Source organism: Microbacterium sp. cf046 (assembly GCF_900114345.1).
Classification (GTDB): Bacteria; Actinomycetota; Actinomycetes; order Actinomycetales; family Microbacteriaceae; genus Microbacterium.
Map to the genome: position 1 here is coordinate 1 of NZ_FOZJ01000002.1, position 57188 is coordinate 57188.

Annotated in this window: 51 protein-coding genes (1 of these 51 running past the window's edge); 25 read left to right on the forward strand and 26 right to left on the reverse strand. The window is 70.0% G+C overall.

What is annotated here, in order from left to right; translation table 11 throughout:
• The 3 genes from BM349_RS06175 to BM349_RS06185 form a co-directional block, all read right to left on the reverse strand.
• The coding region (locus tag BM349_RS06175; RefSeq protein WP_175525216.1) for a cell wall-binding repeat-containing protein at positions 1-2443 on the reverse strand (2443 nt) is incomplete at its 3' end.
• Between the two features lie 83 nt (positions 2444-2526).
• Entirely contained in the window at positions 2527-3519 is a 993-nt protein-coding gene (locus tag BM349_RS06180; RefSeq protein ID WP_091705108.1) for a glycosyltransferase family 2 protein, read from the reverse strand.
• Positions 3516-5426, reverse strand: coding sequence for a glycosyltransferase (locus BM349_RS06185; RefSeq protein WP_091705111.1), 1911 nt, complete (start codon positions 5424-5426; stop codon positions 3516-3518). The genes BM349_RS06180 and BM349_RS06185 overlap by 4 nt, the downstream gene beginning before the upstream one ends.
• 127 nt (positions 5427-5553) lie before the next feature.
• On the opposite strand from BM349_RS06185, the gene galE reads away from it, so the two are divergent.
• Positions 5554-6552, forward strand: a complete 999-nt coding sequence (gene galE, locus BM349_RS06190) for a UDP-glucose 4-epimerase GalE (protein WP_254773767.1) — start codon at positions 5554-5556, stop codon at positions 6550-6552.
• A 19-nt stretch (positions 6553-6571) separates the two neighbouring features.
• Here galE and BM349_RS06195 read toward each other — a convergent pair whose 3' ends face one another.
• Together BM349_RS06195 and BM349_RS06200 are read right to left on the reverse strand one after the other, a co-directional pair.
• The gene (locus tag BM349_RS06195) at positions 6572-7897 is read right to left on the reverse strand and encodes an O-antigen ligase family protein (protein ID WP_091705114.1); all 1326 of its coding nucleotides are present in this window, start codon (positions 7895-7897) and stop codon (positions 6572-6574) included.
• Entirely contained in the window at positions 7894-9297 is a 1404-nt protein-coding gene (locus BM349_RS06200) for an O-antigen ligase family protein (RefSeq protein ID WP_091705117.1), read from the reverse strand. The genes BM349_RS06195 and BM349_RS06200 overlap by 4 nt, the downstream gene beginning before the upstream one ends.
• A gap of 40 nt (positions 9298-9337) precedes the next feature.
• On the opposite strand from BM349_RS06200, the gene manA reads away from it, so the two are divergent.
• From manA to BM349_RS06220, 4 genes are all read left to right on the forward strand, one after another.
• Complete coding sequence (gene manA, locus BM349_RS06205; RefSeq protein ID WP_091705122.1) at positions 9338-10495, forward strand: mannose-6-phosphate isomerase, class I; 1158 nt, start codon at positions 9338-9340, stop codon at positions 10493-10495.
• 170 nt (positions 10496-10665) lie between these two features.
• Positions 10666-10986 carry a WhiB family transcriptional regulator gene (locus tag BM349_RS06210; RefSeq protein WP_091705126.1) on the forward strand — a complete coding sequence of 107 codons (321 nt, stop codon included), beginning with the start codon at positions 10666-10668 and terminating at the stop codon, positions 10984-10986.
• Positions 10987-11121: 135 nt separating this feature from the next.
• Positions 11122-13968 carry a glycosyltransferase gene (locus BM349_RS06215; RefSeq protein WP_091705130.1) on the forward strand — a complete coding sequence of 949 codons (2847 nt, stop codon included), beginning with the start codon at positions 11122-11124 and terminating at the stop codon, positions 13966-13968.
• Positions 13965-15383 (forward strand): DUF5719 family protein, encoded by a 1419-nt coding sequence (locus BM349_RS06220; protein ID WP_091705133.1) that lies wholly within the window; start codon positions 13965-13967, stop codon positions 15381-15383. The genes BM349_RS06215 and BM349_RS06220 overlap by 4 nt, the downstream gene beginning before the upstream one ends.
• Positions 15384-15396: 13 nt before the next feature.
• Here the strand turns inward: BM349_RS06220 and BM349_RS06225 are convergent, their stop codons facing one another.
• The 4 genes from BM349_RS06225 to BM349_RS06240 all read right to left on the reverse strand — a co-directional run bounded on the left by BM349_RS06225 (position 15397) and on the right by BM349_RS06240 (position 18433).
• Positions 15397-16251 carry a glycosyltransferase family 2 protein gene (locus BM349_RS06225; protein WP_175525217.1) on the reverse strand — a complete coding sequence of 285 codons (855 nt, stop codon included), beginning with the start codon at positions 16249-16251 and terminating at the stop codon, positions 15397-15399.
• Positions 16252-16286: 35 nt separating this feature from the next.
• Positions 16287-17492 carry an NAD(P)/FAD-dependent oxidoreductase gene (locus BM349_RS06230; protein WP_091705139.1) on the reverse strand — a complete coding sequence of 402 codons (1206 nt, stop codon included), beginning with the start codon at positions 17490-17492 and terminating at the stop codon, positions 16287-16289.
• Complete coding sequence (locus tag BM349_RS06235) at positions 17489-17914, reverse strand: sugar 3,4-ketoisomerase (RefSeq protein ID WP_091705142.1); 426 nt, start codon at positions 17912-17914, stop codon at positions 17489-17491. The genes BM349_RS06230 and BM349_RS06235 overlap by 4 nt, the downstream gene beginning before the upstream one ends.
• A gap of 78 nt (positions 17915-17992) precedes the next feature.
• The gene (locus BM349_RS06240) at positions 17993-18433 is read right to left on the reverse strand and encodes a metallopeptidase family protein (protein ID WP_175525218.1); all 441 of its coding nucleotides are present in this window, start codon (positions 18431-18433) and stop codon (positions 17993-17995) included.
• A gap of 72 nt (positions 18434-18505) precedes the next feature.
• On the opposite strand from BM349_RS06240, the gene BM349_RS06245 reads away from it, so the two are divergent.
• Together BM349_RS06245 and ahcY are read left to right on the forward strand one after the other, a co-directional pair.
• Positions 18506-18715, forward strand: a complete 210-nt coding sequence (locus tag BM349_RS06245; protein ID WP_091705145.1) for a DUF3499 family protein — start codon at positions 18506-18508, stop codon at positions 18713-18715.
• A gap of 75 nt (positions 18716-18790) precedes the next feature.
• Positions 18791-20278, forward strand: a complete 1488-nt coding sequence (gene ahcY / locus BM349_RS06250) for an adenosylhomocysteinase (protein ID WP_091707158.1) — start codon at positions 18791-18793, stop codon at positions 20276-20278.
• A 16-nt stretch (positions 20279-20294) separates the two neighbouring features.
• On the opposite strand, the gene BM349_RS06255 is transcribed toward ahcY, so the two are convergent.
• Positions 20295-21170, reverse strand: coding sequence for an RDD family protein (locus BM349_RS06255; protein ID WP_091705150.1), 876 nt, complete (start codon positions 21168-21170; stop codon positions 20295-20297).
• A 16-nt stretch (positions 21171-21186) separates the two neighbouring features.
• Here BM349_RS06255 and BM349_RS06260 point away from each other — a divergent pair, with 16 nt between their 5' ends.
• Positions 21187-22182 (forward strand): stage II sporulation protein M, encoded by a 996-nt coding sequence (locus tag BM349_RS06260; RefSeq protein WP_091705153.1) that lies wholly within the window; start codon positions 21187-21189, stop codon positions 22180-22182.
• A gap of 202 nt (positions 22183-22384) precedes the next feature.
• On the opposite strand, the gene BM349_RS06265 is transcribed toward BM349_RS06260, so the two are convergent.
• The 6 genes from BM349_RS06265 to BM349_RS06290 form a co-directional block, all read right to left on the reverse strand.
• Positions 22385-23254: an aquaporin gene (locus BM349_RS06265; protein ID WP_091705155.1), complete on the reverse strand. Its 870-nt coding sequence runs from the start codon at positions 23252-23254 to the stop codon at positions 22385-22387.
• A 148-nt stretch (positions 23255-23402) separates the two neighbouring features.
• The gene (locus BM349_RS06270; RefSeq protein WP_091705157.1) at positions 23403-24704 is read right to left on the reverse strand and encodes a DUF58 domain-containing protein; all 1302 of its coding nucleotides are present in this window, start codon (positions 24702-24704) and stop codon (positions 23403-23405) included.
• Between the two features lie 96 nt (positions 24705-24800).
• Positions 24801-25808: an AAA family ATPase gene (locus BM349_RS06275; RefSeq protein WP_175525219.1), complete on the reverse strand. Its 1008-nt coding sequence runs from the start codon at positions 25806-25808 to the stop codon at positions 24801-24803.
• The gene (locus tag BM349_RS06280) at positions 25805-26989 is read right to left on the reverse strand and encodes a DUF4350 domain-containing protein (RefSeq protein WP_091705160.1); all 1185 of its coding nucleotides are present in this window, start codon (positions 26987-26989) and stop codon (positions 25805-25807) included. The genes BM349_RS06275 and BM349_RS06280 overlap by 4 nt, the downstream gene beginning before the upstream one ends.
• On the reverse strand, positions 26986-27663 hold the full coding sequence (locus tag BM349_RS06285; RefSeq protein WP_091705162.1) for a DUF4129 domain-containing protein: 678 nt from the start codon (positions 27661-27663) through the stop codon (positions 26986-26988). Before BM349_RS06285 ends, BM349_RS06280 begins: the two co-directional genes overlap by 4 nt.
• Positions 27654-29096, reverse strand: coding sequence for a glycerophosphoryl diester phosphodiesterase membrane domain-containing protein (locus BM349_RS06290; RefSeq protein ID WP_091705165.1), 1443 nt, complete (start codon positions 29094-29096; stop codon positions 27654-27656). Before BM349_RS06290 ends, BM349_RS06285 begins: the two co-directional genes overlap by 10 nt.
• A 194-nt stretch (positions 29097-29290) precedes the next feature.
• On the opposite strand from BM349_RS06290, the gene mtrA reads away from it, so the two are divergent.
• The 5 genes from mtrA (at position 29291) to raiA (ending at position 34897) form a co-directional block, all read left to right on the forward strand.
• On the forward strand, positions 29291-29971 hold the full coding sequence (mtrA, locus tag BM349_RS06295; RefSeq protein WP_091705169.1) for an MtrAB system response regulator MtrA: 681 nt from the start codon (positions 29291-29293) through the stop codon (positions 29969-29971).
• A 7-nt stretch (positions 29972-29978) separates the two neighbouring features.
• Entirely contained in the window at positions 29979-31688 is a 1710-nt protein-coding gene (gene mtrB / locus BM349_RS06300) for an MtrAB system histidine kinase MtrB (protein ID WP_091705171.1), read from the forward strand.
• A complete protein-coding gene (locus tag BM349_RS06305) occupies positions 31685-33367 on the forward strand; it encodes an LpqB family beta-propeller domain-containing protein (RefSeq protein WP_091705175.1) in 1683 nt (560 codons plus the stop codon). Before mtrB ends, BM349_RS06305 begins: the two co-directional genes overlap by 4 nt.
• Before the next feature lie 106 nt (positions 33368-33473).
• Positions 33474-34130, forward strand: a complete 657-nt coding sequence (locus BM349_RS06310; RefSeq protein ID WP_091705176.1) for a ComF family protein — start codon at positions 33474-33476, stop codon at positions 34128-34130.
• 110 nt (positions 34131-34240) lie between these two features.
• Complete coding sequence (raiA, locus tag BM349_RS06315) at positions 34241-34897, forward strand: ribosome hibernation-promoting factor, HPF/YfiA family (RefSeq protein WP_091705179.1); 657 nt, start codon at positions 34241-34243, stop codon at positions 34895-34897.
• A gap of 68 nt (positions 34898-34965) precedes the next feature.
• Here the strand turns inward: raiA and BM349_RS06320 are convergent, their stop codons facing one another.
• The 3 genes from BM349_RS06320 to BM349_RS06330 form a co-directional block, all read right to left on the reverse strand.
• The gene (locus tag BM349_RS06320; protein WP_091705183.1) at positions 34966-36318 is read right to left on the reverse strand and encodes a coiled-coil domain-containing protein; all 1353 of its coding nucleotides are present in this window, start codon (positions 36316-36318) and stop codon (positions 34966-34968) included.
• Between the two features lie 145 nt (positions 36319-36463).
• The gene (locus BM349_RS06325) at positions 36464-38176 is read right to left on the reverse strand and encodes a DEAD/DEAH box helicase (protein ID WP_091707160.1); all 1713 of its coding nucleotides are present in this window, start codon (positions 38174-38176) and stop codon (positions 36464-36466) included.
• 124 nt (positions 38177-38300) lie between these two features.
• Positions 38301-38900 carry a PadR family transcriptional regulator gene (locus tag BM349_RS06330; protein ID WP_091705186.1) on the reverse strand — a complete coding sequence of 200 codons (600 nt, stop codon included), beginning with the start codon at positions 38898-38900 and terminating at the stop codon, positions 38301-38303.
• A gap of 232 nt (positions 38901-39132) precedes the next feature.
• On the opposite strand from BM349_RS06330, the gene secA reads away from it, so the two are divergent.
• Positions 39133-41943, forward strand: a complete 2811-nt coding sequence (gene secA / locus BM349_RS06335; RefSeq protein WP_091705189.1) for a preprotein translocase subunit SecA — start codon at positions 39133-39135, stop codon at positions 41941-41943.
• A gap of 25 nt (positions 41944-41968) precedes the next feature.
• On the opposite strand, the gene BM349_RS06340 is transcribed toward secA, so the two are convergent.
• Complete coding sequence (locus BM349_RS06340) at positions 41969-42427, reverse strand: Lrp/AsnC family transcriptional regulator (protein ID WP_091705192.1); 459 nt, start codon at positions 42425-42427, stop codon at positions 41969-41971.
• Between the two features lie 201 nt (positions 42428-42628).
• On the opposite strand from BM349_RS06340, the gene BM349_RS06345 reads away from it, so the two are divergent.
• From BM349_RS06345 to BM349_RS06370, 6 genes are all read left to right on the forward strand, one after another.
• On the forward strand, positions 42629-43861 hold the full coding sequence (locus tag BM349_RS06345; RefSeq protein WP_091705197.1) for an ABC transporter substrate-binding protein: 1233 nt from the start codon (positions 42629-42631) through the stop codon (positions 43859-43861).
• Positions 43862-43863: 2 nt separating this feature from the next.
• Positions 43864-45027, forward strand: coding sequence for an ABC transporter ATP-binding protein (locus BM349_RS06350; protein WP_091705202.1), 1164 nt, complete (start codon positions 43864-43866; stop codon positions 45025-45027).
• A gap of 1 nt (position 45028) precedes the next feature.
• A complete protein-coding gene (locus tag BM349_RS06355; protein WP_091705205.1) occupies positions 45029-45946 on the forward strand; it encodes an ABC transporter permease in 918 nt (305 codons plus the stop codon).
• Positions 45947-46023: 77 nt separating this feature from the next.
• Positions 46024-46824, forward strand: a complete 801-nt coding sequence (locus BM349_RS06360; protein ID WP_091707161.1) for an ABC transporter permease — start codon at positions 46024-46026, stop codon at positions 46822-46824.
• A 147-nt stretch (positions 46825-46971) separates the two neighbouring features.
• On the forward strand, positions 46972-48198 hold the full coding sequence (locus BM349_RS06365) for a pyridoxal phosphate-dependent aminotransferase (RefSeq protein WP_091705209.1): 1227 nt from the start codon (positions 46972-46974) through the stop codon (positions 48196-48198).
• 54 nt (positions 48199-48252) lie between these two features.
• Complete coding sequence (locus BM349_RS06370; RefSeq protein WP_091705213.1) at positions 48253-48600, forward strand: hypothetical protein; 348 nt, start codon at positions 48253-48255, stop codon at positions 48598-48600.
• Between the two features lie 65 nt (positions 48601-48665).
• Here BM349_RS06370 and BM349_RS06375 read toward each other — a convergent pair whose 3' ends face one another.
• Positions 48666-49106 carry an Rv3235 family protein gene (locus BM349_RS06375; RefSeq protein ID WP_091705217.1) on the reverse strand — a complete coding sequence of 147 codons (441 nt, stop codon included), beginning with the start codon at positions 49104-49106 and terminating at the stop codon, positions 48666-48668.
• 128 nt (positions 49107-49234) lie between these two features.
• On the opposite strand from BM349_RS06375, the gene BM349_RS06380 reads away from it, so the two are divergent.
• Complete coding sequence (locus BM349_RS06380; RefSeq protein WP_091705220.1) at positions 49235-49834, forward strand: hypothetical protein; 600 nt, start codon at positions 49235-49237, stop codon at positions 49832-49834.
• A 71-nt stretch (positions 49835-49905) separates the two neighbouring features.
• Here BM349_RS06380 and BM349_RS06385 read toward each other — a convergent pair whose 3' ends face one another.
• Positions 49906-50187 (reverse strand): helix-turn-helix domain-containing protein, encoded by a 282-nt coding sequence (locus BM349_RS06385; RefSeq protein WP_175525220.1) that lies wholly within the window; start codon positions 50185-50187, stop codon positions 49906-49908.
• Between the two features lie 98 nt (positions 50188-50285).
• On the opposite strand from BM349_RS06385, the gene BM349_RS06390 reads away from it, so the two are divergent.
• Genes BM349_RS06390 through BM349_RS06400 form a run of 3 tightly spaced genes read left to right on the forward strand, consistent with a single transcriptional unit; the run spans position 50286 to position 53715 of the window.
• Positions 50286-50915 carry an SAF domain-containing protein gene (locus BM349_RS06390; RefSeq protein WP_091705223.1) on the forward strand — a complete coding sequence of 210 codons (630 nt, stop codon included), beginning with the start codon at positions 50286-50288 and terminating at the stop codon, positions 50913-50915.
• The gene (locus BM349_RS06395) at positions 50912-52192 is read left to right on the forward strand and encodes a CpaE/TadZ family protein (RefSeq protein ID WP_091705226.1); all 1281 of its coding nucleotides are present in this window, start codon (positions 50912-50914) and stop codon (positions 52190-52192) included. Before BM349_RS06390 ends, BM349_RS06395 begins: the two co-directional genes overlap by 4 nt.
• A 35-nt stretch (positions 52193-52227) precedes the next feature.
• Positions 52228-53715 (forward strand): sensor histidine kinase, encoded by a 1488-nt coding sequence (locus tag BM349_RS06400; protein WP_091705229.1) that lies wholly within the window; start codon positions 52228-52230, stop codon positions 53713-53715.
• 7 nt (positions 53716-53722) lie between these two features.
• On the opposite strand, the gene BM349_RS06405 is transcribed toward BM349_RS06400, so the two are convergent.
• Positions 53723-53971, reverse strand: coding sequence for a WhiB family transcriptional regulator (locus BM349_RS06405; RefSeq protein ID WP_018171995.1), 249 nt, complete (start codon positions 53969-53971; stop codon positions 53723-53725).
• 244 nt (positions 53972-54215) lie between these two features.
• On the opposite strand from BM349_RS06405, the gene BM349_RS06410 reads away from it, so the two are divergent.
• Positions 54216-54611, forward strand: coding sequence for a histidine kinase (locus BM349_RS06410; protein WP_091705232.1), 396 nt, complete (start codon positions 54216-54218; stop codon positions 54609-54611).
• Between the two features lie 40 nt (positions 54612-54651).
• On the opposite strand, the gene bcp is transcribed toward BM349_RS06410, so the two are convergent.
• The 3 genes in view from bcp to aroA are tightly spaced (at most 26 nt apart) and all read right to left on the reverse strand, a layout consistent with a single transcriptional unit that may run on beyond the window.
• Entirely contained in the window at positions 54652-55128 is a 477-nt protein-coding gene (gene bcp / locus BM349_RS06415) for a thioredoxin-dependent thiol peroxidase (protein ID WP_091705235.1), read from the reverse strand.
• Positions 55129-55154: 26 nt separating this feature from the next.
• Positions 55155-56198, reverse strand: a complete 1044-nt coding sequence (rsgA, locus tag BM349_RS06420) for a ribosome small subunit-dependent GTPase A (RefSeq protein ID WP_091705238.1) — start codon at positions 56196-56198, stop codon at positions 55155-55157.
• A 15-nt stretch (positions 56199-56213) separates the two neighbouring features.
• On the reverse strand, positions 56214-57188 hold the 3' portion of the coding sequence (gene aroA / locus BM349_RS06425) for a 3-phosphoshikimate 1-carboxyvinyltransferase (protein WP_091705243.1). The gene runs 399 nt beyond the window's last position; 975 of the gene's 1374 nt are visible here — the last part of the coding sequence; its start codon lies off the right edge, out of view; its stop codon occupies positions 56214-56216.

The following is a 57188-nucleotide window of genomic DNA, read 5'->3' on the forward strand; positions in this document are numbered from 1 at the left end:
GTCCTAGACCCGCCAGCCGCTCCACAGTCCCGTATTGGCCGAGTTGGGTTTCGACGGCTGGTGTGATGACGCCGACTCCGCCGAGTACCACGATCCGGGTGGGGTTGAGTCGGTCGAGTTCGTTCTTGACGGCTGCGGGCAGGGCCTCGGCGGGCGTGAGGAGGATGGGTGCGGAATTCATACCTGCGACGGGGGCGCCGGAGAGCGCGTCGGGGTAGTTGGTGCCGCTGGCGATGTAGACAACGTCAGCGCCGTCGGGGAAGGACGCTGCGCTGATTGCGACGGACGTCTCGTACCGTCCTAGACCCGCCAGCCGCTCCACCGTCCCGGACTCTGGGGGCGCATCGCCAAGTCGAATCGTGCCGTTGATATCGGATCGGGGCTGGCCGACCTTGAGATCGATCGTGTCAGCGCCGTCGAGAGTGGACTTCTTGCTCCACCACTGCTCGTGGACCTCTGCAGGGTTGGCGAGGGTCGTCACCTCCGCCTCGAATCCAACCGTGTATTGGCCCGATGCGAGGACGAGGCTGTACGGGTTGTCACCTGGAACAGCGGCATCGAAGCGAGATTCGGGCAAACGGGCCCATTGACCGTCCAGACGCTCGTACACGAACGCGTTACCGAGGATGTTGCCGGTGCCGTCGGCGGTGAATCCTTCGGCGCGGATATTGCCGGCGAGGGATGTGTCGGTCGGGCGCGCTGTCAAGTCCAGGTCGGTGATCGCCTCACCTGCGTCGAGCGCGATGCTCGGCGAAGCACCGAACCGGAGGAATTGCGTTGACCCGGGGACAAGCCTTGAAGTCGCGGCGTCCCACGTGGTGATCGACACAGCGACACGGTAGCTGCCGGGCGGAACCGTCCCGCTACGCACGTTGTATTCGCCGCCGCTGGCCGCGCTGGTCCCGTCGCCGTAGGACGCATAGATGATCCGGCCCGTGAGATCAGTAACTGTGATGCCGATGCCCGACCCGACCGACAGGTCCAGCGCAGTGACGTCGACGGTGCCGCTGAAGCTGGCGCCGTGCTCCAGTTCTGCATCGATCGCAGACGCGTTTCCGCTGACTGTCGAGACGAGGGTCGCGGAGTCGATCGTGGGCGCGTTGTCGTAGAACTCCGATACGAGGTCTGTCGGGACCCATCCAGTTCCGTCCCAATGGCTGCCCGACGAGAAGTACACGCGGTAGTCGCTGGCGGCTAGGCGCGTGATGGTGTACGCCCCTGTCTGAGGATCCACTGACGCGTTATGGCTGAGGCCGGAGCCATCAGGAGCGCCGGCGGTGACGTACAGCCCTTCACGCCACTCCGCGGGTGAGTCTGCCGGGATGCTCACGGTTCCGGAAATGCTGGTTCCGTAGTCGAGTGTCGCGTCGACTCCATCTCGGTCGCCCACGGACACGTCTACCGCTTCGGCTGCTGCCGCGCTGGCGGCGTTGTCGTAGTACTCGTCTGCAAGGTTGGGAGTCTCACCGGGCATGCCCGTTATGATGCGGAACGCTATCGTGTAGTTCCCGGACGCGAGACCATTGATCGTGTATTCCCCGGTGCCCGGATTCACGTTGGCCGATCGAGAGAAGATGCCGTTCGGCGTGGACGCACTGACGCTCACCGAGCTAAGCCACTCTTGAGGCGCACTTTCTGGGAGTGAGACCGTGCCGGAAATGCTTCGCCCAGGCTCGAGGGCTGCATTGATGCCGGATCGGTCCGCGGTCGATACATCGATCAACGCGGCCGTACTCCAATCCAGGGCGTTGTCGTAATACTCGGCCACCAGGTTCGGAGTCACCCAAGCCGCGCCGTCCCAAAAGGTGCTCACAGAGAACTGCACGCGATATGCACTCGGTGCCAGTCCGGACAACGTGTACTTGCCAGTGACCGCGTCCACGCTTGCGGAGACTGAGCCCGCGTTGCTCGATGCGTTTACGGACACCGCCTGCAACGATCGTGAGTCCATCCCGTCCGGGATGGAAACGGTGCCCGAGATAGACCGGCCCTTCGCGAGATCCGCGTCGATGTTCGCGGCACTGCTGATCGACACATCCACAAGCGTTGCCGACGAGTAGTCCGTGCTGCCGTCGAAGTACTCGGACACCAGGTTGGGCCGAATGTACTTCGTTCCATCCCAGTACTGGTTCACCAAGAACTGCACCCGATATGACCCGGGCTCAACTCCGGCGATGCTGTACGCGCCCGTCCCCGGGTCCACAGAGACGTAATGGGATGCCATCCCCGACACTGAGAGCGCCGACACCTGCACCGCAGCCAGCCACTCCGACGGGGCGTCATCCGGCACTGAAACCACGCCCGATATCGATCGATCTGCATCCTCCGCGTGGGCTGGGCCGTCAAGAGCTGCCGGGAGCGCGAGCGCGACCAGCAGGCTGGCGACCAACGCGATGGTACGAAGACGGCGAACGTATGCGATTGCAGGCACAGCCTTGGACACGCGGTACTCCCCAGCGAGACGAAAAAAGGACGACTCCCCCGAGTCGTCACAACGACAGTATCAGCTGGGACTGGGGCGCCCGCTTACGCGGCTTCGGTCAGCGGGGGCATCGGCTCCCACGAGGCGTCCTTGGCGACCTTGCGACCGTCGCGGATGCCGCGGAAGAGGTTGCTCGTGCCTCGCACCGTGTGCTCGACAGCGAAGAGGCGGATCAGCTCCTTGGCGAATGTCAGCGCGGTGCCCGCGGCGAAGAGCACCGGGTTGTACACCTCGAGTGACCGGTAGTAGTTCTTCATGTAGCCGCGATTGCGCATGATGTAGTACCGGTACGCGTTGCTCGAGGCGTTCATGTGGCGGATGCCCATGTCCCACTGCTTGATCTCGCGCGTGCGGCGCAGCACGAATTCGTCGACGATCACCGAGGTGGTCTTGCGTGAGGCGAGCCACCCGTACATCTGGTCGTCCCAGTAGATGAAGAAGCGAGGGTCGGGCAGGCCGATCTCGGTGACGATGTCGCGATGGATGAACATGCCCTCGAAGCAGCCGGAGTTCATCACCTTGAAGCCCGACTCGTCGAAGCCCGCCGGCGCGAACGGGATCGGGATCGCGAGCGGCTCCGCGACGCGGTACTGCCAGTAGAACTCGCTGCCGTCGTAGTCGTAGCGGCGACCCTGGATGCTCTTGAAGCGCGGCGCCCAGGCCCCCATGCGCGCGAGGCCGTCGGGCAGGACCTCGACGTCGTCGTCCATGAGCCATATCCACGTCGAGCCGAGCTCGTACGCGACTCGCATGCCCTCGCTGAAGCCCCCGGACCCGCCGGTGTTCGTCTCGAGGCGCCGATAGACCAGCTGCGAGCCGAGGCGGTCGCGGAAGGACTCGACGAGCTCGGTCGTGTCATCCACGGATGCGTTGTCGATGATCACCACGTGGCCGGGCTTGGGGTCCATCCGGGTGATGCTCTCCAGCAGTCGGGTGAGCAGGCCGGAGCGGTTGTAGGTGACGATCGCGATCGTCGCGGAGGCGGGGTCGAACGCGGCCTCCGTGCTGCGGGGGTCGTGCGAGGTGGTGGTGCTCATGCGCTTTCTCCGAAGGTCTTGCGCCACGCCTCGAGCGATGTCAATTCGGCCTGGGCGCGACGGTATCGCTGCGACAGGCTCGGCCATTCGCGGCGCAGCCGACGGTGCAGTCGCACGCTGTCCATCAGCATCCGGCGGTACTGGGCCCGGTCGCGGACGTAGATGTTCTTGCCGGATCCGTCGGCGGCGCTCACGAGCGCGGAGTCGTAGAGCGGCAGGCGCCACCACTGCGCGTCGTACTTGCCGAACTCCACCTCGGGGTGGGCCACGTTCTCGGGTCGCGGCGCATGGATCCAGTGCGACACGAGCGTGGTGATCGTGAACCAGCGCAGCCGGAGCCCGGTCGGGTTGTCGAGGTCATGCAGGTTCCGCCGGGTGAAGACCTGGCGTCCGCGACGCGAGCGCAGCGGGACACCCGAGTCCTTGTGGACGAAGGTCTCGGAGAAGTCAGCGGAAAGCGCCCGGGCTTCGGGCATCGCGGTCGCGAGGTTCGCGCGCATGTGATCAGGGCCGGACAGGATGTCCCGGAGGGCTCGATGGCGCAGCGCGACCGGGTAGTACTGCATCATCATCAGGTGCTTGAGGTCGACCCGCCGGCTGTGACGGAGGAGCTTTCCACCGCCGGGCATCGGGGAGTGCAGCAGACCCGCCACGATGCGATTGCGCGCGTGGAAGTAGGCCTGCCAGTCGATCGTGTCGTCTTTGCCCACCCACGAGACGTGCCACAGCGCCACACCCGGCACCGAGACGGTCGGGAAGCCGGCGTCGCGCGCGCGCAGGCAGTACTCCGCGTCATCCCACTTGATGAACGCGGGCAGAGCAAGCCCGACGGCCTTGATGACCTCGGTCGGGATCAGGCACATCCACCAGCCGTTGTAGTCCGCGTCCAGGCGCATGTGCAGCATGGGCGTCTGTCGCAGATTCGAGACCGAGAAGTCGTGCGGGAGCTTCTTCTGGTACAGCGCCCTCCACATGAACGGCTCGTCGTCGACGACCTCCGCCCATGCGTGCAGCTTCGGCCGGTCGAGCAGGTCGAACATGTGGGCGCCGACGATCGTCGGCGTCGACGCGTACCGGCCGAACACGATCGATCGGCGCACGGACTCCGGCTCGAGCCGGACGTCGTCGTCCATGAGCTGGACGAAGTCGCTCTCGGGCCGTTCCAGCGTCTCGGCCATCGCCCGCGCGAAACCGCCCGAGCCGCCGAGATTGGGCTGCGTGATCACCTGGAGGGTCTCGCCGAGCGCCGCGGACACGTCGCCGAACTCGGGCTGCGCCTCGACGCGACGGTCTCCCTGGTCGATGAGGAAGATGCGATCGACGAGTTCGAGGACGTCGGGCGCGTCCGCGAGGGTCATCAGCGTCCAGATGCAGTAGTCCGGCTTGTTGTACGTGGTGATGCCGATCGACGCCTTGCCGGTGCGCACCGGCTCCTGCTCGGTCGTCCACTCGGCACCCTGGAAGATGGCGTCCTTGTCGTCGGCGACGATGTCGAACCAGATCCAGCCGCCGTCGCTGAACTGATCGAGCTTCAACTCGAAGTGGCTCGTGGCGGTGCCGTCGGCCTCGCGGGTCTCGACCCGCTGACGCACGCCCGAGCCGGTCGAGCGGTACACCAGGATCGTGCAGGGTCCGTCGGTGCGCACCGTGAGCGTCACATCGCGCACCGGCGTCCAGTGCTGCCAATAGGAGGCGGGGAACGCGTTGAAGTAGGTGCCCAGAGACACGCGCCTGCCGGCGACGATGCGGGCGCTGTGCCGCCCGAGGATGTTCCCGATGTGCGCGCGGTTGGAGACGCGAACGGGCTCGTCGTCGATGACCGACCAGGTCTCGGGGTCCGCGTACAGCGGCAGCAGGTCGGGATCTCGGTCGTGGGGGAAGACGACGTTCTGCAAGACGTGGGGCACGAAAACTCCGGAAAGACGGCGACTGGCGCCGGGTCGTGGGGCCGCGAACAGCCTACCTTTCTTTCATGTGGATCTCCTGGCGGCGGGGGCGGTGCCGTACCCTCGTGGGGATGACTGGGTGCGCGGCGTGAGCCGATCGTTGAAGGTGCTGATCACCGGGGGCGCAGGCTTCATCGGCAGCACGGTCGCCTCGGCGTGCATCGATGCCGGGATCGAGCCCGTCATCATCGATGACTTGTCCACCGGGCGCGAGGAGTTCGCCGACGGCCGCGCGCTCTACCGCGGAGACATCGGCGATCCCGCTCTGGTCGACCGCGTCGTCGCCGAGCACCCCGACATCTCGATCGTCATCCACTGCGCAGCGAGGATCGTCGTGCCCGACTCGGTCCGCGGACCGCTGGAGTACTACGAGGCCAACGTCGGCAAGACGATCGAGCTGCTTCGCAGCCTCCGGCGCAACGGCATCCACCGGGTCATCTTCAGCTCCTCCGCCTCCGTCTACGACGCCGAGGACGGCGGCGCGGTGACCGAGGACGCACCGCTGGCCCCTTCCAGCCCGTATGCGCGCACGAAGGCGATGGTCGAGCAGATCCTCTCCGACAGTGCCGCAGCCGGCGAGCTGCGCGCGATCGCCCTGCGCTACTTCAATCCGATCGGGGCGGACCCCCGCGCACGTAGCGGGTTGCAGCACCGGGATCCCTCGCACGCGCTGGGCGTGCTCATATCGGCGTACCGTCGCGGCGGCACCTTCACGATCACGGGAGCCGACTGGCCGACGCGCGACGGGTCAGGGCTGCGCGACTTCATCCACGTCTGGGACCTCGCGCGCGCTCACGTGAGGGCGGTCGAGCGGTTCGATGCGGTGACCGAGGCCGATCCGTTCCAGGTGATCAACCTGGGTGGCGGGACCGGCACGACCGTGCGCGAACTCGTGTCGGCGTTCGAGCGCGTCACCGGGGGCTCTGTCGATGTGACGGTCGGCGGCCGTCGACCGGGCGATGTCGCCGGCGCCTACGCCGACGCCGGCCGCGCGGCCGACGTCCTCGACTGGCGGGCCGAACTGACGATCGACGACGGCATCCGGGACTCGCTCGCATGGGCCGAGCGGTTCGACCCGCGCTCCTGAGCGTCTGCCGCTCCCGTCGTCAGGGCTCGGATGGCGACTGCCCCACGTGCGGCAGGACGGGCTGGTCGTTCACATCGATCCGCTCCCGCCAGGAACGCGACTGCCCGGCTCGAACGGCGCAGAGGACGAGCAGAAGCCAGCCGAATCCGAACAGGGTGAAGCTCTCGAACATCGAGTCGACCAGGAGCGTCACCAGTATCAGCGGGGTCCACGCGTAGATGACCGACCGGCGCTCGCTCGCATCGAGCCACGAGCGCACCAGGGCGACGCCGACGAACGCGATGAACAGCATCAGACCGATCCACCCGAGCTGGAGCAGGACGTCGAAGTAGGCGTTCAGACCCGTGGCGTGGTTCGTGCGCAGGCCGTAGTTGATCGCGCTGAAGGGGAACTCGTTCGGATTCCATGGTCCGAACCAGCCCCATCCCTGCACGGGCTTGGAGCGCAGATAGTCGACGATCGTGTTCCACAGGTTGACCCGCATCGAGAGGTCCGACCCGGCGCCCAGCAGGGCGATGATCGGATGCCGCGCGGCATAGCCGATCGCGAGTCCGGCGACCACGACCCCGCCGAGCGTCCACTGCAGTGCGGAGCGCGCCTCGGGACGCGTGTGCCGCACGAGTGCGAGCGCGCCGACGGCGAGCCCGACGGCGAGGGCCAGCACCAGGACGGTGGGGGAGTCGCTCAGCGCGGCGAGACCGCCGGCCAGGACGACGGAGTAGACCGACACGCCGATGCGCACCGACTGCGTGCGGTACTCGATGAGGAAGGTGATCAGCGCGATCACCGCGACGAACCCGAGCAGGTTGCGGGTGCCGAAGATCCCCTGGATCGGGCCGAGCTGGGCGATGTTGCCCTGGATGCCGAGGAAGCGGAACGGCATGTCCAGCAGGATTCCCGCCAGGATCTCCACACCGAGCGAGATGGACAGCAGCACGCGCATCACGTCTCCGAGCGCCCGCGCCGTCTGCAGCGTGTCGCGCACATGGCCGATGGTCACGGCGAGGAAGGCGAGCCCGACCGTGGAGACCCCGCTCCAGAACGAGCTGGACACGTCCTGGCTCCAGAACACACTGACCAGCGCCCACGCGACGAACAGCACGAGTGTCGTGGGGACGAGCCGCACCAGCGAGATCTCTCGGCGTCGCGCGATCAGCATCCCGATCCCGATGATGCACAAGCCGGCGATGATCGAGACGTATGTGACGCGGCCGGCGATCTTCTCGATCGCGAACGCGGAGAACACCGCGCCGAGGACGGCCAGTGTGTACGCCCGCGCGAGCGCCGCCGACGCGAGGATGGCGACCCAGCGCGCCGTCGGGGCGCCGTGGGGCGGGTCCGTCACGACACCCGCGTGGTCATCTCGCCACGCTCGATCGCGATGCGCGCCTCCGCCGCACCCTCGCCGATGTTCGGCGACTGCTTGATCTTGAACGCGAGCATGACCACGAACAGCCATCCCCACAGCAGCAGCGGACTCGACTCGGCGAAGCCCTGCACGATGAGGATCGCTCCGACGAGCGTCGGCAGGAGCGTGAGCGGCGAGTAGGGCCGATCGGCGCGGAGGTCCCAGCGCGGGCGGTCGATGGCGAAGAACCACGACCGCCAGATGAACGCGAAATAGACCATGACCATGATGAACACGCCGATCAGGCCCAGTTGCAGGAAGACGTCGACCCACATGTTGTGCGCCTGCATGACGGTCTGGCCGTGGTCGATGATCCATCCGTCGAACGACGGATCACCCGTGATCCAGGGCGTCGAGTACCCCCAGCCGATGAGCGGCCGCTGGACGGCGCGCTCGAGCACCGCCTGCCAGATCGTCTCGCGACCGGTCAGGTCGGAGCTGCGCCCGAGCGCCGTGAAGATCGGGTCGCGGAACAGCCAGAACACCAGTGCGCCACCGAGGCCGATGATCGCGTACGCGATGTAGTAGCGCGTGCGCTCGCCTGGTTTTCGCGCCCGGCGCATCAGCAGCACGGTCACGAGCACGATCGCGACGGCGAGGGCGGCGACGTACGCGGTGGCCGATGAGGCCCGGTAGAAGAGGAAGGCGGACAGCGCGATCCAGACACCGAGCAGCACCCGCCGCGGTGCCCGGGCGGCGAAGCGGATCGAGAACACGATGATCGCGAGCAGCGCGACCGGCCCCAGCAGGTTGGCGTTGCCCATGATCCCCTGGATCCGGCCGCCGTCGAAGAGGTTGTCGCGCGACCAGTACACGATCGGGTCGTCGGCGGGTCCGCTCGGGACGACGAAACCCGGCAGGATCGGGCCGCCGATGAAGATCGACACCCAGAGCTCGAAGACGAGCGAGAGCGCCATCACCCACTTCAGCGCCGACGCGATCGCCCGCACGAGTTCGCGCCACGTCAGCACGCTGCCGATGAACAGACCCTGGAGGGTCGTGATCACCAGCAGCAGCAGCGTGAGCGCAGTCGCCTCGCGCCACTGCGACCAGATGATCGACAGCGCCGCCCAGGCCACGTAGGCGATCGTGAACCACGGCAGTCTGCGCCACTGGACGGGTGGTCGCACCGCGAACCAGAGGCCGAGCGAGAGGACCCCGCCGCCGATCGTCAGGATCGCCGTCGGGAGCTCGCCGATCGCGTTGATCCACGCCGTTCCGGACAGCGCCATGAACAGCACGAAGATGCACCATCCGCGCAGCATCAGGTGACCCGTCTTCTCGCGGACCGGTGCCGTCGGGGGCGCCGACGCCGGGTGCTTCGTGTGGACGGCCATCGTGATCAGGGTACCGCGTGAGCACCCGTAGCCTGGAGGCATGCTCGCGCCGATCACGAACACCCCCAGGGACTACGAGTGGGGCTCCACGACGCTGCTCGCGGGCCTCGAGGGCAGGACGCCGACCGGGGCTCACGAAGCCGAGATCTGGTTCGGCGACCACCCCGGCTGCCCCGCGGTGACGGCCGACGGGCGCCCGCTCGGCGCCTGGCTCGCGGACGAGGGAGTGACTGCCGGAGCGCCGGCGCACCTGCCGTTCCTGCTCAAGCTCCTCGCGGCGGCATCCTCGCTCTCCATCCAGGCGCACCCGTCCCGGGCGCAGGCCGTCGAGGCGTTCGCGCGGGAGGAGCGGGCGGGCATCCCGCGCGACGCCCCGCACCGCACGTACCGAGACGAGAACCACAAGCCCGAGCTGATCGTGGCGGTCAGCCCGACCTTCACGGCGCTGGCCGGAATCCGCGACCTCGATGCCACGCGCCGTCTGCTCGGCCTGCTCGGCGACGGCGGCCAGGTTCTGATCGAGCGCTTGGCGGGAGCGGATGCGGCAGCCGCAGTGCGCGGCGCGATCGAGTGGCTCCTCTCCGGCGACGCGGCGGCGGCAATCGCGGCGATCGCCGCGGCGGCGCGGACGGCGCAGTCCGACGAGTTCGCGGACGAGCTCGCCCTCATCCGGCGACTCGCGGCGGACTTCCCCGGTGACCCCGGCCTCGGCGTCGCCGTGCTGATGAACCTCGTCACCCTGCGGCGCGGTGAGGGGCTCTTCGTCCCAGCCGGCGTGCTCCACGCCTACCAGGACGGGCTCGGCGTCGAGATCATGGCAGCGAGCGACAACGTGCTCCGGGGCGGGTTGACGCCGAAGCACGTCGACGTCGGCGAACTCGTCCGCGTGCTGGATCCCACGCCCGGACCCGTCCCGGTGCTGCGTCCGGAGGAGATCGCCGGAGTCGCCCGGTTCGCACCCGACGTCCCGGATTTCGCGCTGCTGCGGGTGCAGGTGCGGTCGGATGCCGAGGTGGCGGTGCCGGTCGGAGCCGTCGCGATCGCCCTCGCGACGGCCGGCGCAGTGACCGTGCGAGGTGGCGCGACGGGGGAGGCGGCGGGGCTGGCGCCCGGCCGGGCGGTGCTTGCGACCCCCGACGAGGACGTGCTGACGCTGACCGGCTCGGGAGAGATCTTCATCGCGCTTCCCGGCGCGTGAGGCGTCGTCGTTTCCGCATCGTGATGGTGCGCGACACGCCGACGGCGCGTCGTAAACGTTCAAGCGCGGGGTGAGGCTTTACGATCTGCGACTTGACCCTGGCGAACTACACCGGTGTAATTACTCGTACACGCGGACCAGCGTGGGGGGTTAGTAGCTAGGAGAACGAGATGACGGGTTACCGTTCAGGCGTTCCCGACAATTGGTTCGTCGATCCGGTCCAGCTCGGGGTTCCGGGGGTGCGCCGTCCTCTTGAGGGGGAAGACGGCAATCCGCTGGGATGGCAGACCGATGCGCTGTGCGCACAGACAGATCCGGAGGCGTTCTTCCCGGAGAAGGGCGGCTCGACGCGCGACGCGAAGAAGATCTGCACGACATGCGACGTTCGCGGCGAATGCCTCGAATACGCGCTGCAGAACGACGAGCGTTTCGGGATCTGGGGCGGCCTCAGCGAGCGCGAGCGCCGGAAACTCAAGCGCCGCGCCAGCTGACCTCGGCAGAGACGCCGAGCGGACGGATGCTCGGCGTGATCATCCGCGACGCCGATTCGATGCTCGGAATCCGTTCCGCGAACAGCGGCGCGTTCCCCGAGCGGTGCTTTGGGACGCGCCTAGGCTGACCACGTCATGCCCGCCAGAGTCCACGCCATCCTCGTCGTGCGCCCCGATGGGCGCACCCCCGCCGCACACCACCTGCGGCGCACGCTCGCGGGCCTCGGCGACCAGACCAGGCGTGTCGATGCGCTGACGATCGTCGTCTGCGGAGATGATCCGGGCGTGGCCGCGGTCGCCGCGGCCTCCGAGGCGGAGTCGGTGATCACGGCCCCGGGCTCGACCGGATTCGCGGCCGCAACAGCGATGGCTTCGCTGCGGATCTCCGGCGACGCGGTGTGGATACTCGCGCAGGACACGGCGCCGGAGCCGGACGCCCTCGCGCGCCTCGTCGGCGCGCTCGAGCTCGGACCATCCGTCGCGTTCGTCGCCCCGAAGCTGGTGCGCTGGGACGACCGCACCGAGATCGTGTCGCTCGGAGAGAGCATGACCGCCTTCGGTCGCACCGTCGGGCTCGCCGACGGCGAACTGGACCAGGGCCAGCACGACGCGCGAGAGGACGTGCTCGGCAGCGACATCCGGGGCGTGCTCGCGCGGACGGAAGCGTGGCGCGAACTCGGGGGCATCGACCGGGCACTGATCGGTGCGGACGAGGGGCTCGACCTCGGCGTGCGCGCGCGACTGGGAGGCGCCCGGGTGCTGCTGGTGCCGACGGCCCTGGTCGCGGTCTCCGGTGACGGAGTGGCCGGCCTGCCCTCGCCGCTGACCGGCGCCCGACGCCGTCGTCGCGCCTACGCATCCCGGGTGGCCCAGCTGCACCGGCGCCTCGCGTACGCGGCTCCCGTCGCCGTGCCGTTCCTCTGGCTCGCGATCCTGCCGGTGGCGCTGTGGCGCAGCATCCTGCAGATCGTGCGCAAGCAGCCCGGACTCGTGCTGCCCGAGTGGGGTGCTGCTTTCGTCGCACTGGTGCGCCTGCCATCGATCGTGCGCTCCCGCGCCCGGATCAGGGCCGCGCGCACGACGGGCTGGTCCCAGCTCGCTCCGCTGCGCGTGTCGAAGCGCGAGCTCCGGGAGCAGCTGGACGACGAAGCGGATTCCACGAGCGGACCGCGGCGGGGGGAGCTCAGGTTCTTCACCGGCGGCGGAGCGTGGCTCGTGCTCGGCGCGCTGGTCGCCTCGATCGCCGCGTTCCCCGCGCTTGCGGCGTGGCCCGTCCTCGGCGGCGGCGGACTGCAGCCCCTCGCGACCCATGTCGCCCAGATGTGGACGGATGCCGCGTACGGACTGCGCGCGTCGGGGCTGGACACGATCGGCCCTGCGGACCCGTTCGCGGCGGTGCTGGCGGTCGTCGGCAGCCTGTGGCCCCTCGAGCCGTCGCGCGGGCTCGTGATCCTCTGGCTGCTGGCGCTGCCGCTGTCGGCGCTGGGCGGCTGGTTCGCGGCGACCCGGGTGACCGATCGCTCGCTGCTGCGCTTCGCCGGCGGCGCCGTGTGGGCGCTCGCGCCGACGCTGCTGGCCGCGCTCACCCAGGGCCGCCCGAGTGCGGTCATCGCGCATCTCCTGCTCCCCTGGCTCTTCTACGCGGGTTCGGTCGCGTACCGCTCGTGGGTGCCGGCCGGTGCGGCATCCCTCCTCTTCGCCGCCGTCGTGGCGTGCGCGCCGTCGCTCGCCCCTGCACTGGTCGTGCTGTGGATCGGCGCGATCGTGCTGACGCTCGTGCTGCGGCGCGGCCGCGGTGTGACGCGGATCGTGTGGGTCGTGGTACCCGGCGCCCTGCTGGCCGCGCCGCTGGTGTGGCAGCAGCTGCGCGACGGCAACGCGTGGGGCCTGCTCGCCGACCCCGGCCTGACCTGGGCCGGTGCGCAGGTCGGTGCCGATGCCGCCGGACGCGCCCTGCTTGCCGCGGGCTTCCCGACTTCCGACCTCGTCGCCTGGGTCAGCTTCATTCCCGGCGCTCCGACCTGGTGGGTGCCGCTGCTGGCGGCGCCCGTGGCGGTGCTCGCACTCCTGGCCCCCCTCACCCAGCGGTGGGCCGCCGGCATCGCACTCCTGGTGGTCGCGGCACTCGGTCTGGCGACGGCGTTCGCGGCGGTCGGGGTCTCGGTGGCGTTCGCCCAGTCGATCGCCGTGCCGCTCTGGCCCGGCGCGGGGCTCAGCCTGGCATGGCTGGGCGCGCTCGGCGGCGCCCTCGCTGCGCTCGACATCGGACTGGCCCCACGCCTCGGTGCGGTCCGCAATCTCGCCGCCGTCACCGTCATGCTGGCGCTCGTCGTCCTGGCGATGCCGTCGCTCACTGCGATGGCGCGCGGAACGGCCCAGCTGACGAACGGACCGGCGAGCACCCTGCCCGCGTACGTGAGTGCCGCAGGCAGTGAAGACCCGGACGTGGGAACGATCGTGATCACGCCCCAGAACTCGGGCGGGGCCTCGTCACGTGTGGTGTGGGGCGGCAGCGAGACGCTGAACGGGCAGGCGACGATCATCTCCACCGGTACGACCCCGACCCCGGCCGATCAGGAGGTGGCGACGCTCACGGCGAATCTCGTGACCTCGGCCGCCGACGATGTGATCGGCGATCTGGCCGGGCGTGGTGTGAGTTTCGTGCTCCTCGCTCCGGCCGTGGCACCGGAGTCGGAGCTCGCGCGTGCCTTCCGCCTGTCCGCAGCGACCGCACTGGATCAGCGCGACGGTCTGGACGCGGTGGGCGAGACAGCGAAGGGCGTGCTCTGGCGGGTCACCCAGCCGGTGGATCCCCGGGCCCAGGCGCCGGCATCCGTCCACGATCTGGCTCGCCTGATCGCGCTGGTGCAGCTGCTCGCCGTCGCGATCGCGATTCTGCTGGCGATCCCGACCGCGGCGTCGCGGCGCGAGGCGCGCCGCTCTCCGCGCGTGGTCGGACCGCACTGGAGGGAGGGCCGATGAGCGACCGCCGCGTCTTCCGCTGGGCGACCACGAGCGCGCGCCTGCTCGCCGGCACCCTCGTGGCGGTCGCCTTCGTCGTCGGCGTAGTCACGGCCGTCTCGATCCCGTGGCCGACCGTGGCCCGGGAGCCGGTCGCGATCGCCGCGACTCCGGCGCCGTCGGAGAGCATCCTCGCGTGCACGGGAGGGCTGCTCGCACTCGGTCGCGACTCCGAGGACCTCGGACGCATCGAGACGGCGGCACCCCAGACCGTGACGATCGGGGTGACCGCCGGCGCCCCCGATCCGACCTCGGCGCCGATGGCATCCCCCGCGCAGGACGCGATCTCGCCGCCGATCTCGGTGGTGGCCGAGCCGATCGACGGCGCGCGCACCGACGTCGCGGCATCCGGGTCGTCGACGGTCACCGCAGATGACCTCCGCGGCTTCGCGGCCTCGGCCTGTCGGCCCGCGCTCATGGAGTCCTGGCTGGTCGGAGGATCCGCCGCGACGGGTGCTGCCGACGTCGTCCTGCTCGCCAATCCCGGGACCGTCCCCGCGACCGTCCAGCTGACGGTGTACGGCGCGGGCGGGTCCCAAGTGCCCGCCGGCGGCAGCGACCTCGTCGTGGCCCCGGGAACCCAGATCGTGGTGCCCCTGGCCGGCCTGCTGCTGGGGGAGGAGAGCCCGGTGATCCGCGTCACGGCGGTCGGTGCCCCTGTGCAGGCGGCGCTCCAGACGAGCATCACCCGCACGCTCCTCGCGGGCGGCGTGGACCAGGTGGGCCCGATCGCCGTGGCCGAGCCGCAGCAGGTCATCCCCGGCGTGACGGTGACCCAGAACCCCGGCGCGGAGGGCGCATCGGAGGCGGCGACGCTCGTGCGGCTGCTCTCCCCGAACGCCGACACCACTGCCACGATCACCGCGTCGCCGATCGGCGCGGCGCCGCAGGCCGCGGTGCCGACCACCGTGCCCCTCACGGCCGGCATCCCGACGGAGGTGGAGCTCGGCGGGCTCGCAGTCGGCCAGTACACCGTCGAGGTCACGGCGCAGGCGGCCGTGGTCGCATCGGTGTGGCAGACGACCGGCTTCGGCGAGGGGGCGGACTTCGCCTGGTACACCTCGGCCCCGGTGGTGGCCGCACCGAGCCTGTTCGCGACTCCGCCGGGCCCGGTGCCGGTGCTCACCCTCGCCAATCCGACCGCGGACGACATCACGGTCACGGTGGACTCGGTCGACGGGTCATTCACGTCGGAGGTGACGGTCGCCCCAGGGCAGAGTGAGATCGTTCGACTCGCGGCGCGCACCGTGTACATGATGGATGCGGGTGGCGGCGGCATCCGCGCGGGCGTCTCGCAGACCGGTGACGGCGCACTCGCCGGGTTCCCGGTGTGGCCCTCGGATGCCGCAGCGAGGCAGATCGTCGTCTACCCCTAGCGGCCGTTCAGGCTCATGCGCCGCGGCGCCGGAGCACGCGCTTGAGTCCGCTCGGCAGGCGGCTGCCGTAGATGCGCGCCCAAAGGAACACCTCGAGGCGAAGCCGCTGCACCGGCGACAGGCTGCTCCGCCTGATCTCGGCCACGCCCGACCGATGCAGCGCACGAAGCTGCTCGGCGTCGTGCGGCCACGTCTTGGAGAGGCTGCCGGACTGGTAGTACTTCGTGCAGAGCACCTCGGGGACGCGGATGAAACCGCCGACCAGAGACAGCGCGAGCAGCCACGTCCAGTCGGCGGAGTACTCGCCCTGGCGATTGGGATGGATGCCGCCGACCGTCGCATAGCCCGACGCGCGGAAGAGACCGCGGTTGGGGACCCACCAGTCGCCGCGGCGACGGGCCATGACCCGTCCTCGCTCGAACGCGGTGCGGGTGCCTTCCAGCTCGTCGAAGGTGTACACGGCGACGCGACCGTCCCGTTCGTGCACCTCCATGTCAGTGAACGCCAGCACCGCGCCGTCATCGGGCGCCAGGGCGCGGACGAGCGTCTCGACGTACGTCGGTGCGACGACGTCGTCGTGGAAGGCGAAGAACATCAGCTCGCCGCCGGCCCGCGCCATGAGGTCGTTCGAGTTGCGCAGCCAGCCCAGGTTCTGGTCGCGCTCCAGTACCCGGACGTTCGTGCGGCCATCGGCGAACCGCCGCACCACGTCGAGGGTGTCATCGGAGGAGTGGTCGTCGCCGATCAGGATCTCCAGCCGCGCGTAGGTCTGTGCGGCGAGGCTGTCCAGCGTCCGCTGGATGAACGCAGCTCCGTTGTACGTCGGCACCAGCGCCGTCACGAGTGGGGCGGCATCGGGTGTGGGCACCCCATACTCCTTCCTGCCGACACGGGAGTGGCGATTCAGCCGGCGATCTCGGCGGCGAGCGCCGCGGAGGTCCATGGGGCGGTCGAGTACTTGCCGGTGTCGACGGAGTGGTATGAACCGCGGCGCTCGACGCCGTAGAGATTGCGCCGGTGAAGCCCCGCACCCGGGTCCTCGAGCCGGCCGGTCGCGCGTGCGAAGACGAATCCGCCGTGCACCTGGGCGGACTCGGCGTCGTCGAACACCGCGCCCACCCCCGGCAGGAGGCGCTCCAAGGAGGCCCGCACCCGCGCCATGAAGATCTCCGCATCCGCTCCGACCGGGAGCGGCGGAGCCTGCAGCTCCAGTTCCCCGCCCTCGGCGACGAGGCCGGCGGGATACCAGGAGAGGTAGAAGTCGCGGCCGTTGTAGTTCTTCACGTCGCCGAACGGCCCGACCGAGACCAGCGCGCTCGGCAGATCGTGACGGCTGCGCGTTCGAAGGAAGACGCAGAGCCGGAAACGGTGACTCCAGGGAGGCTGCGGGATGACGCCCGCCGTGACGTCGATCGGCAATCGCCCTGCCCAGAGCGCATTGATCACGACATCGAAGTCGTCTTCGTCTCCGCGTTCGTCACGGACGACCCACCGCCCGTCCGGGTCATCGCGCGGATGCGCCGCGACGACGGTCGTGCCGAGCCGCTGGACGACGTGGGTCTCGGCCGCCACGGCACCCGCGAGTCGATCCGCGAACCACTGCGTGTCGACGGACCGTTCGGGCACGCGGAAGCCCGCGACGATGTCATCGCCGGCCATCTCCCGCAGCTCCGACTGATCGATCTCCATCACCCGGGCGGCGGACACATCGACGAGGTAGCGGGATGCGTCGGGATGCCGGTGGATGAGGTCGCTGAGCGTCTCGAACTTCCGTCGCATCGCGTCCGGAGAAACCACGGAGTCGCGATGCAGGAGGTAGATGTCATCGTCCTGGGTCACATGACCGTCGAGACCCTCGCCGATCAGCTCGCGCGCGCGATCCGCGAAGCGCAGGCTGCCGGGAAGGATGTGCTCTGCGGTCGCGGTCGTCGGATCGGCGGCGTAGAGGTAGCCGAGGTGGATCTTGCCCTCGTTCCATCGGCTCGCCGCCTGCATCGGTGCCGCCTCACGGTCGATCAGCGTGACATCCACGCCTCGTCGGGCGAGGTCGATGGCGAGGGAGCTGCCCATGATGCCCGCGCCGAGGACCGCGACGCGGCGAACGGTCACGAAGCAGCCTGATCGTCGCGCGGATCGACTTCGGTGTATTCCGCGGCTTCGTAGGGCCCATCGGCGAAGACGATCAGGGTCGCACCGTCATCACGGTAGGTCTGCTGCGCCCAGACGCCGGCCTCGATGAGCAGGGCGGGGTGCCGTTCGTCGAGTGAGATCCGCGCGGTTTCGTCGCCGCGGCGAACGTCCACGTCGATCGTCCCCCCGGCGCGGAACAGCACCTGGCGCACGCGGCGGTGCGCATGGCCTCCGCGGACGGCGCCGCGGGGCGCGGTGATCACGAAGGCGCGGGCGACGTGGAAGCCGAACTCCTCGAGTGTGAGCGGGGTGAGGGAGCCGCGGGAGTCCGTGAACTGCTCGAGGGCGAGGATCTGCACCGCACCGTCGAGCAGGCGCAGAGGGGCGAGGTCGGGCGACATGCTCAGAACTGTAGCGGTGCGCACGCGCGCGTGGACGCCGTGGTCGCGGTCCTTCGCAGCGGCCCTTCGCAGCACCGACTAGAAGTACCGGAAGCGCTCGGGTCCGAGATCCCACGGATCCCGGTCGAGGTACTCGGCCGCGGCCCGGAAGACGCTGCTCTCGACCATCATCCGCTGGTGCAGATCGTCGTCCCGGTGGAGGTGGCTCAGGCGTTCGATCGGCAGCCGGTACATGATGATGCGCTTCTCATCCGTCAGCGCACGCCAGCGCGGGATGCCGTCGTCATCGGCGGTGGGGGGCATGTCGCCCACCTCGAAGCTGACGTCGCGCAGCTCCGGCCATGCCGAGCGCAGGAACTCCGCGGCCGTGCCGACCGCCAGATCGAACCGATCGACCCGCGTCTCCAGGGGTGGCAGCGGCGGGCGCACGATCGGGCTGCGACCCTCACGGCCGTGGCGGCCGTGCCGCGTCGGCCGTCGCACCGGCGACGACGCCTCCTTGCTGCGACGCCATGCCATTGCACCATGCTAGCCGCGCGGATGCGGCGCGGCACCGCCGCGCGGGTGGGAGCACTGGATAGCGTTGAGCCGATGCGCGAGAGACTCTGCTCCAAGGTGGGATGCGCCCGTGAGGCCGTCTCGACTCTGACGTACGACTACGCCGACCAGATGGCCGCGCTCGGGCCGCTGGGCGCGGGCGGCGACCCCCACGCGCACGATCTCTGCGCGATCCACACCGATCGGCTCTCGATGCCGCGCGGATGGGTCGTGGTCCGCCACGAGACGCTCGCCCAGCGCTGACGACGGGCGAGCACCGGGTGGCGGATGCCCCTGCGGCTCGCGGACGTCGAGGGGATCGTCTGGGAGAATGGGCGGATGAGCACCGATCTGAGCGCCCGTCCCACCGCCCCCGAGCGTGCCGGCGGGCTGGAGTTCCTTGTCGCCGACCTCTCGCTCGCTGAGGCGGGCCGCCACCAGATCCGCCTCGCCGAGAACGAGATGCCGGGCCTGATGGCGCTGCGCGAGGAGTTCGGTCCGACGCAGCCCCTCGCCGGTGCACGGATCGCCGGGTCGCTGCACATGACGGTGCAGACCGCGGTGCTGATCGAGACGCTGGTCGCGCTCGGCGCCCAGGTGCGCTGGGCGAGCTGCAACATCTTCTCCACCCAGGACGAGGCTGCGGCCGCTGTCGCGGTGGGCCCGACGGGCACCGTCGAGGCTCCGGCCGGCGTGCCCGTGTTCGCGTGGAAGGGCGAGTCGCTCGAGGAGTACTGGGCCTGCACCGACCGGATCTTCGACTGGTCGGCCGAGGGCTTCGCGGGTCCCGACCTCATTCTCGACGACGGCGGCGACGCGACCCTCCTGGTCCACAAGGGCGTCGAGTTCGAACGTGCGGGAGCCGTGCCGGATGCGGGCCCAGGCGACTCCGCCGAGTACCGGATCGTCCTGGCGACGCTCCGAGCGAGCCTCGCCCGCGATCCTCAGCGCTTCACGCGGATCGCGGATGAGCTCATCGGCGTGACCGAGGAGACCACGACAGGCGTGCACCGGCTCTACGAGCTTGCTGCGGCGGGTGAGCTGCTGTTCCCCGGGATCAACGTCAACGACTCGGTGACCAAGTCGAAGTTCGACAACAAGTACGGCATCCGTCACTCCCTGCCCGACGGACTGAACCGTGCGACCGACGTGCTCATCGGCGGCAAGACGGTGTTCGTCGTCGGCTACGGCGACGTCGGCAAGGGCGCCGCGGAGGCGCTGCGCGGGCAGGGTGCACGCGTGATCGTCGGCGAGATCGATCCGATCTGCGCTCTGCAGGCTGCGATGGACGGGTATCAGGTCGCGCGCCTGGACCGGGTGATCGGCGATGTCGACGTCGTCGTGACCGGCACCGGCAACAAGAACGTCGTCACGGTCGAGCATCTCCTCGGCCTGAAGCACCTCGCGATCGTCGCGAATGTCGGCCACTTCGACGATGAGATCGACATGGCCGGCCTGGAAGCGCTGGCGGGTGCCGAGTCGATCGAGATCAAGCCCCAGGTCCACGAATGGCGTCTGCCGAACGGTCGCAGCGTGCTCGTGCTCAGCGAGGGCCGTCTGATGAACCTCGGCAACGCCACCGGGCACCCGTCGTTCGTCATGAGCGCGTCGTTCACGAACCAGGTGCTCGCGCAGCTGGAGCTGTTCACGAACATCGAGGACTACCCGGTGGGCGTGCACACGCTGCCGAAGTCGCTCGACGAGAAGGTGGCGAGGCTGCACCTCGCCGCACTCGGCGTGGACCTGACGGAGCTGACCCCGGAGCAGGCCGCGTACATCGGCGTTCCGGTCGACGGACCGTACAAGCTCGACCACTACCGGTACTGACCGGCGGGCGACCCGGTCAGCGCGACGGGAATCCGCGTGGTGCGCCCGAAGCAGTCGAGGTGAGTGCGGCGACGCGCTGCTCCTCGAGCTGAAGCGCCCGCAGCTCGCGGTCGCGACGCACCGCCACGACCGCTCGGAGGAATGCCTCGCCGTCGACGGGCGGGACAGGCGAGACGTGTCCGGCGGTCTCGGCCGCGAGGGAGGCCGCGAGTCGCGCCCGCGCCGGCGGCTGCATCACGTCGGCGTTCTGGACGAACTGCGCGACCCGCCGTGACAGGCGGTCGGGCAGGCGCGCGACGTCGGCGATCGACGCCCACGCCACGAGGCTGGGCGGCACGCCGGGAGCGGGCATCGGCAGTCGCGGCGTTCGTGTGCGCTCGGAGTACGTCCCGGCCATGAGGTCGCCGAGTCGCTGCGCCCTCGGCGTGAAGGCGCCGACCAGGGCTGCGACCGCGCCGACGGTCAGCCAGATCTCGAACACGCCGACGAGCGCGCGGATGAACGCCTGCCGGAAGCCGGATGCACCGCCGTCGGTCCGCACGATCCGCCCGCCGACGGCGAGCTTGCCGAGACTGCGGCCGCGGGTCATCGTCTCGACGACGGTCGGTATCACGACGGTGACGGTGACCAGCACGACGACCGTCAGGATCGGCAGCGTGTTCAGCTCGAGGATGCTCCGGCCGACGAGCCACGATGTCACGAGCGCGAAGAGGATGAACACCAGCACGCCGAGGATCACGTCGATCAGGGTCCCGAGCCCGCGGAGGAAGAAGCCCACCGGCTGCACGTCGAGCGCGACAGCCTCCCCGGTGAGGATCTCGTCCTGCTGGATCTCGATCACCCTCGCCACCGGAGCAGCGGAGACCGGGGCGGCGGAATCCTGAGCGGGCATGGGTACAGTAAACCAAATGGACCTCGACGCCCTCGCCGCCGCCCGTCGGGAGGAGTGGGCGCGCCTCGATGAGCTGAGCCGCTCGCGCAGGCTCAGCGGGTCCGAGGTCGACGAGCTCGTCACGCGCTATCGCGCCGCATCCGCCGATCTGGCCGACATCAAGACCTCCGCCGGTCGCACCGCCCATGGCGACCACGTGTCGACCATGCTCGCGCGCGCAAGGCTGCGACTCACCGGCGCACCCGAGAACGTGGCGCGCCAGATTCCGCGGTTCTTCGCGCTCCAGCTGCCCGCTGCGCTCTACTGCGTCCGCTGGACCACGCTCGTCATCGCGGTCGCGTTCATCTCGGTCGTCGCCGTGGTCGCCTTCTGGATCTCGGGCGATCCGGCGCTCGTCGCTTCGCTCGGGAGCAAGGCTCAGCTCGAGTACTACGCGGAGAACAGCTTCACCGACTACTACAGCGAGAATCCTGCGGCCGTGTTCGCCGGGACGGTGTGGACGAACAACGCGTGGATCGCGGCGCAGTGCGTGCTCTTCGGCATCACCGGCGTGTGGCCGATCATGGTCCTCGTGCAGAACGCCGTGGGTGTCGGCACGGCGGCAGCGGTCATGCTCGCGTTCGACCGCGGTGACGTCTTCCTGCTGTTCATCCTTCCCCACGGCCTGCTGGAGCTCACGAGCATCTTCGTGGCGGCGGCGGCGGGCCTGCACATCTTCTGGGCGTGGGTGGCGCCGGGCCGCCGCTCACGCGGGGAGGCGCTGGCCGCCGCGGGCCGGTCGCTCGCGACCGTCGCGATCGGACTGATCGTCGCGCTGGCGATTTCGGGCGCGATCGAAGGCTTCGTCACCGCCCAGCCGTGGCCGTGGCCGGTCAAGATCGGCATCGGCGCGCTCGCGCTCGCGGCGTTCGTGTTCTACATGGTCTTCGTCGGCGGGCGTGCGTACCGCCGCGGCGAGACGGGCGATGTCACCGAGTACGAGGCCGGAACTCCGACCCTCGTCGCCGGCTGACCACGTCCCCCGCGACCTCGCCGCCGGCGAAAAGCTCCGGCGGCATCCCCGCCCCGTTCATCCGTCACGCGTGTACGCCGGGGGGCCGCATCCGCGTGCACGGGTGACGGATGAACGGGGGAAGCGGATGCCGCACCGAGGGTGCCAGGAACGCGGAAGGGCCGGCCGCCGAAGCGACCGACCCCTCCGGAATGTGCGCGGCTCAGGCCTTCTTCGTGCCGTCGAACAGCGCGCGATACGCGAAGCCCGCGATCAGGGCGCCGACGATCGGGAACACGATGAACACCCACAACTGGGTGAGGGCCTCTCCACCACCGTAGACAGCCGTCGCGATCGAGCGGGCCGGGTTGACCGACGCGTTGTCGATCGGGATGATCGCGAGGTGGATGAGCACCAGGGTCAGGCCGATCGCGAGTCCGGCGAAGTTGGAGCCGCGCGTCGAGTGCGTCACGCCGAGGATGACGATGACGAACAGCGCCGTGAAGAGCACTTCGACGATGACCGCGGCACCGACGCCGAAGCCGCCGGGAGAGAGCTCGTTCCAACCGTTGCTCGCGAAACCGCCGTCCTGGGCGTTTCCCAACCAGCCTTCCGGCCCGAACAGGCCGATCAGGACGACCAGGGTGGTCGCGATGAGCCCGCCGACGATCTGGACGATGATGTACGGCAGCACGCCCCTCCACGGGAACCGGCCCGCCGCGGCGAGGCCGAGGGTCACCGCCGGGTTGAAGTGGCCGCCCGAGATGGGGCCGAACGCGTACGCGCCGGCGATGACCGTGATGCCGACCGCGAGCGAGACGCCGAGGAATCCGACGCCCTTGTTCGCAGCTTCCGTGCCTTCACCGAATCCGGCGGCGAACAGCGCGGTGCTGATCACGCCGAGCACGAGGAGGAAGGTGCCGAACGCTTCGGCGATGAGGGTCGCCGCGGTCGAGGGACCGGCCGCCACCTTGTCGGGCGTGTGGTCCAGCTCGGTCGGCCGGACACGCTTGTCGGGACGCGGGTCGCTCTGCGACGGCGCGTGGTCGAGATCGGTGGGATCTACGGGCTTTTCTGGACGCGGGTCGCTCATGATGACTCGTTCCCTTCAGACTCGGTGGATGGCGGAATATCCGCCCGCCGAGAGCCTAGGACATGTACAGCACCTTCTCAGGGAACGGCTCCGGTGAGGCGTGGATGCCGGTAACGCGGCGTCACGGAGCACGCCGGCGCCCCGCTGTTCAGAGTCGCCCGGTCGCCTTGAGTTCGAGATATCGGTCGGCGATGCGCGGCGGCAGCGCCTCCGGCGAGTCGGCGACGGCCTCGGCCCCGGCGCGGCCGATCGCGGAAGCGACGCGTGCGGCGTCGCGGATGCCGCGCTCGATCGCAGCCGCCCGGTAGACCGTGGCGGCGTCCCTCACGTCGTCGGGCATCTTCTCCGTGTCGGTCACCGTGCCCACGAGGACATGCGCGCGCCGCGACAGCGCGGGCAGGGAGCCGAGGAATCCGCGCGCAGCCTCAGGTGCGTCCTGGGCGGTCAGCAGGACCACGAGCGACGGGCGCGAGGTCAGTGCGCGCACCTGTGCGAACGCGGCGTCCCAGTCCGTGTCGATCAGCTGCGGCTCGACCGGCGCCATCGCGTCCACGAGCGCCGGCAGGAGCGCTGGTCCCTCCACCCGGGTCACACGGGCGCGCGTGACCCGGTCGAACATGAGCAGGTGCGTGTGGTCGCCCGCTCGGGTCGCGAGGGCGGCGAGCAGCAGGGCGGCCTCCATCGCGGCATCCAGCCGGACGCCGTCGCCGACCCTGGCCGCGGCGGTTCGGCCGGTGTCGATCACGATCACGACGTGCCGGTCGCGCTCCGGCCGCCAGGTGCGGAGCATGGTGGTGCCGGCCCGGGCGGTCGCACGCCAGTCGATCGAGCGCACGTCGTCGCCGCGTACGTACTCGCGCAGGCTGTCGAATTCGGTGCCCTGCCCTCGAACCTGGACGCTCGTGTTCCCGTCCAGCTCGCGAAGGCGCGCGAGCCGCGACGGCAGATGCCGGCGCGCGGTGAACGGCGGCAGCACGCGGATGGCCCCGGCCGCGGCGATCCGCGCCTGCCGTCCGGCCAATCGCAGCGGCCCGTCCGACCGGACGACGACGAACTCGGACCTGAGTTCGCCCCTGCGGCGGGGGAGCAGCGGCACGGTCACGGCGCGCCGTTCACCGGGCGGCACATCGATCTCGGGCCGGTCGGCGGGCGCCCCCGCTGTCGGCTGCCACGCGTCGCGGATCCGGCCGCGCAGTCGGCGTCCGCCCGTGTTCTGCACCCACAGCTGCGTCTCGGTCGGCTGGCCGAGGAGGACACGTCGTGGGATGCGGCGCTGCACGAGGATCCGGCGCGGATCGGCCGCCGCGGCGGCATCCGCGAACGCCACGAGCGCGCACAGGACGATCCATCCGACCGCCGCCACCCACGCATCCACACCCGCGATGGCGAGCACCACGACGGGCACCGCGCCGACGGCGACCAGGAGGGGCAGGCGCCCGGTGAGGAACATTTTCTCCGTATCTCGATACGCTCGCTGGCGCTCGTTACTCGATCTTGACCCGGATCCGCATCAACGCCGGCTTCGAGCGCATTGATCCGGATCGCGTCAAATGGGCACGCGCGTCTGCTGCAGCACCGAGCCGAGGACGGCGTCGACCGAGACGCCCTCCAGCTCCGCGTCGGGCCGCAGGCGGATGCGGTGGCGCCAGGTCGGCACGAGCATCGTCTGCACGTGATCGGGGGTGATCGCCGGGTAGCCGCCCAGCCACGCCCATGCCTTGGCCGCCGCCAGGAGCGCCGTCGTGGCGCGCGGGCTCACCCCGAGCTGCACCGAGGGGCTGCGTCTGGTCGCCTGGGCGAGGTCGACCACGTAGCCGAGCACGTCGTCCGCGACCGTGACCGAGGCGGCGGCACGCTGGGCGGCGCGGATCTCATCCGCGGTGGCCGCCTGCCGCAGCCCGGCGGCGGCGAGGTTGCGCGGATCGAACCCCTCGGCGTGCCGGCGCAGCACGGCCAGCTCGGCATCCCTCGGCGGGATGTCGACGATGAGCTTCAACAGGAACCGATCCAGCTGCGCCTCCGGCAGGGTGTACGTGCCCTCCTGCTCGATCGGGTTCTGCGTGGCGGCCACGAGGAATGGGTCGGGGAGGGGCCTGGTGACCCCGTCGGTCGAGACCTGTCGCTCCTCCATGGCCTCCAGGAGCGCGGACTGGGTCTTCGGCGGCGTGCGGTTGATCTCGTCGGCCAGCACCACGTTCGTGAACACCGGGCCCTCACGGAACTCGAACTCACCCGCGCGCGCGTCGTACACGAGCGACCCGGAGACATCGCCCGGCATCAGGTCGGGCGTGAACTGGATGCGCTTCGTGTCCAGTCCGAGCGCACCGCTGAACGCGCGCACGAGCAGTGTCTTCGCGACGCCGGGAACGCCCTCCAGCAGCACGTGTCCGCGAGCCAGAAGCGCGATGAGCAGGCCGGTCACGGTGCCGTCCTGCCCGATGACGGCCTTGCCGACCTCGATGCGGACGCGGTTCATCGCCTCGCGCAGGGCGGCATCGTCCGGCGCGCTCGCGGTGGCGTCGGCGGGCGATGCCTGTGGGGTGGGGTCTGTCATCGGGTGTTCCTTTCGGGACGCACGGCCGTGTGCACGGCCTCCTCGAGAGCGCGCAGCCGCTGGGCGAGCGCGACCAGCTCTGCATCTGTGCGGGGGAGTTCGTCGATCAGGATGCCGCGCACCGCGCCGCGGTCGATCCGGCCGCGGGCGGCCGCGGCATCCGCGATCTCCTCGGCCGAGGCGGACGGGCCGAGGCCGAGCAGGCGCCCGAGGCGGCCGAGCGAGCCGATCCGCAGCTGATCGGCCGCGTGGAGCGCATCCCGCGCGTGGGCGTACAGGCGCGCACGGCCTTCGGTGGTCTCGGCCGCGCGAACGGTGACGGGCAGACGCTCCACGACCAGCGGACCGAACCGGCGTCCGCGCCAGATCGCCGCCGCGATGCCCGCGACCAGCAGCAGCATGATGACCGGGCTGACCCACGGCGGGGTCAGCTCGCCGAGCGTCGGGTCGCCCGCGGACAGGTCGCTGTCGGCGATGTCCGGCATGTACCAGACGAGCGTCGGGTGCCGCCCGAGGAGGTTGACTGCCAGCGCGGCGTTGCCGTCCTCGGCGAGGTGCTCGTTCGTGAACAGCGCACGCCCGTCGACCGCGATGGAGCGTCCGCCCGGACGCTCGGCGGCGAGCAGGCCGTAACCGCCGCCGGTCGGATAGCACGCCGTCATCTGCGCGCCGGGCTCGTAGATCGCACCCGGCGCCACACCGCCGGCGCGATCCGCGTCGGCCAGCTCGCAGGCGGGGTCCACGACGCTGCCGGGCCCGACGCCGTACGTGCTCGATCCGGGCAGGAACAGGCGGAGGGTGCGGGCACGGGGGTCGATCAGCGCGACATCGGCGGCCGCATCCGTCAGGGCGGTCACGGCCTCGTCGGAGAGGTAGGGCGCGTCGGGCAGCGCCAGCGTCGCGGCATCGCCTGCCAGAGCCGCTTGGGCGGCAGCACGGTCGCGGACGACCACGACATCGACGCCGTGCTCGCGCAGGATCTCGGCCAGCGCCCGTGTGCCGTTGGGTCCGGCGGACTCGGGGTCGAGCACATCGCGCTGGTTCCACTGGCCGATCCCCGCGAGCAGCGAGCCCACGATCCCAACCCCGACGAGCACCACCGCGATGACGATCCATCCCGTGACCCGCCGGCGGCGGGTGTCCGCGACGGGTGTGGGGGCGTGATCCTGGAGGGCGGTCATGCGGGCGCACCCGACATCACGAGAAGCACCGGACGTGCGGCGCTCACGGCGTCATCGACTGCGGCGATCCGCCGGTACAGCTCTTCGGTTCCGGGCCGACGCAGATAGCGCACGTCGTCGAACGCCTCGGCAGCCGTCTCGAGCTCGTCGGCGGATGCGGGAAACGCGCGCGCGGCAGCGCGTGCGAACGCGTGCACGGTCGCTCCAGGAGGGGTGTCCACCGCACCGCGTTCGACGAGGCCACGCGCCAGGGCGCGGAATCGGAGCACGATCGCGGCATCCCATTCGCCCTTCGAGGCGTGCGATGCCGCGTCCCTGCGGAGTCCGGCCGCGCTGCGCTGCTCGTCCCGACCGAACAGGGCCGTCGCCGCCCGCGCGCGGCCCGTCGTGCGCGGCACGCCCCACACCAGGAACGCCGCGACGATCACCAGGACGACGACGACGGCCGCGATCACCCCGAACCAGGGGCCCCAGTCGCCTGAGAGCTGCGTTCCGAACAGCGACTCGAAGAATTCGGCGATCGCCTGGGCGATGCGGTCGAGCGGCGTCGGCTCGGCCGCCGCGTACGCCGGGTCGGACAGCTCGCGCTCGGCCCACCTGCGTGCCTCGTCCCCGTCCGGCGTGAGCGGCGGCACCGATGCCGCGAGGCGGCCGAGCGCGCCGACTACGACCACGGCGACTCGGGGTCGATCGCGTCACCCTGTGCTCCGGGCGCGGCCCAGCGGGTCGACGCGGGCGGCGTGTCGTCGGCGGGTGCCGGCGCGGCGGGTTCCGGCGGGGAGACGGGAGCGACCGGTGGCGGGGCCGGGCTGTAGGGCGCCGCGGCCGGCGCAGGATGCTGTGGACCCGCAGAGGGCTGGGTCGGGTATGCCTGGCCCGGGTACGGCTGGGTCGGGTATGCCTGACCCGGGTGCGGCTGGGTCGGGTATGCCTGACCCGGATGCGGCTGCGGGGCGTACCCCTGACCCGGGTACGGCTGAGGCGCGTACGCCTGGCCCGGGTACGGCGGCGGATAGCCGGCGCCGGGCGCGAACGCGGGAGCCGGATACGCCACGGGACGCGGCGCGATCACCCGGCCGATGTTCTCCAGGTACGGGTCGGTGAGACCGATCGCTCCGGCATCACGCCGCTCGACGTAGGTCAGCAGGTCGATGTCGAGGCCCTCGCGCCGCACGCGGCAGTCGATGTAGATGATCGCCGTCGCCGTGGCCTGCACCACGACCGCGACCGACTGGATGAGGAGCGTCACGATCTGCGTGAGCACGACCGTCACGACGATCCCGATGATCGCGCTCGGCTCGGGGTCGCCCGTGGGACTGATGATCGTCGTCACGATCGTCGACAGGAAGGAGAAGGGGATGCTGACGACCTGTGCGATCGTGCCGAAGACCAGTGAGATGATCACGATCACGCCCAGCGCCGGCCAGAACCGGCCACGGATCAGGGTCCAGGAGCGGCCGATCGCGGTGCGGATCGTCGCACGCTCGAGGATGATCGTCGCGGGCGCCAGCAGCAGCTTGGTCGACAGCCACAGGGTGAGCGGGATGGCGGCGAGGAACGCGAGGATCGTCAGTGCGACTGCGGCCGGCAGGGCGGCGACCCCGATCGCGAAGATCACCGCGGCGACCACGCCGATGAGCAGGAGGGCGGCGAGGGCGAGAAGGAATGAGTATCCGATCAGTCGCCACGCCACCGGCTTGACGCGCTGCCACAGCGCGCGGAGGGTCAGCTTCTCCGCGACGGCGGCGTGGGCCACCTCGCTGACCACCACCCCCTGCACGATCACGCCGAGCGCGCCGGCGGCGAGCCCGAGGACGATGCCCGTGATCGCAGTGAGCGCGATCGAGCCGGCCATGACCGCGTCGAACTCGTCGGTGCCTTCGCGGAGGGTGTCCAGACGGGTGAACGACGCGAAGGCGACCGCGCCGACGCCGAGGAGGACCAGGATGTACGCGGCGGTCTGCACGCACAGGGCGAAGCCGAGCAGCACCCGCGGATTCTGCCGCAGTGCCGCGAACGAGCGTCCGAGGATCGTGCCGAACGTCAGCGGCCGCAGCGGGATGATCCCAGGGCGGGACGCCGGCGTCCAGGCCGGATAGGCGGTCACGGATGCCCCTCCTCGTGCTGTCGGGCTGAGTCACCATCGTGCCACACCGGGGTGCTCGCTCAGCGGTCGCTCGGCGCGCGTGCGGGGTACGCTCGGCCTGCGCACAGGCGTGGTCGACTACTCTGTGGAGAGCGCAGGGGACGGCGCGATGACTCGCCGCGCCCCGGCCGGACGCAAAGGACGAAACGCGCGAGATGACATCACGCATCCTGGTGGTCGACGACGACACCGCCCTCGCCGAGATGATCGGCATCGTGCTTCGCACCGAGGGATTCGACACGGTGTTCTGCGCCGACGGCGTGAAGGCGGTCGACATCTGGCGGGCCGAGCGTCCCGACCTCATCCTGCTCGACCTCATGCTGCCCGGCATGGACGGCATCGAGATCTGCAACCGCGTGCGCGCCGAGTCGGGCGTGCCGATCATCATGCTGACTGCGCGGACCGACACGGCAGACGTCGTGAAGGGCCTGGAGTCCGGTGCTGACGACTACATCGTCAAGCCCTTCAACCCGAAGGAGCTCGTCGCCCGCATCCGAACGCGCCTGCGCCCGGCATCGCAGCCGGTCAACGAGACGCTGCGCATCGGCGACCTCGCCGTCGACGTCGCCGCGCACGAGGTGCGTCGCGACGACGCCCCGATCGCACTGACCCCCCTCGAGTTCGAGCTGCTCGTGGCGCTCGCCTCCAAGCCGCAGCAGGTGTTCTCGCGCGAGATGCTCCTCGAGCAGGTCTGGGGCTACCACTACAAGGCCGACACCAGACTCGTGAACGTGCACGTCCAGCGACTGCGCGCGAAGGTCGAACTCGACCCCGACAACCCGAAGATCGTCACGACGGTGCGCGGCGTCGGCTACCGCGCCGGCGCCGTGGTGTGAGCGGACGATGCCTCCCGCGAGGGCGGTTTCGGCAACTCGCCCGACCCTGACGGCGTGGCGGGACTGGAGATCGTGGCCGGAGAGCCTCGCGAGCCTCTGGCGCCGCTCGCTGCGGTTCCGCACGATCCTGGTGACCCTCGCGCTCACCGCGCTTGCGATCCTGGTCGCCTGCATCTGGATGGCCCTCGCGATCCAGAACGACCTGTTCCAGGCACGCAAGGACCAGGTCCTCGCCGACTCGCTCAGGGCGACGCAGGCCGCGCAGGCGACGCTGGATGCCGCGGCGGTGCAGGGCGACAGCATCCAGATCCAGAACCTCATGACGAGCGTGCGCGACACGCTCGCCGAGCGCTCCTCGACCGACATGATCGCCGCGTTCCGGATCGATCGCACGCCGTCCCAGCTCGCCCCGCAGAACTTCACGACACCCGGGCTGACCGAGGACGTCATCTCGGCGGGGATGCACGACGCGGTGCAGTCCGATCCGAATCAGCAGTGGTGGCAGTCGGTCGCGCTGCCGCTGACGGAGGGCCCGGTGCCCGGGATCATCGTCGGCCAGCAGCTCATGGTTCCCGATGTCGGCGGCTACGAGCTCTACCTCGCCTACGACCTCGGCGGCGCCTCGCAGACGCTGGGATTCGTGCAGACGACGCTGTGGATCGTGGGCATCTCGCTCATCGTGCTGATCGGCGCGATCTCCTGGTTCGTGCTGCGTTCGGTGACGATCCCGATCGGGGAGGCGGCCGACACCAGCGCCAAGCTGGCCTCCGGCGAGCTCGGCGTGCGCCTGCCGGTGCGCGGCGAGGATGAGCTGGCGACACTGGGTCGCTCGTTCAACGCGATGGCCGACAGCATCGAGTCGCAGATCAAGGAGCTGGCCGATCTCTCCCTGGTGCAGCAGCGGTTCGTCTCGGATGTGTCGCACGAACTGCGCACCCCGCTGACGACGATCCGGCTCGCGGCCGACATGATCAACGACCAGCGCGACGAATTCGATCCCGCCACGGCCCGCGCGGCGGAGTTGCTGAACGCCCAGGTGCAGCGCTTCGAGACGCTCCTGACCGACCTGCTCGAGATCAGCCGGTACGACGCCGGGTCGGTCCAGCTGGAGCTTGAGCCGACGAGCCTCGCGCACCTCGCCGAGGACGTCATCGGCTCCATGCAGCAGCTGGCCGAGCAGCACGGCACCGATATCCGCCTGGTCGCGCCCGGCGGGTACTCGCCGGTCGAGATGGACCCGCGGCGGGTGCGGCGCGTCGTGCGGAACCTGCTCGGCAATGCGATCGAGCACGGTGAGGGGCGCCCGATCGTCATCACGGTCGACAGCGACCAGCAGGCCGTCGCACTGGGTGTGCGCGACTTCGGGCTCGGCATGAAGCCCGAAGACGTCGAGCGCGTGTTCGACCGCTTCTGGCGCGCCGACCCGTCGCGCACGCGCACGATCGGCGGCACCGGCCTGGGCCTGTCGATCGCGCTGGGCGATGCGCGACTCCACGGCGGCGAGCTCGCGGTGTGGTCCGATCTGGGGCGCGGATCCAACTTCGTCCTCACGCTTCCGCGTCAGGGCGGCAGGCTCCGGACGCCGTCACCCATTCCGGTCGACCCGGGCGATGACTCGATCGCCGCGATCGACGATCTCGGCCTCACCCAGCCGATCACGGTCCTCACCCTCGAATCGACGACGGATGCCGCCACGACGCGTGGAGGCGGATCGTGAACCGGCGACGCGGCATCCTGGCGAGCGTCCTCGTCGTCGCGGCGCTCGTCCTCTCCGCGTGCACCGGCCTGCCCGTCAGCGGACCGGTCAACCCCGGCCTGGCGGCGGGGGAGGATGCCGGCTCCCCTGAGTTCCTGTTCCGCCCCGACGAGCCGCAGCCCGGCGCGACCCCCGAGCAGATCGTCGAGGGCTTCATCCGCGCGGGCTCGGGTCCGGGTCCTGCCGCGAACTGGGAGGTCGCGAGGATGTTCCTCGCGCCCTCGATCCGGGAGACCTGGAAGCCCGAGGCGAGCGTCACGATCGATCTGCCCGACGATCGCGAGCCCGTCTCGCCGAGCGAGGGCGCGGTGGAGCTGTCGCTCGTGGCGGTTGCCACCGTCGACCAGAACGGGGCGTATCAGCCCGACGCGGGCATCACGCAGCTGTCGTTCCGGCTCGCCCAGCAGGACGACGGCGAGTGGCGGATCACCGAGGCGCCGGACGGGGTGGTGATCGACCGGGATGTCTTCGCGAACGTCTTCCATCGCTATTCGCTCATGTACTTCGATCCGACCTGGCAGTTCCTGGTACCGGACGTGCGGTGGTTTCCGACCACGAACGCCGCGACCCGGATCGCGGATGCGCTCGTCGACGGCGCGCCGAGCGGCTGGCTGGCCGAGTCGGTCCGCAACTCGTTCCCGGAGAGCGTTTCGCTGGCGCGCCCCTCCGTGCCCCTCGAGTCGGGCGTCGCGCAGGTGACGCTGAGCGCGGAGGCTCTGCTCGTCGAGTCCACGACCCTCGATCGCATGCAGACCCAGCTGAGCGCGAGTCTGGCCACCGCCGGGGTCTCCGGCGCCCAGATGTCCGTCGCGTCGACGCCGCTCACCGCCGAGACCGTCTCGACGCGCTCGACGCGCGTCACCGGACCGCCGCTGGTGCTGACCGAGGAGGGCTTCGGATTCCTCTCCGGCGACGAGCTGACCCCCGTCCCCGGTCTCTCCGACGCGATGGACCTCGTCGAGCCGCTGGCGATCCAGGTGGCGCCCGATCGCGACTTCGCCGCCGTGCGACTGGTCGGCGACGCGGTGGCGAGGGTGCCGTCCGACGGCGACATCGCGGTGATCGACTCGCGCCCGGGACTGGTGGATCCGAGCGCCGACCCGTTCGGCTACATCTGGAGCGTGCCCCGCGATCGGCCGACCGAGATCGCCGTGTTCTCGGCGGACGGAGTGCAGTCCGCCGTCGCCGACGCGTGGCCGGGCGCCACGCAGGTCCTCGCGATGTCCGTCTCGCGCGACGGGACGCGACTCGCGGCGCTGCTGGTCAGCGGCGGGCGCTCAGAGGTCTGGATCGCCGGCATCGTGCGCGGTGCCGACAACGTGCCGGAGCGGCTCGGGGATCCGGTGCCCCTCGGACCGCTCGTGGGCACCGGCTCCGGCCTCGCCTGGCTCGACGACACCACCCTGGGCCTGCTCAGCTCCGAGGCCGGCGGTCCGCTTTTCACCCAGCAGCTGATCGGAGGACCCGCCACCGCGACCGACGCGCCGCAGGGCGCGGCATCCGTGGCGGGAGCGACCTCGATCTCGACCGTGCGGCTGCGCACCGACGACGGCTCGCTGTACGTGAAGCGCGGAGCGAACTGGCAGCGCACCACGAGCGGCATCCTGATCCTCGCGACGCAGCAGGGGTCGCCGCAGTAGCGCCCGATCGCGCGGCGAGTCCTCCCCAAGGGCAGGGGGACGCCCCGAGTGCACCCGGGTGCGCACCGGTGACGTCCGATTGACGCCGACCCCGCACGATGAGCTGATGGAACCTGACCTGCGGGTCGGCGCTGTGCTGCGCGGCGCGCTCGCCGACGCTCTCGCCCTCGTGCTCCCGGTGGCGTGCGCCGGGTGCGATGAACCCGACGTGCCGCTGTGCCCGACCTGCGCCGGGCAGCTGCGACCACAGCCCGCTCGTCGTGCGCTGACGGTCACGGTGTGGAGCGGCCTGCCCTTCCATGGCGTCACCGCCCGCGTCGTCCGTGCACTCAAGGAGGACGGCCGCACCGGCCTCGCGCGCGAGCTCGCGCCGGCACTCCGGGCGGCGGTCGATGCGGCGGCCGGGGACCGACGGGACGTCGTCGTGGTGCCTGTCCCGACCTCGCGCGCGGCCTTCCGGCGGCGCGGGTACCGCGTCGTCGAGCTCGTGGCGCGCCGAGCCGGCCTTCGCACGGCACGCCTGCTGCTCACGGCGCGGCGGGCGGCGGATCAGCGCGGCCTCGGGCGTGCCGAGCGCCGCCGGAACGTGGCTCACACGCTTCGCGCACGGGCTGTCGAGGGGCTTCGTGTCGTCGTGATCGACGACGTCGTCACCACCGGCGCGACCCTCGACGAGGCCGTTCGCGCCCTCCGCGAGGGCGGCGCCGACGTGATCGGAGCGGCCGCGATCGCCGCGACGCCGAGCCGGATGAACCGATTGTGAAGCATTGCAAACTCACACGTGACATGGCGACGACGCGGGGCTAGCGTGGGCAGGACAAGGCGACTCAGGGTCCGCCCTTGACCGGGAGGACCGGAACAAGGAGGTCAGGGATGGAAACCAGCATCGTCGGCGTGGGAGTGGGTATCACCGATCGCTTCCGCTCGGTCGTCGAAGACAAGGCCGCCCGCATAGAGCACCTTGCGCCACGCGCTCAGCGCGTGGACATCAAAGTGACCCACCGTGCCTATCACAACGGTCGCATGGAGGACGAGACGGTCGAGCTCACGCTCACCGGCAAGGGTCCTCTCGTGCGGGCCGAGGCGACGGATGCCGACAAGTTCGCCGCCCTCGACATGGCGGTCGACAAGCTGTGCGAGCAGCTCCGGCGCGCGAAGGACAAGCGCGTCGATGCCCGCAACCACCCGCGTGGCGCGAAGTTCGAGAAGGGCAGCGGCGAGCTGTCCGGGATCGATCTGCAGCCTGCGTCCCTCGATGTCATGCGGGCGGTCGCGACCGGCGAGATCCCGATCATCACGGGCAACGAAGACGAAGAGGGCTACACCCCCGTCGTCATCCGCACGAAGGAATTCGATCCGGAGTGGATGCCGGTCGAGGAGGCGGTCGACCGCATGGAGCTGGTCGGCCACGACTTCTTCCTGTTCATCGACGCCCGCACCGATCACCCCAGCGTCGTCTATCGCCGGAAAGGCTGGGACTACGGCGTCATCTCGCTGACCGCGCAGAGCGCGCCGGCGGCGGTCGCCTAGACGCGATCGACCGAACAAACGAACGGGATGCCTCCACGGAGGCATCCCGTTCCGTTCGTCGGACGTGCTCAGTCGAACATGCCGCCCAGCAGGCTCCCGATGACCAGGCCACCGAGGATGCCGCCCATCGCGTCGCCGTTGCCGCCGCGTCGCTGACCGCCGTCGCCGCCGTAGCCCCAGCCGCCGGGGCCGCCGGGGGGCCGTGACTGGTCGATGTCCCGCTGCGCGAGCTGCAGCCCCTCGCTCGCGAGATAGGCGACGCGCCGCGACATCGCCAGCGCCTCCTCGCGGTGGTCCTCGTCGATGCTCGTCGCCGCCGCGGCGGACGCACCGAGGTAGCGGTCGAGGTCGACGCGGATGCGCTCGGCTTCGGCCACGCGGGTGCGTGCGTCTGCGCCGATCCAGCCGCGGTGGCCGGCGATCACGTCTTTGGCGACGGCAAGCTGACGGTCGGCGTCGTCGATCGAGTGGCGCACGTGCTCCAGCGGCGGGATCTGGCGCGCGGCCCTCTCCCGGGCGGTGGCGATCGCGGCATCCAGTGCGGTGTTCGCGGTGCGCAGGCGGGTGAGATCGGCGAACGGATCGGTCTTCGCGCCGGCGGGCGGCAGCAGCACGAGCGCCTGCTCCAGTGCGGTCACGGCGGTGGCGACCGCGGGCACCGCGGGGGCGTCGCGGGCCTCGATCAGGTCGCCGCGCGAGTCCTCGACGACGGCGGCGAGCGTCGACTCGGCCCGCAGGGCTTCGATCTCGTACGTCTCGACGGCGTCGATCAAGGCAGCGGCGCGACGGCCGGCCTCGATGGCCGTCTCCAACGCCAGGTTCGCCTGCTCGCGCTGACCGGCCTCGCGCCGGCGCGTCGCGATCCCGGCGCTGTGCTCCGCGAACTTCAGCAGCTGCTCGGCCTCGTCGGCGTTCTCGGCGATCTGGGCGAGCGCCGCGACGGAGTACCGCTGCGTCAGCCGCTCGATGGTGTCGCGCGTCTGGGGCAGACGCGCGCGCTGACGCACGGCGTCCTCCTCGATCCCGGCGAGGATCTCGGGCGCCCGCCGCGCCTTCGCGATCGGCTCCGCGAGCGCGGCGGTGCGATCGTCCAGCAGCTCCTCGGCCCATTCGCTCAGCTGGATGATGCGCGCATTCCGGGTGCGCAGCTCCTCGGCAGTGTCGGGGATCTCGTCGAAGTTGAGCTGATTCAGGTGGAACGCCTCGCGCAGGTGCCGGCGCACTGCGGCGAGCGCATCGCGCAGCTCCGTGGTCGGTCCCACCCCGAGCTCGAGCTCGGCGAAGTCGAGCTCATCGGCCGTCACCCGGATGCGCTCGTCCGCGGCGACCAGCGCCTGGCCGGCACGCCGCGCCAGGTCGGCGTCCTGAGCCTCCAGAGCTTCCTGCTCCTCGCGCTTGCGTTTACCCCAGAATCCAGCCATGCCTCGATCCTAGGTTCGCTTTCCTGGGCGGACGCTCGGGTTCGCGGCGGGCGGAGCGTTCGCGCGTCACGCGCGCGGTTCCACCTGCTGCGGGTGCGGCGCGCGTGCAGCGCGCTCGGTGCGCCGACGGCCGGTCGTGAGGGCGTCAGCCCTTGTGGCGGGGCTTGCGCGGCGGGCGCTCATCGCCGCCGGCACGGCGGCCGGGGGCGCCGGTGTCCAGTCGGAGCTCGATGAGCCTGCCCGAGATGCGTGTGTCGGCGAGCCGTTCGAGCGTCTCGCGGGGCAGGTCGGCGGGCAGCTCCACCAGGGAGAAGTCCGGGCGGATCTGGATCGCTCCGAAGTCGCCGCGGCTGAGTCCGCCCTCATTGGCGAGGGCCCCGACGATCTGGCGGGGCTCGACGCGGTGGCGCTTGCCGACCGCGATGCGGTACGTCGCGAACCGGCCGCCGCTCGGTCGCTGGCGGCGCTCCGGGCGGTCGTCCCGATCGAACCGCCCGGGCCGGTCGCCTCGGTCGCCGCGGTCGTCGAAGCCGCGGCGCTGCTGCTCCGGCTCCGGCTCGAGCAGCAGCGGGGACTCGCCCTGTGCGACGACCGCGAGGGCCGCTGCCACATCCACCTCGGGCACGTCGTGGTTGCGGACGTAGTGTGCGATCACGTCGCGGAACCCGTCGATGCGCTCGGACTGGGCCAGCGCCGCGGTGATCCGGTCGTCGAATCTCGCGAGCCGCGTGACGTTCACGTCGTCGGCGGTCGGCAGCTGCATCTGGGTGAGGGGCTGACGGGTGGCCCGCTCGATCGCGTTCACGAGTCCGCGCTCTCGCGGCGTGACGAAGCTGATCGCGTCGCCGGAACGGCCCGCGCGACCGGTTCGTCCGATGCGGTGGACGTAGGACTCGGTGTCGGTCGGGATGTCGAAGTTGACGACGTGCGAGATCCGCTCGACGTCCAGGCCCCGAGCGGCGACGTCCGTCGCCACCAGGATGTCGAGCTTGCCCGACTTCAGCTGGTTGACCGTGCGCTCGCGCTGGACCTGCGCGACATCGCCGTTGATGGCGGCGGCGGAATAGCCGCGGGCGCGCAGCTTCTCCGCGATCTCCTCGGTGACGCTCTTGGTGCGGACGAACACGATCATCCCCTCGAAGTTCTCGACTTCGAGGATGCGGGTGAGTGCGTCGATCTTCTGGGGGTAGGACACGATCAGGTATCGCTGCGCGATCGTCGCAGAGGTCGTCGTCTTGGTCTTGACCGTGATCTCTTCCGGATCATGCAGGTACTGCTGCGACATCCGGCGGATGGCGGCGGGCATCGTCGCCGAGAAGAGCGCGACCTGCTTGGTCGAGGGCGTGTCGGCCAGGATCGTCTCGACGTCCTCGGCGAAGCCCATCTTCAGCATCTCGTCCGCCTCGTCGAGCACGAGGTACTTGAGCTCGGACAGGTCCAGGGTGCCCTTCTCGAGGTGGTCCATGATGCGACCGGGCGTGCCGACCACGATGTGCACGCCGCGGCGCAGCGCGGACAGCTGCACGCCGTATCCCTGCCCGCCGTACACGGGCAGGATGTGCACGCCGCGCACGTGGGCCGCGTACTTCTCGAACGCCTCGCACACCTGGAGGGCGAGTTCGCGCGTGGGCGCGAGCACGAGGGCCTGGGGCGTCTTCTGCGACACGTCCAGCCGGTCCAGGATCGGCAGGGCGAACGCCGCCGTCTTCCCGGTGCCGGTCTGCGCGAGGCCCACGACATCGCGTCCTGCAAGCAGCGTGGGGATCGTCGCCGCCTGGATCGCCGAGGGAGTCTCGTAGCCGACGTCGCTCAGCGCCTTGAGCACCGCGTCGCCCAATCCGAGATCGGAGAACGTCATCGAGGCGGGCTCGGCAGGAGCCTCGGCCTCGACGGGAGCATCAGCGGAGGTCACGCTTCAGGGTAGTGCGTGGCGGTCACAAGGCGACAGGAAGCCATGCGCCGCCGGCAGTCGGGCCACCCCCTCACCCGACCGCCGTGACCTCCTTCGCGGGGCGCCCGCGCTTGGGTCGCTCGGTCGCCAGCTCCAGCGCCATGGCATGGGCCGGATACCGCCGCAGCCGATCTTCGGTGCGGTCGAGCCACCGCAGCTCCGCCTCGGCGTGCACGAGCATCGCATCGACCACGAGCGCGCGCGCCAGGCTCTCCGGGCCGTCGACGTGCACCGCTGCCGCCGCCTCGCTCAGCGCTTCGCGATGCGCGAGCGAGACCGCGCGCTGCGTTCCGATGACCTCGGCGACGTCGACGCCCGGCAGTGTCGCGGCGACCGACAGCTTGATCGCGAGCTCGTCCCGGGCGGCAGTTCCCCGATCGACCGGGGCGGCGAGCCACGCGGCGACCTCGAGGGACCCGGCATCCGTGATCTCGTAATAGACGTGCCCCTGCGCATCCGTCTCGCTCTTCGCGATGAGCCCGTCGCGCTCCAGCCGGTCCAGCGTGTTGTAGATCTGACCGACGTTCAGCGGCCACGTCGAACCGGTCCGCCGATCGAACTCAGCGCGCAGCTGATAGCCGTAGCACGGCCCCTGGCCGAGGATCGCCAGCAGGCTCTGTCGCACCGTCATGTCGGGTCTCCCGCCTTCCGGGTGCATGTCGGGTATGCAGTTCCCGAGTCTAAGGAGCCGGAGCGGACGCCGCGGGACGCGCGGGGCGGGCGTGTCGGACCCTCGTCCGTGCGCGGGCCACCCAGCCCACTCCAAGGTCACAGCCCGGTAACATGACCAGGTATGCCTGTGCGCTCGGCGCCGGGCGGCATCGGCGCCGATCGCGCCGCACCCAGACAGATGGAGATCCTTCGTGGCCAACGCTCTCGAGAAACTGCTTCGCGCCGGAGAGGGACGAATCCTCCGCCGGCTCCAGCAGGTTGTGAAGGCGGTCAACGCCCTCGAAGAGGAATACACGCACCTGACCGATGAGGAGCTTCGCGGCGAGACCGCGGAGCTGCGCGTCCGCTTCGACGCCGGCGAGACCCTCGACCAGCTGATGCCCGAGGCGTTCGCGGCGGTTCGCGAGGCGGCCAAGCGCACCCTCGGCCAGCGTCCCTACGACGTCCAGATCATGGGCGGCGCGGCCCTGCATCTCGGCAACATCGCAGAGATGAAGACCGGTGAGGGCAAGACGCTCGTCGCCACCCTCCCCGCGTACCTGAACGCGATCGCGGGCAAGGGCGTGCACGTCATCACAGTGAACGACTTCCTCGCGTCGTACCAGTCCGAGCTGATGGGGCGCATCTTCCGTGCCCTCGGCATGACCACCGGCAACATCGTGGCCGGGCAGACGCCGGACGTGCGCCGAGTGCAGTACGAGGCCGACATCACCTACGGCACCAACAACGAATTCGGATTCGACTACCTCCGAGACAACATGGCGTGGCGCAAAGAGGATCTCGTCCAGCGCGGTCACTTCTACGCGATCGTCGACGAGGTCGACTCGATCCTCATCGACGAGGCCCGCACACCGCTGATCATCTCGGGCCCGTCCTCCGGCGAGGCGAACCGCTGGTTCGTCGAGTTCGCGAAGATCGCCAAGACGCTCGAGGCCGGAGTCGACTACGAGGTCGATGAGAAGAAGCGCACGATCGGCGTGCTCGAGCCCGGCATCGAGAAGGTGGAGGACTACCTCGGCATCGACAACCTCTACGAGTCCGCGAACACCCCACTGATCTCGTTCCTGAACAACTCGATCAAGGCGCTGGCCCTGTTCAAGCGCGACGCCGACTACGTCGTCATGAACGACGAGGTCATGATCGTCGACGAGCACACCGGGCGCATCCTGGTCGGCCGCCGCTACAACGAGGGCATCCACCAGGCGATCGAGGCGAAGGAGGCAGTGCCGGTCAAGGCCGAGAACCAGACGCTCGCGACCGTCACGCTGCAGAACTACTTCCGCCTCTACGAGAAACTCGCCGGGATGACCGGAACGGCCGAGACCGAGGCCGCCGAGTTCATGTCGACGTATCAGCTCGGGGTCGTGCCGATCCCGACGAACAAGCCCATGATCCGCAAGGACCAGTCCGACCTCGTCTACAAGAACGAGCAGGCCAAGTTCGACCAGGTGGTGGAGGACATCGCAAAGCGCCACACCAGCGGCCAGCCCGTGCTCGTCGGCACGGTGAGCGTGGAGAAGAGCGAATACCTCTCCCGGCTCCTCGCGAAGAAGGGCATCAAACACGAGGTCCTCAACGCGAAGAACCACGCGCGCGAGGCCGAGATCGTCGCCCGCGCCGGGCGCCTCGGCGCCGTCACGGTCGCGACGAACATGGCGGGCCGCGGCACCGACATCATGCTCGGCGGAAACGCCGAATTCCTCGCCGTGCAGGAGATGAAGGCGAAGGGCCTGGACTCGGTCGAGCACCCCGACGAGTACGAGGCCGCGTGGGATGACGTGTACCAGGGCACGCGCGACACGGTGGCCGTCGAGGCCGCCAAGGTCGTCGAGGCGGGCGGGCTCTATGTGCTCGGCACCGAGCGGCACGAGTCGCGCCGCATCGACAACCAGCTGCGCGGACGCTCCGGCCGCCAGGGCGACCCGGGCGAGAGCAGGTTCTACCTGTCGCTGACCGACGACCTGATGCGGCTGTTCCAGTCCGGCGCGGCCGAGGCGATCCTCGCGCGCACGAACTTCCCGGACGACGTCGCGATCGAATCGACGATGGTCAGCCGAGCGATCAAGAGCGCGCAGTCCCAGGTCGAAGGACGCAACGCCGAGATCCGCAAGAACGTCCTCAAGTACGACGACGTGCTGAACCGTCAGCGCGAGGCGATCTACTCCGACCGGCGCCACATGCTCCAGGGCGATGACATCGCCGACCGGGTGCAGCATTTCATCGAGGACGCCGTCAACGCCGTCATCGACGACCACACCGGCAGCGGGCACACCGAGAGCTGGGACTTCGACGCGCTCTGGACCGAGCTCAAGACCCTCTACCCGGTCGGGGTCACGATCGACGAGGTCGTCGCCGAAGCCGGCACGAAGGGCCGGATCACCTCCGACGGACTCAAGCGCGAGATCCTCTCCGACGCGATGATCGCCTACGGCAAGCGCGAGGAGACACTCGGCGCCCCGGCGACGCGCGAGCTCGAGCGCCGCGTCGTGCTGCAGGTGCTCGACCGCCGCTGGCGCGACCACCTGTACGAGATGGACTACCTCAAGGACGGCATCGGCCTGCGGGCCATGGCGCAGCGCGACCCGCTCATCGAGTACCAGCGCGAGGGCTACCAGATGTTCCAGTCGATGATGGGCCAGATCAAGGAGGAGTCGGTCGGCTACCTCTACAACCTCGAGGTCGAGGTCCGTCGTCCGGTGGAGGGCGAGGTCGCCGCGGAGGTCGAGGCCAAGGGGCTGGGCGCCGTCCCGGTCGAGGGCCAGCGACTGCAGTACTCCGCGGCCAACGACGCCGGCGAGGTCGAGGTGCGCAACGAGCGCGGTCAGGTGCAGCAGGCGGCGACGAGCCGTCTGCGCCAGGCCGCGGCATCCGCTGCCCCTGCTCCCGCGCCGGTCGCCGAGGCTCCGCGTGGAGCATTCGGACAGCGCACGGATGCCGCTCCGGCACCCGCCGCCGCCCCGCAGAACCGGGCGCAGCGCCGGGCCGCGGAGAAGAAGAAGTAGCGCACCGGGCCGGGGGTTCCTCCGGTCAGCGCGTGCCCCAGTCGTAGGACTGCTTGCGCAGGCCGAGGTAGACGAACGTCTCCGACGAGATGACGCCGGGCAGCGACCTGATCCTGCTGTTCAGCAGCTCGACCAGGTCGTCGTCCGACTCGCAGACGACCTCGGCGAGGATGTCGAAGCTGCCCGCGGTCATGACCAGGTAGTCGACGGCCGCGATCTTCTCGAGTTCCGCGGCAACCTCTCGCGCGTCGCCCGAGACACGGAGGCCGATCATGGCCTGCCGATGGAATCCGAGCTGCATCGGATCGGTGACGGCGACGACTTGCATCGCTCCGCTCTCGGTGAGACGCTGCACGCGCTGGCGCACCGCCGCTTCGCTGAGGCCGACGGCGCGTCCGATCTCGGCGTACGAGCGACGGCCGTCTTCTTGCAACTGCTCGATGATCCGCTTGGAGAGCGCATCGATGGCACCGGGGAGGGACATGCTGAGATCCTGGCATCGAGATGGCACTCCGGCCAAACATCGCACGACGGAAATCGCAGGAAGTGCCGCGTCGGGCCACCGATTCATGTGAAAGTTTTGTTTCGATGTGCGGATTCCGTCGTCGTTCGTGCTATCGATCTGGCAGGATCAGTTCACCCGTTGTCGCGCGAGCGATGTTCCGCATCTCTTGAGGAGTGCTCCATGCCCCGTGGACCCCTGCCCGAAGACCCCGCAGTCCGTGCCCTCATCGCACAGGCCCGCGCAGCCCAGATCAGCCGTCGCGGCCTGATCGGCGGCGCCGGGGCGCTGTCGCTCGCGGCGTTCCTGGCCGCATGTTCCGGCCGCGTGGGCGGCGCCGGACCGGCGGCGTCGGCCAGTGCCGGCGAAGACCTGTCGGCATCGCAGAAGAGCCTGACGTGGGCGAACTGGTCGTTCTACCTCGACGAGGACGACGACGGAAACCACCCCACGCTCGAGGCGTTCATGGCGGCCACCGGCCTGAGCGTCAAGTACGACGTCGCGATCGACGACAACAACACCTACTTCGCCAAGGTGCGCGACCAGCTCGAACTCGGTCAGGACATCGGCGCCGACACCGTGTGCCTCACCGACTGGATGGCCTCGATCTGGATCCAGTCCGGCTACACGCAGGCCTTCGACCAGGCGAACATGCCCAACGCCGTGGCGAACCTCAACCCGAGCCTGAAGAACCCCGACTTCGACCCCGGCCGCGCCAACTCGCTGCCGTGGCAGTCCGGCTTCGCCGGCATCGCGTGGAACAAGGAGAAGCTGCCCAACGGGCTGCAGAGCGTCGACGACCTCTGGAACCCCGATCTGAACGGCCGGGTCGGCGTGCTCAGCGAGATGCGCGACACGATGGGACTGATCATGCTGAGCCAGGGCGTCGACATCTCGGGCTCGAGCTGGGGCGACACGGAGTACCAGAACGCGCTCGATGTGTTCGCCGAGCAGGTGGCGAACGGTCAGATCCGCAACATCAAGGGCAACTCCTACGCGGACGACCTCAAGAACGAGGACACCCTCGCGGCCATCGTGTGGTCGGGCGACATCACGGCGATCAACTACGAGGTGGGCGACAAATTCGGCTTCGCGCTGCCCGACTCGGGCGGCACGCTGTGGAGTGACAATTTCATGATCCCGATCGGCTCGCAGCAGAAGACCAACGTCGAGAAGCTGATCGACTACTACTACGACCCCGCTGTCGCCGCGGAGGTGGCTGCGTGGGTGAACTACATCACGCCGGTCGCCGGTGCGCAGGATGCGATGGCCGACATCGACGAGAGCCTCGTGGAGAACCAGCTGATCTTCCCCAACGAGGAGACGCTCGCGAACGCGCACATCTTCCGCACGCTCACGAACGAGGAGCAGTTGAAGTACAACTCGGACTTCGAGGCCGTCGGCCTCGGCGCCTGATCATGGCAGCGGGAGAATTCGCCGAGTCCGGCGCCGATCTTCAGCTCGAGGGAATCCGCAAGACCTTCCCCGGATTCACGGCGATCGAAGAGCTCGATCTCCTCATCCCGGCCGGGTCGTTCTTCGCGCTGCTCGGCCCGTCGGGATGCGGCAAGACGACCACGCTGCGCCTCGTCGCCGGGCTCGAGGATCCGACCGCGGGTCGCATCCTGATCGGCGGGCAGGACGTGACGTCCGTGAAGCCGCACAAGCGGCCGGTCAACACCGTGTTCCAGAGCTACGCGCTCTTCCCGCACATGTCGGTCATCGAGAACGTGGAGTTCGGCCTGAAGCGTCGACGGGTGGCGGATGCGGCGACGAAGGCGCACGAGGCGCTCCGCCTGGTCGAGCTCGACCACGTCGCAGCCCGCCGGCCGAGCCAGCTCTCCGGTGGCCAGCAGCAGCGCGTCGCGCTCGCGCGGGCGATCGTGAACCGTCCGGCGCTGCTGCTGCTCGACGAGCCGCTCGGCGCCCTCGACCTCAAGCTGCGACGCCAGATGCAGCTCGAGCTCAAGTCGATCCAGGCCGAGGTGGGCCTGACCTTCCTCCACGTCACCCACGACCAGGAGGAGGCCATGACCATGGCCGACACCGTCGCGGTGATGAACCACGGGCGCATCGAGCAGCTCGGCTCGCCGCAGGAGCTCTACGAGCTTCCGAAGACGGGGTTCGTCGCGAGCTTCCTCGGCCAGTCCAACCTGTTCCCCGCCACCGTCGAATCGGCTGCGGGCGGCATGATCACGGCGCGCACAGCCGGCGGCGTCGTGGCCATGCCGCAGGAGCGGGCGGTCGTCTCGACCGGAGCGATCACAGTCGGCATCCGTCCGGAGAAGCTCCGCCTCCTGAGCGAGGAACCGCCTCGCGACGGGCTCGAGAACGTCCTCGGCCCCGGCCGGATCGTCGACGTGTCGTTCGCAGGCGCGAGCACCCAGTACATCCTCGAGATCCCCGGCCTCGGCGAGGTCACGGTGTTCGAGCAGAACATGGTGTTCGGCTCGGTCTTCACGCCGGGCTCGGAGGTGTGGGTCGCGTGGCGCCGCGAGCACACGTTCGGGCTGGATGCCGCCGCACGCGTCGAAGCCGCCGAGGCGGTCGCCGCCGCCGACCCGGACGGCGAGGCCGCCTGAGATGGCGATCTCGGCGCTCGTTCCCGCGGGCACCCAGGCCGTACGCGAGCCCGAGCGCCGCCGCGGCGGGCTGATCGCCCTCGCACTCCTGGTGCCCGGCCTGGCCTACCTGGCGCTGTTCTTTCTCGTCCCCTTCGTCTCGCTGCTGATCACCTCGTTCGGCATCAACGACACGGAGACGTACGGCGGCTACTACTACGCGTTCTACTGGCAGAACTACGTCGACGTGATCGCGCTGTACTGGCCGCAGTTCCTCCGGTCGTTCTGGTACGCGCTGCTGGCGACAGTGTTCGCGCTGCTCATCAGCTACCCGATCGCGTACTTCATCGGCGTCACGATCCGCGAGCGCAAGATGCTGCGCAATCTACTCCTGGTCCTGGTCATCGCCCCGTTCTTCATCTCCTTCCTGCTGCGCACCCTGGCGTGGAAGCAGATCCTCTCCGACGAGGGTCCGGTTGTCGGGCTGCTGCAGTTCGTCGGGCTGATGGGCCCGCAGGATCACATCACCGGCACCGGCTTCGCGGTGGTGTTCGGACTCACCTACAACTTCATCCCCTTCATGACGCTCCCGCTGTTCGCCTCCCTCGACCGGCTGGACAAGCGCCTCATCGAGGCGGGCAACGACCTGTACGCGAGCAACGCCAGCACGTTCTGGAAGGTCACGTTTCCGCTGTCGCTGCCTGGAGTCATCTCGGGCACGCTGCTGACCTTCATTCCCGCCGCCGGTGACTATGTCAACGCGAGCCAGGCATTCCTCGGCGGTCCGGGCACCGCCATGATCGGCAACGTCATCCAGTCGAAGTTCCTCATCACGGTGAACTATCCGCAGGCCGCGGCGCTGTCGATCCTGCTCATGGCGGTCATCGTGGTGATCGTCGGCTTCTATGTCCGCCGCGCCGGAACGGACGACCTCCTGTGACCACTCTCGAAGAGGGCATCGTGGACGCCCGCCGGGCGACACTCCCGCCCCGCACCGCGAAGGCAGAGCGTCGACGCATGTCGCTGGGCACGTGGCTGCTGCCCACCTATGTGACGATCGCGTTCCTGATCCTGCTGATCCCGATCGTGTACACGTTCGCGTTCTCGTTCAACGACGCGAACCGCTCCAACATCTCGTGGAACGGCTTCACGCTCGAGAACTGGCTCACCGTGTGCTCGCAGCCCGAGGTCTGCGTCGCATTCGGGAACAGCCTGCTCGTGGGCGGCATCGCGACGATCATCGCGACGACGCTCGGCACGATGATCGCCCTCGCCCTAGTGCGCTACCGGTTCCGCGCGCGCAGCGCGATCAGCCTGCTGCTGTTCCTGCCGATGGCGACCCCCGAGGTGGTGATCGGCGCGGGGCTCGCCTCGCAGTTCCTCACGATCGGCGTGGCCAAGGGGCTCGGCACGATCATCATCGCGCACACGATGTTCTGCCTGAGCTTCGTCGTGGTGACGGTGCGCGCGCGTGTGCTGTCGCTGGATCCGTCCCTCGAGGAGGCCGGCCGAGATCTGTACGGATCGCCGCGGGCGGTCTTCTGGCGGATCACGTTCCCGCTGCTGCTTCCCGGGATCATCGCGGCGGCGCTGCTGTCGTTCAGCCTGAGCTTCGACGACTTCATCATCACCTACTTCACCTCCGGCACGGTGCAGACCTTCCCTGTCTACATCTACGTGGCGGCCCAGCGCGGCATCCCGCCGCAAGCGAACGTGATCGCATCGGCCGTCTTCCTGATCGCGATCGCCGCGACCCTGATCTTCCAGGTCGCCTCGGCGCGCCGGGCGCGCCGGGCGACCCGGCTGCGGCGACGCTGAGTTCCGGTCCCTCAGCGGGCCAATCCGGCGAAGCTGGCATGTGCCGACGTCTCGATACGCCCGCTTTGCGGGCTCCTCGGCCCTGCCCCGCCGCGCTTCGAGCGGCTGGGGCGCTTCGATCCACGCCGCGGCAACTATCCTGATCCGATGAGCCCCCTGCGCCCCCTCGACCAGTCGACCAAGCTGAAGGACGTCCTCTACGAGATCCGCGGCCAGGCGCTGGTCGAGGCGGACCGCCTCGAGAACGAGGGGCACACGATCCTCAAGCTCAACACCGGCAATCCCGCGGTGTTCGGTTTCGAGGCGCCGTTCCAGATCGTCCGCGACATGATCGAGGCAGTGCCGCACGCCCACGGCTACAGCGACAGCCGCGGCATCATCTCGGCCCGGCGCGCGGTCGTGTACCGCTACGAGCAGGACCCCACCTTCCCGCCGTTCGGCCCCGACGACGTGTATCTCGGCAACGGGGTGTCCGAGCTGATCACGATGGTGATGCAGGCGCTCCTGGACGAGGGCGACGAAGTGCTGATCCCCGCCCCGGACTACCCGCTGTGGACGGCCATGACCAGCCTCGGCGGCGGCACGCCGGTGCACTACTTCGGCGACGAGCAGAACGGGTGGCAGCCCGATCTCGAAGACATCAGATCGAAGGTGACGCCGCGCACGAAGGCGATCGTCGTCATCAACCCGAACAACCCGACCGGCGCGGTGTACTCGCGCGAGACGCTCGAGGGCATCGCCGAGATCGCGCGCGAGAACTCCCTGCTCGTGCTGTCCGACGAGATCTACGACCGCATCCTGTTCGACGACGCGGAGCACATCCCGACGGCTTCGGTCGCGCCGGACCTGCTGGTGCTGACCTTCAACGGTCTCTCCAAGACCTACCGGGTTGCCGGCTATCGGTCCGGCTGGGTCGTCATCACCGGACCGAAGGACCACGCGAAGGGCTTCATCGAGGGGATCACACTGCTCGCATCCACGCGACTGTGCCCGAATGTGCCAGCGCAGCATGCCGTGCAGGCGGCCCTCTCCGGCGTGCAGTCGATCGACGCGCTGATCGGCCCGGCCGGCCGACTTCGCGAGCAGCGGGATGCCGCGTGGGAGAGTCTCGAAGCCATCCCGGGCGTCAGCTGCGTCAAGCCGCAGGGTGCCCTGTACGCGTTTCCCCGGTTCGATCCGGACGTGCACGAGATCCGGGACGACGCCAAGTTCGTGTACGACTTCCTGGTCGCCGAGCATGTGCTGCTCGTGCAGGGCACCGGCTTCAACTGGCCGACGCCGGACCACGTGCGGATCGTGACGCTTCCCGAGGCCCGGGTGCTCTCCGAGGCCATCGAGCGGCTCGGCAACTTCCTGTCGTCGTATCGTCAGTAGCGGCATCGTCAACCCCCTTTCCGCCGGCTCGAGGCCGGTCGTATCGTGACGACCATGTCGATCGAACTGAACCGCCCGGCGCTCCGGCAGGCGCGCGCACTCGTCCGTGAGGGCAAGGTCGTCCGAGACGGCCCGGGTGACTGGGCCGAGGCGCAGCCGACCCCCGACGAGGAGAACGGCTTCATCGAGCGCGACGGCTGGACCGAGTACGCCCATTGGCACATGGGAGTCGACAAGAGTGCGGATCGGGAGACGAAGGACGCCTACTCGTTCCCGTTCGGCGACTTCCGCAAGGTGCATCGATCCGGCGTGATCGCGGGTGAGAGCCGCGCAGGTCAATTCGGCCACGATGAGATCCGGGACGAGCTCAAGAAGCTTCTGGAGCTCATCGACCGGGACTGAGCGGTCGTCCTCGGACCGATGTGACGAGCGGACCGGCCACGACGCTGGGGACGGTCCGCCGTCGGCTAGAGGAGCGCGAGCGAGGTCGTGCGCCAGCGGCCGTCCATGCCCTCGAGGCGAAGGGCGACCGCCCGCGTGCGCGCCGGACCCTGCACGATGACGACGGCTTCGACGACGCCGTCGGCGGGGGAGGAGTGGCGCACCGACATCAGTGCGTGAACAGGCCGGATCGCCGGCACCCCGCGCGCGCTACGCGCGCGAGCGGCGAGGTTTGCGCGGGTCATCAGCTTGCGATACGCGTCCTCGGTGAGCCATCGCGCGAGCTGGTCGACCTCGCGCACGCCGGCGAAGACCTCGAGCACGCCGCGCGTGATGTTGCGCAGGAAGGGCTCGGGGTCGGGGAGCTGCGTGGACGGCGTGCGCTGCGGTGCGAAGAACTCCGAGAGCTCGACGGCGCCGGCGGGCGCGGCATGTGCGCGAGGAGTGCGCGAAGGCGACGGTGCCATGGATGCCAATCTCGACAGGGGGATGTCCTGCGAGAAATTACAACACACGGCAACTTCACAGGAAGAGCCCGATGTCGACCTGTGGAGAACTTCTCATCGAGTCGTGACGATTGCCATACTCTCGCCTGGTGCGCTGGGACGGCTTCTTCGACGACCTCGAAGTTCAGCTCGCCTCCGAGTGGGAGGCGGAACGTGCTGCCCTGGACACGGAGGCCGAGCGGCTGCGTCTGTCGCGGGTGGCGTTGCGCGAGCGGCTGTCGATGCTGCAGGGGCGCGATCGCGACGTGTCGCCACCATCGTTCGACCTCGCAGACGGCACCGTGCTGTCGGCCGAGGTGACCGGGGTGGGCGCGGACTGGGTCGCACTCGAGGGCGGGCGGTCGGGTGCGATCGTGGTGCCGTTCGCGTCGATCGCGTCGATCGGACTGCCGCACGTCGACGTTCTGCGCAGCGCGCGGCCCGCGAACGCATCCTCCACGCTCGCCAATCGGATGACGCTCGGATTCGTGGCGCGAGACCTCGTGCGACGACGTGTCGCCGTCGCTGTGCACCTGATGCACGGCCGCGTACTCGCCGGCACGATCGACCGTGCGGGCCACGATCACCTCGACCTCGCCATGCACGAGCCCGGCACGCCGCGGCGGGCGAGCGAGGTGACCGGCCATCGGATCGTGCCGTTCAGTGCCGTGGCCTGGATCCGGCTCGACGCGGGCGCTGCGCCGGCCTGAGATCCGACGGCCCGATCGGGCCGTCATCGACCCATCGGGGCCGCGATCGGCACTCCTGTGCCGGCCGGGCGTCAGTCCGAGTCGCTGACCACCCCGGTGCCCCACAGCTCGGGAAAGCTCGCCTCGTTCGACTGTCGCCACAGGGCGATGCGCCGGGCCTCCTCAGTCTGCTCGTCGAGGTATTCGGCGACGCTCGCCTCTTCGATCCGCCACCTCGCCGGCGAGCCCACCTTCATGCCTCTCAGACGCCGCTCATGCACGAGCGCCATCACCTCGTCGACGGACACGCCGAGCACCTCCGCCACCTGAGCGGGTGCCAGCATGCGCACGTCGGACGTCGGGATCTCGGGCATGCCCCCATTATGGGCGCCCACCCCGCGGGGCGGCCGGGTGACGCACCCGCTGTGGATAACAACCGAGGCCGGATCGCGCTCTGCGTCACGATGGTCTCATGACCGCACTCGACAGCGTCCGCCCGCGACCTCGCGCATTCTGGGGCGACGCGCGCTTCCTTCTCGGAATCCTGCTGGTCATCGCATCCGTGGCCGGTGTCTGGTTCGTCGTGTCGGCCTCGCGGCAGACCGCGCCGGCCTTCGCGGCCAACCGCACGATCGTGCCGGGCGAGGCGATCTCGGCCGACGACGTGCGGCGGGTCGACGTCTCGCTCGGCCAGGTGAGCGATGCCTACCTGTCGCCCGACGCCCTCGCGGACGGCCTAATCGCGACGCGCACGATCGAATCCGGCGAGCTGGTACCCGACAGCGCCGTCGGGGCCGCCGCAGCGGTCCGGACCACGAGTGTCGTGCTGCGCAGCGCGGTCGATGTGCCCGGATCGGTGCGCGCCGGTTCGGTCGTCGAGGTGTGGGCGGCGCCGCTCCTCGAGCGCGGCACATACGACACTCCGCGCATCCTCGTCGCGGACGCGACGGTCGTGTCCGTCACCCGGGACGATTCGATGATCGGCGGCGGCTCCGCCGCCCTCGAGATCGTCATCCCGCGGGCCGATGTCGCCGCCGCACTCGCCGCGATGGCGGACGATTCCGCGCTGTCGGTGGTCCCGACCTCCGGAGCCGGCGAGTGAGGGTTCTCGTCGCGGTCGACGAGCCGCACGGCGCGGACCTCGCGGCAGGGCTCGAGGCCGAGGGCCTGTACGTCGTGGGCGTGGTGCCGGCATCCGCCCTCGCCTCCGCGGTCGACCGCGCGCCGCAGGGCGCCGACGAGGCCGCGCGCGTGCTGGCGGATGCGGATGCGGTGGTGCTCGAGTCTTCTCGTGCGACGCTCAGCGCGTCGGTGGTGGCGGTGTGCGATCGGCGCGCGGTGCGGATCGTTCCGCTGGCCGACGGGCCCGCGGACGAGAGAATCGCCGCCGCATTCGGCCTGGAGCCGCCGCTCCCACTGGCGGTCGAGGCGTGGCTGCTCGCCGAGCGCCTCGCCGCACCGCCATCGGCCCGCGCATCGAGTGAAGCGGTCCGCGCGACCGACATCGCGCCGAAGAGACCGAGTGTGATCGCGGTGTGGGGACCTGCCGGTTCACCGGGCCGTTCCACCATCGCGATCGAACTCGCCGTCGAACTGTCGCGCGGCGGCCGTCATGTCGGACTGGTCGACGCCGACTCGCACGCACCTTCGATCGCGCTCGCGCTCGGACTCGCCGACGAGGCCCCGGGCTTCGCGGCAGCGTGCCGCCAGTCCGAGCTCGGGGGGCTCGATTCACGCGAACTGGCCCGCATCAGCGCCCCGATCGGCAGCACCGGGGTCGACGTCCTCACCGGCTTGAACCGCCCGTCGCGGTGGCCGGAGCTGCGGGAGTCGCGCGTCGCCTCCGCGCTCGCAGCATGCCGCGAGTGGGCTGATCACACGGTGGTGGATGTCGCGGCGTCCCTGGAGCGGGACGAGGAGATCGTGAGTGATCTCGAAGGTCCTCGTCGCAATGCCGCCACGCTCGCCGCGCTGCGCTCCGCGGACCTCGTGGTGGCGGTCGCCGCAGCGGATCCGCTCGGCGTCTCCCGTTTCCTGCGCGCGTATCCCGAGCTGCGCGCCACGATCGGGGCGACACCGGTCGCGGTCGTCGCGAATCGCCTGCGACCTGGAGCGCTCGGCATCGACGCCCGGGGGCAGGTGCGCCGGACGCTCGATCGATTCGGCGGCATCACGGATGTCTGGTTCGTGCCGGCCGATGTGCGGGCGGCGGATGCTGCACTGCTGGCGGCCCGCCCGATCGCGGACGTGGCGCCGCGTTCGCCGATCACGCTCGCGGTGCGCCGATTCGTCGGGGAGGCAGTCGCGCCGGTCCCGGAGTCAGCGCGCGGCATCCGGCGCCGGTCACGACGTCGCGCACCCGAGCCGGCCCTCTCGTAGCATGCGGCCCACCCGCTCACGTCTAGGCTTGAGAGGTGTCGACGCTCAGCGATCTCGTCTACGCCCAGGGTCGGTCGAGCGAGGCCGACGTCGAGTGGCTTCACCGCCTGGCCGGCGACGGCCAGCTGCTGGCAGACCTCGCGTTCGCCGACATCGTCATCTGGGTGCCCACCGAGGACGACTCGTTCGTCGCGGTGGCACACACCCGTCCGGGCGGCGCCGCGACGCTGTTCTACCGCGACATCGTCGGCGACCGGGTTCGACCCCAGTGGCGCACGCAGGTGCGCGAGGCGTTCGAGACCGTGCGCATCGTGGACTCGGCCTCACCCGACTGGTTCGAGGAGACGCCCACCCGCGTGCGCGCGGTGCCGATCGTCCGATCGCGCGGCAGCGACGCGGCCCTGACGATCGGGGTCCTCACCCGGCACACAAATCTCGGCGAGACCCGCACGCCCTCCCGCCAGCAGATCACCTTCAACGACTGCGCCGACGACCTCTTCGGAATGATCGCCTCCGGCGACTTCCCCGACCTGTCGGCGCCGACCGCGCCGCGCCGGGGCGCGCCGCGGGCCTCGGACGGGCTGATCCGCCTCGACGTCGACGGGATCACGACGTTCGCGAGTCCGAACGCGCTCTCCGCCTTCAACCGGATGGGCTTCGACGACGAGCTCGAGGGCGAGTCACTGAGCGAGGTCACGACCCGCATCCTTCCCGCCAAGCGCCAGTTCGACGAGTCACTGCCCCTCGTGGTGAGCGGGAGGGCGCCGTGGCGCACCGACATCGAGGCGCGCGGTGTCACCGTCTCCCTGCGGACCATTCCGCTGCGCGATCGCGGCAACCGGATCGGCGCGATCGTGCTGTGCCGTGACGTGACCGAGCTGCGCCACCAGGAGCAGGAGCTGATCACCAAGGACGCCACGATCCGCGAGATCCACCACCGCGTCAAGAACAACCTGCAGACCGTCGCCTCGTTGCTGCGCATCCAGGCCCGCCGGTCGCATTCCGAGGAGGCGCGGGAGGCGCTCACGCAGGCGATGCGCAGAGTCGCGGCCATCGCTGTGGTGCACGACACGCTCTCGGAGGGGCTGTCCCAGACGGTCGATTTCGACAACGTGTTCGACCGGGTCCTCAAGCTCGTCGCCGAAGTCGCCGCCGCGCCGAACACGCGCGCACGCACGCGCACGTCGGGCACGTTCGGCAATCTGCCGAGCGAGTACGCGACGCCGCTCGCCCTGGCGCTGACCGAACTGGTGACCAACGCGGTCGAGCACGGTCTGGCCGGTCAGGAGGGTGATGTGGAGATCATCGCCGAACGCGGCGCGGAGAATCTCGCGGTGCGAGTCCGCGACACCGGATCGGGCCTGCCCGAAGGCCAGGTGGGCCGCGGGCTCGGCACGCAGATCGTGCGCACGCTCATCCAGGGGGAGCTCGGGGGCACCATCGACTGGCACACGCTGATGGGCAGCGGCACCGAAGTGACGATCGACATCCCGATGCGCTACATCGAGCGCACCGCGGACTAGCGTCGCGTCAGGATGCGCGGCGCGCGCGAGCCGCGCGCCGCTTGAGCGCGCGCCGCTCGTCTTCGGAGAGCCCGCCCCACACGCCGGAGTCCTGCCCGGTCTCGAGGGCGTATTGCAGGCAGATCTCCGTCACGGTGCAACGTGCGCAGACCGACTTGGCCTTCTCGATCTGATCGACGGCCGGTCCGGTGTTCCCCACGGGGAAGAACAGCTCGGGGTCGACGGTCAGGCAGGCGGCCTTATCGCGCCAGTCCATGGTGGTGCTCCTTGATGATGATCGGGTGATTCAGAGCCCGGATTCGGGTCCGATACCCTGTGGGAGATGCGAGTCATGCTCGCCCCACCTCACTGTGGGAGCACACGGCTTCAATAATCGTCCCACAGGGGTGGGTGCGAATCAAGGGTTGACCGGCACGTCATGTGCGGTGTTGCTGAGTATTCGCCCCACGCCATGGAGGGTTCAGACAAACGCTCGGCGAGCGACGAAGGAATAGTGGCGAATGCGCACACACGTGGCCGGTCGGCTGGCGGCGATCCTGCTCGGCCTGGAGGGCCTCGCGATCATCGCGCTCGTGGTCTGGCAGGTCTGGGCGCTCGTGGCCGGCGACACCGATTCGATCGAGAGCGCGCTCGCCCTGGTCGTGCTGACCGCGATCGGCGCGGTCGCCGTGCTGGCGTTCGCGGTGGCGACCTGGCGCGGTCAGTCGTGGGGGCGCTCGGGGGGCATCGTCACGCAGCTCCTCATCCTCGCGGTCGCGCTCGGCGCGGTCACCGGCGCGTACTCGGTGCCGATGACGGGTCTGGTCCTCGCGATACCCGCCGCGATGACGCTCGTCCTGCTGGTCGTGGCGGTCCGTGCCGCGGGGCGCGAAGCCCGGGATGCGGCATCCGAGTAGTCGCGCTGCTCGCCGCCCAGCGAGACGATCCGGCCCAGCGCTACGCGCCGACCCCGAGCAGCGCCCGTACGCGCCCGACGTGGCCGGTTGCCTTCACGTTGTAGAGCGCCTCCTGGATGCGGCCGTCGGCGTCGATCACGAACGTGGAGCGGATGACCCCCTCGTACGTCTTCCCGTAGTTCATCTTCTCGCCCCACGTGCCGTACGCGTCGAGCGCGGCATGCTCGGGATCGCTGAGGAGGTCGTAGGTCAGACCGTCGCGCTCGCGGAAGCGGCGCAGCTTCTCGGGCTGGTCCGGGGAGATGCCGAGCACCGTGTAGCCCGCGGCCTGCAGCGGCGCGAGGCTGTCGCGGAAGTCGCAGGCCTCGGTCGTGCATCCGGGTGTCATCGCCTCGGGGTAGAAGAACAGCACGACCCCACCCCCGCGCAGGTCGCTGAGGGTGACCGGCTTCTCATCCTGATCGAGCAGGGTGAAGTCGGGGGCAGGGGATCCGGGTTCCAGGACGACTGAGCTCATCGCTCCAGAATACGGCCGCACACCCCTCAGGGCTTGTCGCCGAAGGTGAGCAGCAGCCGCTGCAGCGAGTCCAGGCGGGCTGCGCCGTTCGGGCCCAGCCTGCCCTCGGCCTCGGCCTCCACGATCGCGCAGTCGGGGGCATCAGGAAGGTGCGTGCACCCGCGGGGGCAGTCCTTCGCGATCTCGGCGAGCTCGGTGAAGGCTCCGAGGATGTTCGCCGGGTCGACGTGGCCGAGTCCGAACGAGCGCACGCCCGGAGTGTCGATGACCCATCCGTTGCCGCCGTCGCCGCGGTAGCGCAGCGAGACCGTGGAGGACGAGGTGTGCCGACCGCGGCCGGTGACCTCGTTCACGTGCCCGGTGGCGCGCATCGCGCTCGGGACCAGGGCGTTCACGAGCGTCGACTTGCCGACCCCCGAGTGGCCGACGAACACCGTGGAGTGGCCGATCAGCTGCGCGCCGATCCGCTCGAGCGGCATCTCGTCCTGCGCGCTGGTGAACACCTCGAGGTCGAGACCCTCGAAATGAGCGAGGAACTCGGACGGATCGGCGAGATCGGTCTTGGTCACAACCAGGAGCGGGCGCACGCCGGCGTCGAGCGCGGCGACGAGATAGCGGTCGACGAGGCGCTCGCGGGGTTCGGGATCGGCGGCCGCCACGACGATGAGCATCTGGTCGGCGTTCGCGACGATGACCCGCTCGACCTGGTCGGTGTCGTCCGCGGACCGCCGTAGGAGAGACGTGCGCTCCTCGATCCCGATGATGCGTGCGAGCGTGCCTTCATCGCCGGACTGGTCGCCCACGATCCGCGCCCGGTCGCCGGTCACGATCTGCATCCGCCGCAGCTCCCGTGCGCGGGTGGCCAGCACCCTGCGTTCGTCCGGGCCGTCCTCGTCCGCGAGGACCGTGTAGCGGCCGCGGTCCACTCCGAGGACGCGGGCGATCACGGCGTCGGCGTGCGCCGGACGGCGCTTCGTGCGCGGGCGGTTCGCCTTCGGATTGGGGCGCGCGCGGAGCGTGGTCTCGTCGAACTCCGGTTCGTCGTCCTCGTCGTCTTCGAGCCAGCTCACCGTCGTCGGACCGAATCAGGACGCCACGTTGTGCAGGGGCTCCGAGTGCGCGTCGTCGGGGGAGCCGGCCAGCATGTCCTGCCAGAGCTGCGGGAACTCGGGCATCGTCTTGGCCGTGGTCCCGATGTCGTCGATCTCGACGCCTTCGACGGCAAGTCCGATCAGTGCGCCGGTGGTGGCCAGACGGTGGTCGTGGTGCGCTCGCCAGGTGCCGCCGTGCAGCGGGCGGGGGACGATCCGGATGCCGTCGGGCAGCTCGTGCGCTTCGCCGCCGAGCGCGCGCAGCTCGCTCACGAGCGCCGCGATCCGATCCGTCTCGTGCCCGCGGATGTGCCCGATCCCGTAGAACGTGCTCGGCGCGTCGGCGAAGGCGGCGAGTGCGACCAGTGTCGGGGTCAGCTCTCCCGCGGCCGAGAGGTCGAGGTGGATGCCGGCGATCCCGCTTCCCGCCGTGACCGTGAGCGCGCCGCCGCGTCGCACGGCGCGGGCGCCCATGAGCGAGAGGATCTCAGTGAGCATCGCCCCGGGCTGCGTTGAGTGGGCCGGCCACCCGGTCACCGAGACCGAGCCGCCGGCGATCATCGCGGCACCCAGGAACGGCGCGGCATTGGAGAGGTCGGGCTCGATCGCCACGTCCTTCGCGCGGACCGAACCGGCGGGGACGACCCATTCGCCCGGCGCGGGCCGTTCGACGTGGACGCCGCGGTGCGCGAGCGATTCGACGGTCATGTCGATGTGCGGAATGCTCGGCAGTCGTTCGCCGCGGTGGATCAGGTGCAGGCCGACGTCGAAGCGCGGCGCCGCGAGGAGCAGACCCGAGACGAACTGGCTGGAGGCGCTCGCGTCCACCACGACCTCGCCGCCGCGCACGTGACCGTGGCCGCGGACGATGAAGGGGAGCGCCCAGTGCCCGCCGTCGTCGATGTCGACGCCGACGTCGCGCAGCGCCTTGATCATGGTGCCCATCGGCCTGTGCAGGGCGCTCTCGTG

Bases quoted from the DNA above. Each gene is read 5' to 3' on its own strand.
- BM349_RS06405 (WP_018171995.1), bottom strand. From the start codon at position 53,971: ATGGACTGGCGCGATAAGGCCGCCTGCCTGACCGTCGACCCCGAGCTG.
- BM349_RS06245 (WP_091705145.1), top strand. From the start codon at position 18,506: ATGCGCGAGAGACTCTGCTCCAAGGTGGGATGCGCCCGTGAGGCCGTC.
- BM349_RS06365 (WP_091705209.1), top strand. From the start codon at position 46,972: ATGAGCCCCCTGCGCCCCCTCGACCAGTCGACCAAGCTGAAGGACGTC.
- BM349_RS06375 (WP_091705217.1), bottom strand. From the start codon at position 49,106: ATGGCACCGTCGCCTTCGCGCACTCCTCGCGCACATGCCGCGCCCGCC.
- mtrB (WP_091705171.1), top strand. From the start codon at position 29,979: ATGCCTCCCGCGAGGGCGGTTTCGGCAACTCGCCCGACCCTGACGGCG.
- BM349_RS06280 (WP_091705160.1), bottom strand. From the start codon at position 26,989: ATGACCGCCCTCCAGGATCACGCCCCCACACCCGTCGCGGACACCCGC.
- BM349_RS06275 (WP_175525219.1), bottom strand. From the start codon at position 25,808: ATGACAGACCCCACCCCACAGGCATCGCCCGCCGACGCCACCGCGAGC.
- bcp (WP_091705235.1), bottom strand. From the start codon at position 55,128: ATGAGCTCAGTCGTCCTGGAACCCGGATCCCCTGCCCCCGACTTCACC.
- BM349_RS06235 (WP_091705142.1), bottom strand. From the start codon at position 17,914: ATGTCGCCCGACCTCGCCCCTCTGCGCCTGCTCGACGGTGCGGTGCAG.
- BM349_RS06320 (WP_091705183.1), bottom strand. From the start codon at position 36,318: ATGGCTGGATTCTGGGGTAAACGCAAGCGCGAGGAGCAGGAAGCTCTG.
- BM349_RS06260 (WP_091705153.1), top strand. From the start codon at position 21,187: ATGGACCTCGACGCCCTCGCCGCCGCCCGTCGGGAGGAGTGGGCGCGC.
- BM349_RS06180 (WP_091705108.1), bottom strand. From the start codon at position 3,519: ATGAGCACCACCACCTCGCACGACCCCCGCAGCACGGAGGCCGCGTTC.
- BM349_RS06270 (WP_091705157.1), bottom strand. From the start codon at position 24,704: ATGTTCCTCACCGGGCGCCTGCCCCTCCTGGTCGCCGTCGGCGCGGTG.
- raiA (WP_091705179.1), top strand. From the start codon at position 34,241: ATGGAAACCAGCATCGTCGGCGTGGGAGTGGGTATCACCGATCGCTTC.
- BM349_RS06350 (WP_091705202.1), top strand. From the start codon at position 43,864: ATGGCAGCGGGAGAATTCGCCGAGTCCGGCGCCGATCTTCAGCTCGAG.
- manA (WP_091705122.1), top strand. From the start codon at position 9,338: ATGCTCGCGCCGATCACGAACACCCCCAGGGACTACGAGTGGGGCTCC.
- BM349_RS06410 (WP_091705232.1), top strand. From the start codon at position 54,216: ATGCGCACACACGTGGCCGGTCGGCTGGCGGCGATCCTGCTCGGCCTG.
- BM349_RS06325 (WP_091707160.1), bottom strand. From the start codon at position 38,176: ATGACGTTCTCCGATCTCGGATTGGGCGACGCGGTGCTCAAGGCGCTG.
- BM349_RS06345 (WP_091705197.1), top strand. From the start codon at position 42,629: ATGCCCCGTGGACCCCTGCCCGAAGACCCCGCAGTCCGTGCCCTCATC.
- BM349_RS06360 (WP_091707161.1), top strand. From the start codon at position 46,024: ATGTCGCTGGGCACGTGGCTGCTGCCCACCTATGTGACGATCGCGTTC.
- BM349_RS06370 (WP_091705213.1), top strand. From the start codon at position 48,253: ATGTCGATCGAACTGAACCGCCCGGCGCTCCGGCAGGCGCGCGCACTC.
- BM349_RS06385 (WP_175525220.1), bottom strand. From the start codon at position 50,187: ATGCCCGAGATCCCGACGTCCGACGTGCGCATGCTGGCACCCGCTCAG.
- BM349_RS06255 (WP_091705150.1), bottom strand. From the start codon at position 21,170: ATGCCCGCTCAGGATTCCGCCGCCCCGGTCTCCGCTGCTCCGGTGGCG.
- BM349_RS06340 (WP_091705192.1), bottom strand. From the start codon at position 42,427: ATGTCCCTCCCCGGTGCCATCGATGCGCTCTCCAAGCGGATCATCGAG.
- BM349_RS06265 (WP_091705155.1), bottom strand. From the start codon at position 23,254: ATGAGCGACCCGCGTCCAGAAAAGCCCGTAGATCCCACCGATCTCGAC.
- BM349_RS06220 (WP_091705133.1), top strand. From the start codon at position 13,965: ATGAGCGACCGCCGCGTCTTCCGCTGGGCGACCACGAGCGCGCGCCTG.
- mtrA (WP_091705169.1), top strand. From the start codon at position 29,291: ATGACATCACGCATCCTGGTGGTCGACGACGACACCGCCCTCGCCGAG.
- BM349_RS06330 (WP_091705186.1), bottom strand. From the start codon at position 38,900: ATGACGGTGCGACAGAGCCTGCTGGCGATCCTCGGCCAGGGGCCGTGC.
- BM349_RS06210 (WP_091705126.1), top strand. From the start codon at position 10,666: ATGACGGGTTACCGTTCAGGCGTTCCCGACAATTGGTTCGTCGATCCG.
- BM349_RS06355 (WP_091705205.1), top strand. From the start codon at position 45,029: ATGGCGATCTCGGCGCTCGTTCCCGCGGGCACCCAGGCCGTACGCGAG.
- BM349_RS06200 (WP_091705117.1), bottom strand. From the start codon at position 9,297: ATGGCCGTCCACACGAAGCACCCGGCGTCGGCGCCCCCGACGGCACCG.
- BM349_RS06390 (WP_091705223.1), top strand. From the start codon at position 50,286: ATGACCGCACTCGACAGCGTCCGCCCGCGACCTCGCGCATTCTGGGGC.
- BM349_RS06310 (WP_091705176.1), top strand. From the start codon at position 33,474: ATGGAACCTGACCTGCGGGTCGGCGCTGTGCTGCGCGGCGCGCTCGCC.
- BM349_RS06240 (WP_175525218.1), bottom strand. From the start codon at position 18,433: ATGGCATGGCGTCGCAGCAAGGAGGCGTCGTCGCCGGTGCGACGGCCG.
- BM349_RS06215 (WP_091705130.1), top strand. From the start codon at position 11,122: ATGCCCGCCAGAGTCCACGCCATCCTCGTCGTGCGCCCCGATGGGCGC.
- ahcY (WP_091707158.1), top strand. From the start codon at position 18,791: ATGAGCACCGATCTGAGCGCCCGTCCCACCGCCCCCGAGCGTGCCGGC.